Origin of the sequence: Blautia sp. TF10-30 (assembly GCF_003481245.1) — a bacterium.
Taxonomy (GTDB): domain Bacteria; phylum Bacillota; class Clostridia; order Lachnospirales; family Lachnospiraceae; genus Fusicatenibacter; species Fusicatenibacter saccharivorans.
Genome location: NZ_QUKM01000007.1, coordinates 57,672 through 115,342 on the forward strand (window position 1 = coordinate 57,672; position 57,671 = coordinate 115,342).

General features: G+C 49.3%; 42 protein-coding genes, 1 riboswitch and 1 other annotated feature (2 of these 44 cut by a window edge). Of the genes, 35 read left to right on the plus strand and 7 right to left on the minus strand.

Annotated elements, in window-relative coordinates; genetic code table 11:
* Positions 1–1,745 carry the 5' portion of a S8 family peptidase gene (locus DXD02_RS08180; RefSeq protein ID WP_118595909.1) on the minus strand. Its footprint begins 79 nt before the window's first position, so only the first 1,745 of its 1,824 coding nucleotides appear in the window; its start codon is at positions 1,743–1,745; its stop codon lies off the left edge, out of view.
* Positions 1,746–1,859: 114 nt separating this feature from the next.
* Between DXD02_RS08180 and trkA the strand changes: the two genes are divergently transcribed.
* The 7 genes from trkA to DXD02_RS08215 all read left to right on the plus strand — a co-directional run bounded on the left by trkA (position 1,860) and on the right by DXD02_RS08215 (position 10,485).
* Complete coding sequence (gene trkA / locus DXD02_RS08185) at positions 1,860–3,290, plus strand: Trk system potassium transporter TrkA (protein WP_256359696.1); 1,431 nt, start codon at positions 1,860–1,862, stop codon at positions 3,288–3,290.
* A gap of 15 nt (positions 3,291–3,305) precedes the next feature.
* Positions 3,306–4,748, plus strand: a complete 1,443-nt coding sequence (locus tag DXD02_RS08190) for a TrkH family potassium uptake protein (protein ID WP_117510361.1) — start codon at positions 3,306–3,308, stop codon at positions 4,746–4,748.
* 162 nt (positions 4,749–4,910) lie between these two features.
* Positions 4,911–5,990 carry a histidinol-phosphate transaminase gene (gene hisC / locus DXD02_RS08195; protein WP_117510360.1) on the plus strand — a complete coding sequence of 360 codons (1,080 nt, stop codon included), beginning with the start codon at positions 4,911–4,913 and terminating at the stop codon, positions 5,988–5,990.
* 160 nt (positions 5,991–6,150) lie between these two features.
* The gene (locus tag DXD02_RS08200) at positions 6,151–7,527 is read left to right on the plus strand and encodes an MATE family efflux transporter (RefSeq protein ID WP_117510359.1); all 1,377 of its coding nucleotides are present in this window, start codon (positions 6,151–6,153) and stop codon (positions 7,525–7,527) included.
* A 175-nt stretch (positions 7,528–7,702) separates the two neighbouring features.
* A complete protein-coding gene (locus DXD02_RS08205) occupies positions 7,703–7,987 on the plus strand; it encodes an HPr family phosphocarrier protein (protein WP_117804640.1) in 285 nt (94 codons plus the stop codon).
* A 302-nt stretch (positions 7,988–8,289) separates the two neighbouring features.
* A complete protein-coding gene (locus DXD02_RS08210; RefSeq protein ID WP_055220834.1) occupies positions 8,290–8,502 on the plus strand; it encodes a small, acid-soluble spore protein, alpha/beta type in 213 nt (70 codons plus the stop codon).
* A gap of 195 nt (positions 8,503–8,697) precedes the next feature.
* Positions 8,698–10,485, plus strand: coding sequence for a glycoside hydrolase family 2 protein (locus DXD02_RS08215; protein ID WP_117510357.1), 1,788 nt, complete (start codon positions 8,698–8,700; stop codon positions 10,483–10,485).
* 184 nt (positions 10,486–10,669) lie between these two features.
* Here DXD02_RS08215 and DXD02_RS08220 read toward each other — a convergent pair whose 3' ends face one another.
* Complete coding sequence (locus DXD02_RS08220) at positions 10,670–11,941, minus strand: prolyl oligopeptidase family serine peptidase (RefSeq protein ID WP_158580115.1); 1,272 nt, start codon at positions 11,939–11,941, stop codon at positions 10,670–10,672.
* 390 nt (positions 11,942–12,331) lie between these two features.
* Between DXD02_RS08220 and DXD02_RS08225 the strand changes: the two genes are divergently transcribed.
* The 5 genes from DXD02_RS08225 (at position 12,332) to DXD02_RS08245 (ending at position 19,219) form a co-directional block, all read left to right on the plus strand.
* A complete protein-coding gene (locus DXD02_RS08225; RefSeq protein ID WP_118666718.1) occupies positions 12,332–13,795 on the plus strand; it encodes an alpha/beta hydrolase domain-containing protein in 1,464 nt (487 codons plus the stop codon).
* A gap of 97 nt (positions 13,796–13,892) precedes the next feature.
* Positions 13,893–15,506 (plus strand): apiosidase-like domain-containing protein, encoded by a 1,614-nt coding sequence (locus tag DXD02_RS08230; RefSeq protein WP_118666719.1) that lies wholly within the window; start codon positions 13,893–13,895, stop codon positions 15,504–15,506.
* 175 nt (positions 15,507–15,681) lie between these two features.
* Positions 15,682–17,232, plus strand: a complete 1,551-nt coding sequence (locus DXD02_RS08235) for an ABC transporter substrate-binding protein (RefSeq protein WP_158581238.1) — start codon at positions 15,682–15,684, stop codon at positions 17,230–17,232.
* A 138-nt stretch (positions 17,233–17,370) separates the two neighbouring features.
* The gene (locus tag DXD02_RS08240) at positions 17,371–18,309 is read left to right on the plus strand and encodes an ABC transporter permease (RefSeq protein ID WP_117510352.1); all 939 of its coding nucleotides are present in this window, start codon (positions 17,371–17,373) and stop codon (positions 18,307–18,309) included.
* A 10-nt stretch (positions 18,310–18,319) separates the two neighbouring features.
* Complete coding sequence (locus DXD02_RS08245) at positions 18,320–19,219, plus strand: carbohydrate ABC transporter permease (RefSeq protein WP_118666721.1); 900 nt, start codon at positions 18,320–18,322, stop codon at positions 19,217–19,219.
* A 63-nt stretch (positions 19,220–19,282) separates the two neighbouring features.
* Here DXD02_RS08245 and DXD02_RS08250 read toward each other — a convergent pair whose 3' ends face one another.
* Together DXD02_RS08250 and DXD02_RS08255 are read right to left on the minus strand one after the other, a co-directional pair.
* Entirely contained in the window at positions 19,283–20,863 is a 1,581-nt protein-coding gene (locus DXD02_RS08250) for a response regulator transcription factor (protein ID WP_158581215.1), read from the minus strand.
* A 35-nt stretch (positions 20,864–20,898) separates the two neighbouring features.
* The gene (locus DXD02_RS08255) at positions 20,899–22,614 is read right to left on the minus strand and encodes a sensor histidine kinase (protein ID WP_158580118.1); all 1,716 of its coding nucleotides are present in this window, start codon (positions 22,612–22,614) and stop codon (positions 20,899–20,901) included.
* Positions 22,615–22,912: 298 nt separating this feature from the next.
* On the opposite strand from DXD02_RS08255, the gene DXD02_RS08260 reads away from it, so the two are divergent.
* From DXD02_RS08260 to DXD02_RS08330, 15 genes are all read left to right on the plus strand, one after another.
* A complete protein-coding gene (locus tag DXD02_RS08260) occupies positions 22,913–24,469 on the plus strand; it encodes a DUF5605 domain-containing protein (protein WP_118666724.1) in 1,557 nt (518 codons plus the stop codon).
* Positions 24,470–24,884: 415 nt separating this feature from the next.
* Positions 24,885–25,029, plus strand: a sequence feature (ribosomal protein L10 leader region).
* A gap of 37 nt (positions 25,030–25,066) precedes the next feature.
* Positions 25,067–25,576, plus strand: a complete 510-nt coding sequence (gene rplJ / locus DXD02_RS08265; protein WP_055227784.1) for a 50S ribosomal protein L10 — start codon at positions 25,067–25,069, stop codon at positions 25,574–25,576.
* A gap of 71 nt (positions 25,577–25,647) precedes the next feature.
* On the plus strand, positions 25,648–26,022 hold the full coding sequence (rplL, locus tag DXD02_RS08270) for a 50S ribosomal protein L7/L12 (RefSeq protein WP_022462823.1): 375 nt from the start codon (positions 25,648–25,650) through the stop codon (positions 26,020–26,022).
* Between the two features lie 270 nt (positions 26,023–26,292).
* The gene (locus tag DXD02_RS08275; protein WP_055220827.1) at positions 26,293–26,775 is read left to right on the plus strand and encodes a helix-turn-helix domain-containing protein; all 483 of its coding nucleotides are present in this window, start codon (positions 26,293–26,295) and stop codon (positions 26,773–26,775) included.
* A 195-nt stretch (positions 26,776–26,970) separates the two neighbouring features.
* Positions 26,971–28,323 (plus strand): acyclic terpene utilization AtuA family protein, encoded by a 1,353-nt coding sequence (locus tag DXD02_RS08280; protein WP_118595679.1) that lies wholly within the window; start codon positions 26,971–26,973, stop codon positions 28,321–28,323.
* Positions 28,324–28,456: 133 nt separating this feature from the next.
* Positions 28,457–28,756, plus strand: coding sequence for an AtuA-related protein (locus DXD02_RS08285; protein WP_022462826.1), 300 nt, complete (start codon positions 28,457–28,459; stop codon positions 28,754–28,756).
* A gap of 4 nt (positions 28,757–28,760) precedes the next feature.
* Positions 28,761–30,455, plus strand: a complete 1,695-nt coding sequence (locus tag DXD02_RS08290; RefSeq protein ID WP_158580119.1) for a CocE/NonD family hydrolase — start codon at positions 28,761–28,763, stop codon at positions 30,453–30,455.
* A gap of 149 nt (positions 30,456–30,604) precedes the next feature.
* The gene (locus DXD02_RS08295) at positions 30,605–32,278 is read left to right on the plus strand and encodes an alpha-glucosidase (RefSeq protein ID WP_118666726.1); all 1,674 of its coding nucleotides are present in this window, start codon (positions 30,605–30,607) and stop codon (positions 32,276–32,278) included.
* Positions 32,279–32,390: 112 nt separating this feature from the next.
* The gene (locus DXD02_RS08300; RefSeq protein ID WP_158568555.1) at positions 32,391–34,889 is read left to right on the plus strand and encodes a GH39 family glycosyl hydrolase; all 2,499 of its coding nucleotides are present in this window, start codon (positions 32,391–32,393) and stop codon (positions 34,887–34,889) included.
* A gap of 165 nt (positions 34,890–35,054) precedes the next feature.
* A complete protein-coding gene (locus DXD02_RS08305) occupies positions 35,055–36,605 on the plus strand; it encodes a carboxylesterase/lipase family protein (protein WP_117761434.1) in 1,551 nt (516 codons plus the stop codon).
* A gap of 350 nt (positions 36,606–36,955) precedes the next feature.
* Positions 36,956–40,795 carry a DNA-directed RNA polymerase subunit beta gene (gene rpoB, locus DXD02_RS08310; protein WP_117510452.1) on the plus strand — a complete coding sequence of 1,280 codons (3,840 nt, stop codon included), beginning with the start codon at positions 36,956–36,958 and terminating at the stop codon, positions 40,793–40,795.
* A 38-nt stretch (positions 40,796–40,833) separates the two neighbouring features.
* Complete coding sequence (gene rpoC, locus DXD02_RS08315) at positions 40,834–44,559, plus strand: DNA-directed RNA polymerase subunit beta' (protein ID WP_117761433.1); 3,726 nt, start codon at positions 40,834–40,836, stop codon at positions 44,557–44,559.
* A 308-nt stretch (positions 44,560–44,867) separates the two neighbouring features.
* Positions 44,868–45,104, plus strand: coding sequence for a hypothetical protein (locus DXD02_RS08320; RefSeq protein WP_055266947.1), 237 nt, complete (start codon positions 44,868–44,870; stop codon positions 45,102–45,104).
* A 21-nt stretch (positions 45,105–45,125) separates the two neighbouring features.
* Entirely contained in the window at positions 45,126–46,340 is a 1,215-nt protein-coding gene (locus tag DXD02_RS08325) for a hypothetical protein (protein ID WP_117761432.1), read from the plus strand.
* Positions 46,341–46,720: 380 nt separating this feature from the next.
* Positions 46,721–47,812 (plus strand): polysaccharide deacetylase family protein, encoded by a 1,092-nt coding sequence (locus DXD02_RS08330; protein ID WP_117804632.1) that lies wholly within the window; start codon positions 46,721–46,723, stop codon positions 47,810–47,812.
* Between the two features lie 87 nt (positions 47,813–47,899).
* Here DXD02_RS08330 and typA read toward each other — a convergent pair whose 3' ends face one another.
* Positions 47,900–49,729 (minus strand): translational GTPase TypA, encoded by a 1,830-nt coding sequence (gene typA, locus DXD02_RS08335; RefSeq protein ID WP_055220803.1) that lies wholly within the window; start codon positions 49,727–49,729, stop codon positions 47,900–47,902.
* Between the two features lie 405 nt (positions 49,730–50,134).
* Here typA and DXD02_RS08340 point away from each other — a divergent pair, with 405 nt between their 5' ends.
* From DXD02_RS08340 to dapB, 3 genes are all read left to right on the plus strand, one after another.
* Positions 50,135–50,764: a single-stranded DNA-binding protein gene (locus tag DXD02_RS08340; RefSeq protein WP_055220802.1), complete on the plus strand. Its 630-nt coding sequence runs from the start codon at positions 50,135–50,137 to the stop codon at positions 50,762–50,764.
* Positions 50,765–50,819: 55 nt separating this feature from the next.
* Positions 50,820–50,994: riboswitch (Lysine riboswitch) on the plus strand.
* Positions 50,995–51,145: 151 nt separating this feature from the next.
* Positions 51,146–52,036 (plus strand): 4-hydroxy-tetrahydrodipicolinate synthase, encoded by an 891-nt coding sequence (gene dapA, locus DXD02_RS08345; protein ID WP_022461866.1) that lies wholly within the window; start codon positions 51,146–51,148, stop codon positions 52,034–52,036.
* Between the two features lie 35 nt (positions 52,037–52,071).
* Complete coding sequence (dapB, locus tag DXD02_RS08350; RefSeq protein WP_117510456.1) at positions 52,072–52,833, plus strand: 4-hydroxy-tetrahydrodipicolinate reductase; 762 nt, start codon at positions 52,072–52,074, stop codon at positions 52,831–52,833.
* Between the two features lie 148 nt (positions 52,834–52,981).
* On the opposite strand, the gene DXD02_RS08355 is transcribed toward dapB, so the two are convergent.
* The gene (locus DXD02_RS08355; protein ID WP_117510457.1) at positions 52,982–53,899 is read right to left on the minus strand and encodes a metallophosphoesterase family protein; all 918 of its coding nucleotides are present in this window, start codon (positions 53,897–53,899) and stop codon (positions 52,982–52,984) included.
* Between the two features lie 58 nt (positions 53,900–53,957).
* Here DXD02_RS08355 and DXD02_RS08360 point away from each other — a divergent pair, with 58 nt between their 5' ends.
* Both DXD02_RS08360 and DXD02_RS08365 read left to right on the plus strand, forming a co-directional pair.
* Positions 53,958–54,167 (plus strand): hypothetical protein, encoded by a 210-nt coding sequence (locus DXD02_RS08360; protein WP_117510458.1) that lies wholly within the window; start codon positions 53,958–53,960, stop codon positions 54,165–54,167.
* Positions 54,168–54,254: 87 nt separating this feature from the next.
* A complete protein-coding gene (locus DXD02_RS08365) occupies positions 54,255–54,899 on the plus strand; it encodes a DUF4317 family protein (RefSeq protein ID WP_118666727.1) in 645 nt (214 codons plus the stop codon).
* A 131-nt stretch (positions 54,900–55,030) separates the two neighbouring features.
* On the opposite strand, the gene DXD02_RS08370 is transcribed toward DXD02_RS08365, so the two are convergent.
* Complete coding sequence (locus tag DXD02_RS08370) at positions 55,031–55,459, minus strand: hypothetical protein (RefSeq protein WP_117761427.1); 429 nt, start codon at positions 55,457–55,459, stop codon at positions 55,031–55,033.
* Positions 55,460–55,626: 167 nt separating this feature from the next.
* On the opposite strand from DXD02_RS08370, the gene DXD02_RS08375 reads away from it, so the two are divergent.
* The 3 genes from DXD02_RS08375 to rfbA all read left to right on the plus strand — a co-directional run.
* Positions 55,627–55,860 carry a MarR family transcriptional regulator gene (locus DXD02_RS08375; protein WP_022461854.1) on the plus strand — a complete coding sequence of 78 codons (234 nt, stop codon included), beginning with the start codon at positions 55,627–55,629 and terminating at the stop codon, positions 55,858–55,860.
* A gap of 37 nt (positions 55,861–55,897) precedes the next feature.
* Positions 55,898–57,121 (plus strand): chloride channel protein, encoded by a 1,224-nt coding sequence (locus DXD02_RS08380; RefSeq protein WP_055227751.1) that lies wholly within the window; start codon positions 55,898–55,900, stop codon positions 57,119–57,121.
* 265 nt (positions 57,122–57,386) lie between these two features.
* A protein-coding gene (gene rfbA / locus DXD02_RS08385; protein ID WP_022461852.1) for a glucose-1-phosphate thymidylyltransferase RfbA crosses the window boundary here: on the plus strand, positions 57,387–57,671 show its start. It continues 606 nt past the right edge of the window; the window shows 285 of its 891 coding nt (coding positions 1–285); its start codon is at positions 57,387–57,389; its stop codon lies beyond the right edge, outside the window.

Below are 57,671 nucleotides of genomic sequence, written 5' to 3' on the forward strand. Positions count from 1 at the left end.
GGTTTTGTGCCTGCGATGAGATAAGCTTTCAGCTTTTCACCATATAAAAACGGGTCATTTCCGCGCAGAATACCCCATTCCATCATAAGAGCGGCGCTTCCCGATACAAAAGGCGTGGCAAACGAGGTGCCGGTGAAGGAAGCATAGCCGCCGCCGGAACGGGGAGCTGGGATATTGACACCCGGGGCGGCGAGATCAGGTTTAATTTCGTGGAGAATACGGGTATAGCCGCGGCCGGAGAAGCTGGCATAGGAGGAAAGGCGGGGATCGTAGGCACCGACCGTGATGGCGGAGCGGGCGGTGGAAGGGATGGTGAGTGTGGTGTCGGCAGTGGGGGAGAAGAAGCGGGTCTGTGAACCGACGGCGTTTCCGCCGGGAAGCCAGAGGTCAAAGGAACCGGAGATCAGGCGGCCGGGGGTGAGACGCAAGGTCCAGATGCCGTTTTCGACGGACAGATGGTTTCCTGCGCCCTGAAAGGTCAGGTAAATTTCCTGCGCCTGGCTGTAGGGGGATGGCATGCCATAAAACAGGAGAAGTTCTGTCGGACCAAGCGTCAGACGCGCCGTGCCGAGGACAGGAGAGAGCGTGCCGGAGCGGATGCCGCCGGGGGAAATCAGTTCGATCGAGATTTCATCCCCATAAACCTTCCAGATCTGGAGACTGAACGAGGATTCATAAGCACCGACCTGAAATTCAACGGAGACAGCGCGGTCAGCCGTTGCCGAGACCGCAGACGTCGCAGCCGGATCAGATGTCGCACGGACTGTTTGCGTCTGACCGGACGACTTGCGATCCGACTTTAGGTTCCCGGCATAATGGCGTCCGGTATCCCCTTCATTTCCTGCCCCGATACAGATCACGTTCTGCCCTAAATTTGACACTGCATTCAAATACGTTTCAAGTAAGGAATCCCCGCTGTGCGAACCGTAATTATTCCCGAAGCTCAAATTAGTCACAAGCGGCCGCTCCACCAGAAGTGCATATCTTACGCAGAAATCCACCGCCTGCAGCAATTGCGATGTCCGCGGCAGATCCGCCGGATCAGGATTCCCAAGCTTTACGACCACGAGTGTTGCTTCCGGTGCCACGCCCCGCATGGCCGCATCTGCCGAGGATCTCCCATTTCCCGCTGCGATTCCGAGCACCGCTGTCCCATGCCCCGTCACATCGCGGGACGGCACGAGGGCAAACCGTTCTTCCGGCGTAGAAGATGCAAGTGCCTCATTGATCTGCTGCCGTGTATATACCGACCCAAGAGCATACCCCATCGGAGGATTCCCCGGAATCGTCTGATCCCATAAAATTGCAATTCGGCTTGTCCCGTCCGGTGCGCAGAAATCAGGATGCGCATAGTCCACGCCTGAATCAATGCATGCAAGCAGCACCCCATTCCCAGACAGACCCATAACCCCCTCCTGCACAGGCGTAATACAGGATATGCTCCGCACAAATGCATCTGCGAAATAAAGTAATTTCGGTTTCTCCAGATAGGTAATCTGCGGCAGTCCTGTCACGTAATCCATCAGGGACTCCGGAACCAGAAGAATGGCATACGAAAACAGCAGCAGCGTCACACGAACTCCCTGCTCCTCCAGAAAAGCCAGGTCTCCCTGATACTGTACAATTACTTCCCATGTTTTGCTGTAAGAGTTATAACCTGCCGAAAGCTCCGGCACACGCCGCCGTTCGACTTCCGTTGCGGCCAGCGCAAGGTTCAACAGGTTTTCCCTTTTTTGATCAATCATTACAAAAACTCCGTCCAAAATGTTGTTAAAATCTATTCCGCTTTTCCTGGAAATATGATATAATCGCCATCGTACAATAGGGGTACAGATCTGCTTTTTGGAGTGCATCGAAAAATGGTTTTACGATGCCGCCTGGCGGGTCTTTACTATTTTACGCGAAATGCTTTTGCATTGAAGGGAGAGAACATGAAAATTATCATTGTGGGCTGCGGAAAAGTCGGAGCCGCACTGACCGCCCAGCTGAGCCGCGAGGACAACCTTGTGACGGTCATCGACACAGACAGTATTGTCGTCCGCAACGTCTCCAACACCTATGACGTTATGGGAATTGTAGGAAACGGAGCAAGCTATCAGGTGCTTCAGGAGGCGGATATTGAGCATGCGGATCTGATGATTGCCGTAACCAAAAGCGATGAAATGAACCTGCTTTGCTGTGTCATTGCCAAACAGGCAGCAGACTGTCACACCATCGCCAGAGTTCGAAATCCGATGTATCGGGAGGAGAGAGAATTTATCCGTAAAAAGCTGGGTCTGTCCATGATCATCAACCCGGAGCACGCGGCCGCCATGGAAATGGCAAGACTGCTGCGGTTCCCATCTGCGATTGAGATCGACAGCTTTTCCCGCGGAAGAATCGAAATGCTGCGCTTTAAAGTGCCGGAAACATCGAAAATTGTCCATATGTCGCTGCGTGAGCTGGCCGGAGCGCTTCAGTACAGTCTGCTGGTCTGTGCTGTTGAGCGAAACGGCGAGGTTTACATACCGGATGGAAATTTTGTGATCCAGGCAAAAGACAGCCTTTCCATCATTACCACACCGCAGAACGCAGAGAGCCTGTTTAAGAAAATTGGTGTTCATACAAACAAGGTACACAATACGATGATCGTTGGCGGCGGTGAAATTACGTATTATCTCGCAAAATCACTGGCAAATATGAACGTCGATGTCAAGATTATCGAGAAAAATAAGGATCGCTGTGAGGTTTTAAGCGAAGCACTGCCGGATGCAACCGTTATTTACGGTGACGGAAGTGACCAGGAGCTCTTAAAAGAGGAGCGCATCCAGAATATGGATTCCTTTGTGGCCTGCACCGATATGGATGAGGAAAACATCATTCTGTCGCTGTATGCGAAAGAGAAGGTATCCTCAAAGGTTGTAACGAAAATCAACCATCTGGAATTTAATGATGTTATCCACAGCCTGAACCTGGACAGCCTGATCTACCCGAAACACATCACCGCAGAGTACATTCTGCAGTATGTCCGGGCAATGAAAAACTCCATCGGAAGCAACGTTGAGACGCTGTATAAGCTGATGGAAGACCGTGTGGAGGCTCTTGAGTTTATCGTGAACCAGAATTGCCGTATGATCGGCATCCGTCTGCAGGATATGAAAACACGGCCAAACCTTCTGGTAGCAGCGATTAACAGACAGGGAAAGGTCATCATTCCGGGTGGACAGGATTCCTTTGAGGCAGGAGATTCCGTCATTATCGTAACAACGGAAACCGGTCTTCAGGATATCCATGAGATTCTGGCAGAGTAACGGGGGAAGCGGATTATGAACTATAAAATGATTCGTTTTGTCATCAGCTGGGTGCTGAAAGTGGAAGGTATGCTGATGCTGTTTCCGGCGCTGGTCGGAGCCCTGTATCAGGAAAAGACAGGCTTTGCGTATCTTATCTGGGGACTGCTTTGCATTGCGGCCGGTCTGATCCTCTGCTTCAGAAAACCGTCCAATATGGAAATCTATTCCCGCGACGGATTTGTCTGCGTTTCGTTAAGCTGGGTTGTCCTTGGTGTTTTCGGAGCGGTGCCGTTTGTAATTACGGGGGAAATTCCGTTTTATATCAATGCGCTGTTTGAGATCGTTTCCGGTTTTACAACGACAGGAGCCAGCATTTTGAGTGATGTGGAAGCCCTTTCACACGCCAGCCTGTTCTGGAGAAGCTTTTCCCACTGGATTGGCGGTATGGGCGTTCTTGTGTTCATTCTTGCATTGCTTCCGATGAAGGGCGGTTCCGTCATGAACCTGATGAAGGCAGAGAGCCCGGGACCGACCGTTTCCAAATTTGTTCCGAGAGTGCGCGGAACCGCTAAAATTCTGTATCAGATTTATCTTGGCATGACACTTTTTACCATTGCTGCCCTGCTGCTTTCCGGCATGAAGACATTTGATTCTGTCACACTCGCCATGGGAGCTGCCGGAACAGGAGGCTTTGCCGTGTTGAACAGCGGTTGTGCAGTGTACACACCACTGCAGCAGTGGATTCTGACAATCGCCATGATTGCGTTCGGTGTGAATTTTAACTTTTATTATCTGATGCTTTGCAAAAAGGGAAAGGCCGCCATTTCGTCCCAGGAGGTAAGAGCGTATTTCCTGATTATCCTTCTGGCAGGAGGCGTGATTTCCTGGAATACCTATCCGATGTACCATTCCATCGGTGAAGCGGTGCGGACTGCCTTTTTCCAGGTCGGATCGATTATCACGACAACGGGTTATTCCACGACGGACTTTGACCTCTGGCCGGAGCTGTCAAAATGTATTCTGGTGATGCTGATGTTCATCGGAGCCTGTGCCGGTTCAACGGGAGGCGGAATCAAGGTTTCGCGAATCCTGATCCTCTTAAAAACCGTGAAAAAAGAGCTTGGTTCGATCGTACATCCGCGCAGTATCAAACGCATCCGTTTCGACGATCACCCGGTAGAGCATGAGGTTCTGCGGGCGATCAACGTATTTTTGATTGTTTATCTGGTGATCTACAGCTTTTCCATGCTGATCATCAGTGTGGATGGATTTTCCTTCGAGACAAACTTCACGGCAGTTGCCGCAACACTGAACAACATCGGACCGGGTCTTGACCAGGTAGGACCGACCAGTAACTTCTTTGGATACGGTCCGGTTTCCAAGCTGATTCTGATTTTTGATATGCTGGCAGGCCGTCTGGAACTGTTTCCGATGCTGATTCTTTTCTATCCGTCTACCTGGAAGAAGAGAGGATAAAGCGGTTCACCGGGAAGAAAAGGGACTTTGCGTTGGCGGGAAACTGCCGGGAGCAGAAGGAAAAGAAAAAATGGTTACGATTCACAGGGGTTTCCAAAAAAACAGAAAGACGGAATAAAGTCAGGGTGCATTTCCTGACCACAGGCAGAAAGGAAGGAACTTATGAGTAACTGGGAAAAGAATGTAAGAAAAGTTGTGCCGTATGTACCGGGCGAGCAGCCGCATGAGGCTGACATGATCAAGCTGAATACGAATGAGAATCCGTATCCGCCGTCACCAAAAGCCGCAGAGGCGATCAGACGGGTAGCAGAAGAGGATACCCTCCGTCTCTATCCGGATCCGACCGCGGCAGAACTGGTGCAGGCGATCGCGGATGTCTACCACGTAAGCACAAAGCAGGTTTTTGTCGGCGTTGGTTCGGATGATGTTCTGGCGATGGCGTTTATGACGTATTTTAACTCTGACAAACCGATTCTTTTCCCGGACATTACGTATTCCTTCTACGATGTCTGGGCGGAGGAATTCCGCATTCCGTACGAGCAGATCCCGCTCGATGAAAATTTCTGCATTGTGCCGGAGCAGTATTTTGCAGAGAATCATCCAAATGGCGGAATCGTGTTCCCGAACCCGAATGCACCGACGGGTGTGGAGCTTTCGCTTTCTGCGATCGAATCGATATTACAGAACAACCCGGATGTGGTTGTAATTGTGGATGAGGCATATGTGGATTTCGGAGCAGCCACTGCGCAGCCGCTGCTGGAAAAATATGAAAACCTGCTGGTTGTGCAGACAACATCAAAATCTCGTTCGCTTGCCGGCATGCGCATCGGCTATGCAATCGGAAATGAGAAGATGATTTCGTATCTGAATGATGTGAAATATTCTTTCAATTCGTATACCATGAATCAGACCACGATCGCAGCCGGAGCCGCAGCGATCCGCGATGTGGAATATTTCCGCAAGACGGTGAAAAAAGTGATGGAAACGAGAGAGTGGTCGAAGGAGGAGCTGAAAAAGCTGGGATTTTCTTTCGAAGATTCGAAATCGAACTTTATTTTCGCAACGCACAAAAGCGTACCGGCCGGGAAGATTTTTCAGGCACTCCGGGAACGCCATATTTATGTGCGGTATTTTGAGAAACCCCGCATTGACAATTATTTGCGTATTACGATTGGCACGCGGGAAGAAATGCAGACGCTGTTTGATTTTTTGAAAGATTACTTAACCGAATCAAGCAAGTAGCGAAGCGGATTGCAAATATCCGCTTGCCAAGAGGGATGAAGCAGCTGAAAATATAAAACAGAAGAAGAGTATCTGCAGAGGAGCAGAAGAAAATTTTAAAGGGGGACTGCCGTCGGAATCAGCCATGAGATCCGGCGGCAGTTTTAGAAGGTATTTGGGTATGAACAAAGAGAAGAAAGAAGTAGTAAAGGTAAATCAGATTACGGAAGGTGTTATCTGGCAGCAGATTCTGATCTTTTTCCTGCCGATTCTGTTCGGAACGTTTTTCCAACAGCTTTACAACACGGCAGATGCCATGATTGTCGGACACTTTCTCGGAAAACAGGCACTTGCGGCGGTCGGCGGAACGACAGGTACGCTGATCAATCTGCTGGTCGGATTTTTTGTCGGCCTTTCGAGTGGTGCGACGGTTGTTATTTCACAGCATTACGGAGCCAATAAAGAGGACAAGGTGCAGTGGGCAGTGCACACTTCCATTGCCTTTTCCATTCTCGGAGGTATTGTGCTGACAGTAGTCGGCATTGGCTGTTCGAGATGGATGCTCGATCTGATGAACACGCCGGATGATGTTGTAAATTATGCGCTGATTTATATGCGTGTTTATTTCCTTGGAACCATCGGAAACCTGATTTACAACATGGGTTCCGGTATCCTGCGTGCGGTCGGCGACTCGAAACGTCCGCTGCTGTATCTGATCATCTGCTGTATGACCAATATCGCGCTTGACTTTTTATTTGTTGTCGGTTTGCAGATGGGTGTTATGGGCGCGGCGCTTGCGACCATTCTGTCGCAGATCATCAGTGCGGTTCTTGTTATGGGCTCTCTGATGCGGACCAGAGACATTTACCGGCTTCATCTGCGGAAAATCAGCATTGACTGGATTATGCTCAAACGGATTATCCGCATTGGTTTTCCGGCAGGCGTACAGTCAATTCTGTACTCGGTATCGAACGTGATCATTCAGTCTGCTGTCAACTCGCTGGGAACCAACAATGTGGCTGCGTGGGCGGCTTACGGAAAGGTGGACGGTCTTTTCTGGATGATGATCAATGCGCTCGGTATTGCGGCGACAACCTTTGTCGGTCAGAACTACGGTGCGAAAAAGATGGATCGTGTACACCGCGGTGTGCGCACCAGCATGATCATGGCATTCCTGATGACGGGTCTGATGGTTGTGTTTATGTGGTTTATCGGTGATACACTGATTTCTCTGTTTACCACAGATACGGCGGTGCGTGAAATCTGTCACGGACTGATCCATTTCCTGGTTCCGACCTTCTTTACCTACATTTCCATCGAAATCCTTTCCGGTGCACTCCGTGGTGTCGGAGATGCATGGATTCCGATGTTTATCACCGGAATAGGAATCTGCGGAGTACGTATCGTGTGGATGACGGCGGTTCTGCCGCATTTCCACTCCTTAAAAGGAGCGGCCTTCTGCTATCCGCTGTCGTGGGTGATCACAACGATTGCGTACTTTATTTATTACCTGTTCTTCAGTCAGCTGAGTAAGAGGAAAGAATTGAGGAGTATCTAACAGAATGTTCAAACTGTATTAACAAAACTGTGCTATCATGAAAATATCAGTGTCAAAAGGTCAAAAAACCGATGCAGGAGAATTTTTGAACTCGGGACACGGCAAAAAATGAGTAAGTAGCCATTTTTCAAAGAAAAATGAGCGGATTACAAAGGAAAGACAGGTGGAACGTAAGATGGTAAGTGAAAAAGTAACGATTGTCAATCCGTCAGGTCTGCATCTTTTAAACGCGGTAAATTTGTCAAACAGTGTAAGCCGGTACAAATCTTCCATGTCGTTTACCTATGAAAACAACGGGATGCAGGGAACGGTTAATTTAAAGAGTATTTTGAGTATCGTTGCCGCAGGAATCAGGCAGGGAGAAACCATTGAGATCTGCAGCAGCGGGGAGGATGAAGAGGAGGCACTTCGGGCGGCTGTTGCCGCAATTAAAAGCGGGCTCGGAGAGACGCCGGAGTGAGGAGATAGGAACATAGAATAGAAATAAAGAAAAGGACCTCGCTTTTTGAAAAAACGGAATGGGAAACCGGACCGTATTTCAAAAAGCGAGGTTTTTGTGTGGCGGCAGATAAAAGATTCCTGCCTTCGGGGGGGGATTTCGAAAGCAGGGATGAAAAGATAAGCTGCGAAGCAGCTCTTCGGCTATGAGCAAGCAGCGAAGCGGATTGCGAATATCCGTTTGACAACAGGAGGTATAAGGCCGGAAAAAAGTGTCTACACTCTGGATAAAGCAAAAATGCAGAGAAAAGGAGTGTAGAAAAAATGGCAAGGCAGAAGAAAATTGATCTGGAACATATGACGGAGAAGGAGAAAATGAAATACGAAATCGCAGGTGAGCTGGGGCTTTTAGAACGCGTGCTGAATGACGGCTGGCGATCACTCACGGCAAAAGAAACGGGACGGATCGGTGGCCTTGTGACACGGAGGAAGCGGCAGATGGCGGCGGAAGGAAAGAACGAAAACGAAGAAAAATAAGCGGTACCGCAATTTTTGCAATATCCTCAACAGTTTTGACCATAGATTTTTCCTGTGAAAGCGTTATAATAAAAACAAGGAATGGGTGGTGCCGCGCCAAAGTCCGTGTCTGCACGAGACCCGGCGACTGCCGCGATACCCTGAGAAACTCGCAGAGCGTGTTTCGGATCGTTTGGAGAAGTGAGGGAAAAGTTTATGGAAGCAAAAAAAGAGAAAAAGTATATGTCGGATATCCATCTCGAGGATTATACCGAACAGTACGAAACGGGATTTGCCACAGTGGACACGATGATATTTGAAGGGGGAAGAAGAGAGGAGCTGCTGAACGGCGGCTGGCATTATGCAGTCGATCAGTACGATACCTGTCTGCGCCAGAAATGGTACAAAGAGAGATACCGCGACGAAAAAGGCTTCACTGTGCCAATCGACTATTCCTTTGACGAGTGGCCGGTGATGCAGCTTCCGTGCAGCTGGAATACCATCGATCCGATGTATCTCCTGTATGAGGGAAGCATGATCTTTACGAGAAAAATTTCCTATATCGCAGAAAGAGAGGAAACAGTTTTTCTGAAGGTGGGCGCAGCCAATTATCTGTGCCGCGTTTTCTTAAACGGAAAATACGTCGGTATGCATCGCGGCGGATCGACACCGGCGTTCTGGAATATCACAGAATACCTGAAAGCGGAGAACCGCATCGTGCTTGCTGTTGACGGAACGAGACGGCCGGAGCAGGTGCCGACCGAGAATACCGACTGGTTCAACTACTGCGGCGTATACCGCGATATCGCACTGATCCGTGTTCCGAAATGCCATATCAAAACTTTTAAAATTGCGCTTGTGCCGGACGGAACATTTGGACATGTTATGGCGAAAGTGACACTGTCGGAAAAAATCACAGCCAAGGCAGAGCTTGTCATCGAGGAGCTTGGCGTGAGCCGGAAAATCCAGCTGGAAAACGGAGCTGGAGAAGTTGTTTTTGATGCAAAACCGGAGCTTTGGACACCGGAAAAACCGAAGCTGTATGATGTAAAAGTAACCTGTGGAACCGATACCGTCAGCGACCGGGTCGGCTTTCGTGAAATTCGCGTGAACGGCAGAGACATTCTGCTGAACGGAGAGCCCGTTTTCCTGCGTGGTATCAGTTGCCACGAAGACAGCGTGGAAAACGGAAAAGGCCTGACAAGAGAGGAACGGATCGAAAATATCCGCATTGCGAAAGAACTGGGATGCAACTTCATGCGCCTTGCACATTACCCGCATAACGAAGAAATGGCAAAACTCGCCGACGAGCTTGGGCTTCTTTTGTGGGAGGAAATTCCGGTTTACTGGGCAATTCGTTTTGAACGTGAAAAAACATATGAGGATGCCAAAAATCAGCTCCGCGAACTCATCAACCGTGACTGGAACCGCGCGAGCGTGATCATCTGGTCTGTCGGAAATGAGAATGCCGATACGGATGAACGGCTGAAATTCATGAGCGCACTGGCAGAATGCGCGCATCGGGAGGATGAGACGCGAATGGTGTCTGCGGCCTGCCTGGTTAATGCTGCGAAAAATAAGATTGAGGACCGTCTGATGGAATACCTTGACATCATCGGCATCAACGAGTACTGCGGCTGGTACACCCCGGATTTTGCGATGCTGCCGGCACTGATGGAAAACAGCCAGCCGGACAAGCCGGTTATCGTAACGGAGTTCGGCGCAGACGCGCTGCCGCATCACCATGGAACCATCTCGGACAAAGGAACCGAGGAGTGCCAGGCGGATGTGTACGAAAAACAGATTGCAACGCTGCGGAACATTGACTACATCAAGGGCATGACCCCCTGGATTCTCTACGACTTCCGCTGCCCGCGCAGAACAAGCCTGATCCAGAAATATTATAACCGGAAGGGGCTGCTCTCTGAGGACAAAAAGTACCGCAAACCGGCATTTTATGTGTTGCAGAAATTTTATGAAGAGCTGAAAAGAAAAGAACAGTAGGGGCAAGAGCTTTTCAAAAAGATCAGCCGACTTGCACGGTTGATGATATCAAACGGAACAGAGAAAAAAAGACAAGAACAGACAAAAACAGATGGTATGAAATTAGCTTTGAAGTCCGATTTCATACCATCTGTTTTTTCACTGCAACAATCCGCCGTAGGCGGAGAATCCGGCAAGTGCTGTGTTATGCTTTTTTCTGTGCAGCCATCCACTCCAGAATCGGAGTCTCTTTTCCGTCCGTCATAACCGGTTTGCCGTCATAATCGAGGACACACTCATCGTTCAGCATCGGGATCCAGGACCAGTGGCCGATGTATTCGAATGGGGTGCCGTCTGCATTTTTCTGTGTTCCGGTGTGATCGAGTACCTTGTCCCAGTAGGTAAAGTGTGCATTCGGGTTGACCTTTGCCAGACGTTCATAGGTCGGAACGACAAAGTCATCCGGAACGACAACCGGGTCGGTTTTTGCGTGTGTAAACCAGATCGGCAGATCTTTGAGCTTCAGAATATCTTCATCGGAGATAAATGCATCCGCCAGAGCCTCGCAGACCGGATATGCGGCAGCGTAGCGGGACGGGTTGAAAATGATCTGTTTCATGGTCATAAAGCCACCGTTGGAGCAGCCGCCGATGTAGATGCGGGAGCGGTCAATCTGCGGATGGGCATCCACGAAAGCACCGATCAGGGCATCGAGAACTTCGGTATATTTGGAAGAACCGTCTTTGGTATATTCGCCGGTTCCGTCATCCATCCACATGGTTGGAGCCTGTGGAGCGAGCAGGTAGGTCTTGCCGCCGAAAATTTTCTGAATCTTTGGGGAAATCAGGTTTACAACTTTATTTCCGATTGCTGCAATCGGCGGCTCCTGTCCGCCTTCACCAGCGCCGTGCAGCCAGATGATCAGCGGGATTTTCTCATCCGCATCCATTTCCGGCTCGTAGTAAACGTAAGAGAGCGGAATCTGCGGATCCTCGTAGCGGTCTTCTTTGAGCCATTCACCGTAGATGATGCGGTTTCCGCCGTCTACGTCGAACGTCTGCGGAGAAATGGCACCATCGTCAGTTGCAATTTCAGAGACTTGTGTCACATCGTAAGCGACATTGACAAATACATTAAAATTACCGTTGAATTTGATGATCGAGCCGATTCCTTCCATGATAAAACACGGCAGCTCCAGCGTCAGGCAGGTGCCGTCCTCGCACGGTACACCGGTTTTGTCAGAAACGTAAACGTTCGAAACGCGGCGAGTTCCGTTCATCGAGTCATCCGGTTTGTCGCCCATAAAATTCGGCCATACAAAATCCTCGCCCTCGGTGGATGTACGGGTAACATGTACCGTAAACTGCTCCGGAGATGGGGCCGCACCCTTCATGCTTTTGCCATAATCCAGAATTACTTTCGAAATATGCGGACCGAAATCAAAAACTTCGGTAATGGTATAATAAGTTCCGTTCATTTGTAAAAACCCTCCTTTTGTACGGAATGTACGCTCAGAGTCTTTCTGCATTTGCTTTTGCGACTGACAAAAATCATCTCACAAAATCAGGTACAGAAAAAGCTTGAGAGTACAATTGTTTGCATGGGCAGAAAAGACGGTATTGGGAATAGTAGAATTTTTTTCTGCCCGACAATACCAGTTTACTACAGACATTCCGAAAGAAAAAGTACAAATCAGAGATAAAGTTGCACAGAGATGCTTTTTCTGTGTTTTTGTTTTCGGAACGGAAAAAGTCTGATCGAAACAGAAACAGCAGAAAAGTGTCAAAAAACAGCAGAATCGTTGTTTTTCGTATTGGAGCCGTATGGAATAATAAAATCATACAAGGAAAAAGGGAGGTTTTACGAGATGATTACAAGACTAGAGGAGATTCCGGTAACGAAAGAAAGCTATCCGTTTGCCAGTGCGGAGCGTTACCTGAAGCTGTCGGAGCGCGACTATGTGGAGAAGGAATATTATATGTGTGGAACGGCCAACGTCTATGAGACTGCAGACGAGCGCGGCGGCGTCCGTGTGCGCACTGCGGATGCGCCGTATACAAACCGCATCATTGTCCGCGCACCGCAGGACACTGCAAAATGCAGCGGAAACGTTGTAGTGGAGATCATCAACCCAACGAGTTTTATGGAGATTGACCGCATGTGGATTCTCGGCTGGAAGAAATTTGTGCGGGACGGAGATATCTATGTGGGAATCACAAGCAAACCGAATACGATCGCAAAAATGGTGGAGTTTGATGAAAAGCGTTACGGCTGTCTTTCCTGGGCCAACCCGACACCGGAGGTACCGTTCTCGGAGCGACTGCAGGCCACAGGCGGACTCGGCGATCTGAATCATGATTACGAAACGGGTCTTTTCTGGGATATGCTGACAGACCTGGCGTGGCTGCTGCGCGGCGATGAGGAGCAGAATCCGATTCGGGAATATAAGAGAGAATACGTCTATTTGACGGGCTGGTCACAGTCGGGTTCGTATCTGTTCCGCTATCTGAACAGCTTTGCGTATCGTCCGGAGGTGGCACGCGGTGCGTGCGTATTTGATGGCTACCTTTCCGGTGGAGGAGTCCATTCCCTTGGTATTCCGGTCAACCAGTATGAATGCAGGGATCCCTACCATTACCGTCTGACACGTGTGGAAAAGGCGCGCGAGCCGTTTATCGCTGTGCAGACGGAGAGTGAAAACGGAAGAATGGAAGCATGGCGCATTGCCCAGCAGGACAGCGATGATCCGGAGTTCCTGTTCCGCCAGTATGATGTGACGGGTGCAAGCCATGACACTTCCTATAGCTACGTGAATTACTATCAGAACGATCCGGATCTGGTGCGGATCAACCATCTGCCATTCTATATGGGAAAAAATGAGGAAGGAAACGACTATCCGTCCCAGATTCTTTTTGCGGCAGCATTTCGGAATCTCTTTACCTGGGTACGGACAGGCGCAGCTCCGGCGCACTGTGACCGGATTGCGGTTGACAGCGACGGAGAAAACAAAAAGGATGCGTTCGGAAATACGATCGGTGGACTGCGTACCTGCCTCCTTGACTACCCAACCGGAAGATACAGCAATACCAGCGACATTGAAAAAGGCCAGAATTTCCTGGATCCGGAATCGGAAAAGGAAGGATTGTTCGGTTATCAGCAGGCGTTTTCGAAAGAAATGGTAAAAGAGCTGTACGGAACATTGGCACATTACCGGGAAATGGCGGAGAAAAACACGAAAGAGCAGGTAACGAAAGGCTTTGTCTGCCGCGAGGATGCGGCGGAGCTGGTTGAGATTGCCGTGCAGCTTGCAAAGAAACGCGGACTGGAATAAAAAACAATAAACAATAAACAGTTACGGTAAAATCAGATTCGAGGAGCGTGCCCGAAAAAAACCGGGCGCGCTCTGCGCAGATAAAGGAGAAAATAAAATGGGGATGAAAGCAGAACAGTGGCGACAAATTATTTTATCATTTGAGAGCAAGAAAACATACGACAATCCATTCCTCGATGTTTCCATCTGGAGTGTTTTTACGGGAACGTCGGGAAGAAGGATCAGAAGAGAAGCATACTGGGACGGCGGAAATACCTATCGGATTGCCTTTGCGCCGACCGAAACCGGAATGTGGAGTTATAGGTTGGAAGCACCGGAGGAGACGGGACTTTCCGGAGTGCAGGGAACGATCGAATGTATTCCATACGAAGGAAATCTTGCTATCTATCAGCACGGATTTCTGAAAGTGCATCCATCAGGAAGATATCTGACGTATGCAGACGGAACACCGTTTTTCTGGCTCGGCGATACGCACTGGGAATTTGCCTTTGGTGAGCGGTGGGACGAGTCGAACCATCCACAGATGACGAGCATGTTCCGCGGCATGGCGGACCGCAGGAAGGAACAGGGTTATAACGTTTATCAGACAAACCTTCGAAGCGACAGCTGGAAGGAGCACAAGAGCCGTTACTGGAAAACGGATGCCGCAGATGATGTGCCGGATGTGGCATTTTACCAGAACGAACTCGACCGCCGCATGCAGTATCTCGCTGACCTCGGCTTTATCAACGCGCTCGGTTTTGCCTGGTCCGGCTCGATCGAGCAGGGTGTGGAGCACCAGAAACATCTGGCGCGCTATATCATTGCCCGCTATGGTGCCCTTCCGGTTGTGTGGACGCTGGCAGGCGAAGTGGCAGGCTACTTCCCGGGAAAGCCGCGGGAAACAGCCATCAAAGGCTGGCGCGAGGTCGCAAAGTATGTGGAAAAAATGGACGGATATGGAACACTGCAGACCGCACATTATACGAATGAGCGTCCGTTTGCAGATTACTATTATGACGAATCGTGGTTTGATTTTGTGCTGAATCAGGCCGGACACGGCGATTTTCCGATCAATCCGTCCTGGTACCGTACCTATTGGAAGGAACACGGAACAAAACCGTTCATTGAAGGAGAGTCTCTGTATGAATACTGTTCCACACTGGAAGAAAACGGAACCCGGCTCTGCACCGATGCAATGCTGCGCCGCGTGGCATATATGGCAGTCCAGACCGGCGGCTGCGGCTATACGTACGGTGCGCAGGGAATCTGGGATAATATCTGGGAGGTAAGTGACATCAACCCGGATTTTAATGCATTCAACAAATTTGGCATCACCTGGGCGAAAGCCATTGACGGCCCCGGAGGCGCACAGATGGGATATCTGAAACGTTTCTATGAGGAACATCATTTTGAGGAGATGGTGCCTTACGATCCGGCAGAAGCAGAGGAGAGTATCAGCCCGTTTGTCAATAAGCTTGCGACTGCCACGATCAGCCGGGATAAAACAAGAGCACTGATTTATTACGGAGAGATGGATGGCACGAGTACACCGCTCGCAGGCCTTTGCGACGGAATCTATGCAATTTCCTGGTTTGATCCGAGAACGGGACAGACAGAAAAAGCAGAAATCCAGGTGGAAGTGCGTGGAAAGTCGTGCATTATGCCAAAGAAACCGGCGGCGGGAGACTGGATGCTGATAGCAGAATGCATAGAAAAAACTGAAAAGTGATCATAAACTATACAAAATGCGGAAAGAAACCGCAGAAAAGTGCAAATTCATCGCAGGATTGTTCTTTTTTGGAGGTAAGAAAGCAGATATAATAAGATCATCAAATGAGTCACGGCCGAAACTCAGAAACGAAATAAAGCAGCAAGACAAAAAGATAAAAAGCGAGGACGAAAGAATGAAAAAGAAAGTAGCAGCGATTTTCATGGCATCCATTATGGCATGCTCCATGGCTGCATGCGGAAGCAGCGGCGGAAGTTCAGATTCCGGAAAGACAGATTCTAAGGATAAGAGTACCGCATCCAGTACAGCAGAGAACGGAAGCGGAGAAGTGGAAAAAATCATCGTAAGCTTCCCGACCTGGACGGGTGCTCCGGCAGATACGGAGAAAGTACAGGAAGCCATCAATGATATCACAAGAGATAAGATTGGCGTTGAAATTGAGCTTTCTATTACCGATTTTGGGTCCTTTAATCAGAATACGACGCTGGCTCTTTCCGCAAATGAGGAAATTGATGTACTTGCATGTGTAGGTTTCCCATATGCAACCGGAATTCAGCAGGGATACCTCTCCGACCTGGAAGAAAATGATCTGATTCAGACTTACGGACAGGGAATTATTGATGCGGTTGGACAGGAAAATGTAGATGCCTGCCGTGTAAACGGAGTTTTATATGGACTTCCAAGTAACCGAGACATTGCACAGGGACGTGGATGCGCAGCGATCGCAACCGAGTATCTCGATGGTATTGGCTACGAAGCAAACACAGACGATGAGATCGTAAAAATCAGTCTGGATGAATTAAATGACATTTATGCACAGCTGCATGAGAAGTATCCGGACAAAGAGGTTTATCGTCCGACAACAGGTTCTATGTCGCAGTTCTCTAACGTAGACTCCCTTGGAGGAAATGTGTTCGGTGTTCTGCTTGACTATGGCCAGAACCTTGATGTTGTAAATCTCTTTGAGAGCGATTTCTACAAGGATTATTGTGCAAGACTGTATGACTACAATCAGAAAGGCTATATCAGTGCCGATGCATCGACCGATACAACAGCAGTCGGAGAGCTTGTAAAAGCCGGAACTCTGATGAGCTATACCACAGGCGGAAAGCCTGGCATCAAAGCGCAGGAGACTACACTGACCGGTCGCGATATGACCATCTTCCAGACACTGGATGACTATATCAGTTCCACATCTGTGGCTAGTATGCCTTGGACCATTCCGATCTCTGCACAGCATAAAGAAGCAGCCATGAAATTCCTGAATGAGTGCTACACAAATGCCGATATCGCAAACCTTCTGGCATGGGGCATCGAGGGAACACATTATAAAATTGGCGATGACGGACTTGCTACTTATGCAGACGGTGTAGATGCATCCAACTCCGGATGGAATCATTCCATGGGATGGATGATGCCGAACCAGTTCCTGACCCATGTATGGGAAGGAAATGATCCGGATCTGTGGACAGAGATGAAAGAGTTTAACACCAATGCAAAGGTTTCCAAAGCAAGCGGTTTCTCCTTTGACAGCACAAATGTGGCAAACGAGCTCACAGCAGTACAGAACGTATACAACGAGTATCAGACCAGCGTAGAGTACGGCTTTGTAGACCCGGAGACCGGAATTGCTGAGATGAACGATAAGATGATGACTGCAGGCCTTCAGAAGATTATCGACGAGAAAAAGGCACAGCTTGCAGCGTGGCAGGAAGCAAACAAATAAAGTTTAAGAATTTAGATCAAAAAATGACTGCGCCGTCCCAAAAACAGGACGGCGCAGGTTGTAAGAAGAGAAAAATCTGTCAAAACCGGAACGCTTTGGGACCGGCTGCGGATAAGAAAAAAAAGGAGAAGGAAAAACATGGCAAGAGTGAAAAGTCAGAAGAGCCAGAAAAGACGAAAAACATTTGTACGTTTTCTGCCGATCTATATTCTGATGCTGCCGGGTCTCATTTATCTGTTTATCAACAATTACATGCCTCTGCCGGGTCTTGTGATTGCATTCAAACAGTACAATGCCGGAAAAGGCATCTACGGAAGTCCATGGGTAGGACTGAAAAACTTTGAATATCTGTTTACGACAAGCGATGCCTTTGTTATTACACGAAATACCATTCTCTACAATGTGGCATTTATCGTAATCAACACAACACTGGCAATCGCAGTAGCTATTGTCTTGAGTGAACTGGAAGGAAAACGGAAGAAAGTTTACCAGAGTGCAATCCTTCTTCCGAACCTCCTCTCCACCGTTATCATCGGATATCTTGTTTTTGCATTCTTCAGTGTAGAAAACGGATTCATTAACAACACGATTTTAAAGGCGCTGGGAAAAGATCCGGTTTCCTGGTATTCGGAACCGAAATACTGGCCGTTTATCCTGGTTTTTGTCAGTGCATGGAAGTCGGTTGGCTACAACTGTATTGTGTATCTGGCAACACTGATGGGATTTGATAAATCCTTCTATGAGTCAGCCAAGATCGATGGTGCAACGAGATGGCAGCAGATCAAATATATTACCCTGCCGCTTCTGCGTCCGACCATTATCATGCTGACCATGATGGCAATCGGAAGAATTTTCTACTCTGACTTCGGTCTCTTTTACCAGGTGCCGATGAACCAGGGAGCTCTGTATTCCACAACAAACACAATTGATACCTACGTATATCGCGGACTGCTTCAGATGGGCAATGTTTCGATGTCTGCCGCAGCCGGTGTTTACCAGTCGATCGTAGGATTTATTCTGGTGCTTGGCGCCAACCTGCTGGTACGTAAAATTGACCGCGACAGCGCGCTGATCTAGGAGGAACGGTATGAAAACAAGAGAAGATAAAATTTATAGCTTTTTCGGCCATCTGATCATGACAATCCTGACACTGCTCGCGATCATTCCGATTCTGTTGATGTTCATTTCCTCATTGACTGACAATGCAACTCTGTTACAGAATGGATACTCTTTTCTGCCGAAAAAGTGGAGTACCTATGCTTATGAGTGGGTATTCACATCCAGCAGTTCCATGGTAATCAAAGCCTATGGAATGTCCTTTATCCTGACCGCAACCGGCGTTGTATGCAGCCTTGCCCTGACAACCTGTCTGGCCTACGGTCTTTCGAAAAAAGGTCTGCCGGGACGCAATGTACTGACCTTTCTGGTGTTCTTTACCATGCTGTTCAACGGAGGCCTTGTACCGACCTATATCAACTACACAACCGTATTTCATGTGAAAGATACATTCTTCGGACTGCTGGTTCCGTCTCTGATGATGAGTGCATTCAACGTTCTTCTGATGAAGAGCTACTTTGTCACCGGTGTGCCGGATGAAATTCTCGAGGCTGCCTATATTGACGGTGCAAACGAGTTCCAGACCATGTGGAAGATCGCAATTCCGCTGTCCAAGCCGATTATTACCACCGTTGCCATGTTCTCCGGTATCGCTTACTGGAACGACTGGAACAATGGTTATATCTATCTGACAAAGAGAACGGATCTCTACAGTATCCAGAACCTGCTGAACCGTCTGATGCAGAATATTCAGGCGCTGACGCAGAACGCCAACAACATGGCGCAGGCAGGCGAAGGCCTCTCCCAGATCCCATCCGGAACGGTTCGTATGGCGATGGCAGCACTTGGTATTCTGCCGATCATGATCATTTATCCGTTCATCCAGAAAAACTTTGTAAAAGGTATTACCCTTGGCGGCGTGAAGGGCTGATAAAAAAGTAAGTGAATCCAAAAAATCCGGCTTTCCGATATGCAAAAGGAAGGCCGGATTTTTTTAATTTCTAAACTGCCGTGGTGTCATGCCCGTCGATTTTTTAAACTGGCGGGAGAAGTACGAAATATTCTGGAAGCCGCAGGTGATGGCAATGTCGCGGATGCTCATTTCGCCCTTTGCGAGAAGCTCCTTGGAGCGAGCAATCCGGCGGTCGATGATGTAGTTGATGAGAGAACTTCCCGTGTCTTTTTTGAAGAGATGGGACAGATAATCGGCGTTCAGGTATACCATGGCCGCAAGCGTATCGCGATCCAGCTCGTCGGAGAGGTGCGATTCGATATATGCCTTCACGGTGGCAACAGCCGTGTCCTGGGAAGCGGCTGCCTGACGGCTTTGTGTGAACAGCAGAAGACTGTTGGAAATCCATTCTCGTAAAGCACCAAACGAGGAGAAGGTCTGCTCCGGGGAAGCAACGGTAATCTGGCGGCGGAAGGCTTCGTCTTCGCTGCCCGGATGATCCATCTGGCGAAACAGCAGCTGCAGGAACTGATAGTAAAAGCCGGTCAGAAATTCCCGTGTAGCAGTGCCGGAGCTTTTCGTCTGATTTAAGAAAGCGAAAACCTCAATCTGAAGCTGTTCCGTTCTTCCGGATGTGAGAAGATCGGACCAGCGGTCAGATGGAATCGGCTGAAAAGGCGTCTGAACAGGAGCTTCGGTTTCAGCGGCAAGATCGAAAACGTGATTTTCGTAGGTGACGTTCTTTCCGGCGAAGGCTTTCATGGAAAGAAAAGCTTTTCGCAGGTCTTCCGGGAGACAGACCTTCTGATCAACGAAAAAGTTGATCGAGAACGGAAAGTGTGTCACAAAGTCGGTCAGGGCCTGACGGCATCGGCCAATCACGGCGTCCTGAGAGTGTGTGGAGGCCGGGAGAAGCAGAAGATAAAAACCATCAAGCACACGGATCGTCAGCGGCAGCTCGCCGGGTTCAAAAAAATATTCCCGGGCAATATTTTTTAAGGCAAATTCATACAGGGTACGGTTGTCGGTCGGAGAAAAGGAGTTCGTCTGTCCGGTCTGGATCAGAAGCGGACAGAGGGGCTGATGAATCAGTTCGACATTCAGACGGCGATAGCGGATTTCATCCATCACTTCGGAAGGAGCAGAGGAAATACTGCCATTTAACAGGTCGAGGAAAAACTGTTCCGCAAGCGGGAGCTCACTTTCCTTCCAGTAATTGGCATGAAGGGTGTTGACGCGGTCCTTCTGCTGCTTTTCACATTGCGCACAGGCTTTGTCAAGAGCTTCCAGAAGAGCATGGTCGTCCAGCGGCTTCAACAGATAGTCACTGCTAGAAAGCTTCATAGCGCGGGAAATATATTCAAATTTTGCATAGGCGGTCAGAAAAATGCAGACGGTTTCGTAGTGTGCCTGGCGGATCTGGTCCAGCAGTTCGAGGCCGGAACCGCCGGGCATCTCGATATCACAGATCATCAGATCAATCGGATGCGCGGAAAAGGCTTCCAATGCCTGCGTCAGATTGTAGGCACAGAAAATCTCAAAAAAGTCCGGGCGTAGTGTGCGGATTTTGTTGGAGATGCTTTCGACGGTATAATATTCATCGTCTACAATTAACAGGTTCATAATAACCTCCCAAAACATATTTTTAGCTGTTCCGGTTATCCGTCGATGCGGAAAAAGGGAACGTAAGGAAAATCAATGGTAATCTGAGCGCCTGCGCCGGGGCGGTTGCCAAAAGCAAAAGCCGCGTCGGGAAAAATCTGGCGGAGGCGGAGCACCACATTTGTGATGCCGATGTGTTCCTGCTCGGAGTTTACATAGGTATCAAGCTTTTGCATCACGGCAAGTATATCCTCGGAAAAACCGCGTCCGGTATCCCAGATACAGATATGAAGACGGGTGCACTGATTTTCTTCCTGCGCGGTGATATCGATATGCATGTCCAGCACTTTCCCCATAACGACCTCATATTTGATCGTGTTTTCCACAAAGTTCAGGAGCATAAGCGGCACAACCGTTGCATTGTGCAGCGATTCTTCGCAGGAAGGGAGCAGGCGCAGCGCGCCGGGATAGCGGATGGAGGAAAGCTCCACGTAGTTTTTTACAAGGTTTAGCTCTTCTAAAAGCGAGACGGTCTGGCCGGAGGAAAGCGTATAGCGCAGATGTACACTCAGGTTCTGAAGCATCTGCCGTGCCAGGTCCGCGTGGTTATTTTCAGTCAGCTGATAAATGGTGTTCAGGCAGTTGATCATAAAATGCGGCGTGATCTGCTGCTTCAGGTAAAGCGCTTCCAGCTTCTGACGGGCGAGCTGTTTTTCATAATTCGCGATTTTCAGATCATCGATCTCTTCGACCATATCGTTGAAAGTGGTCGTCATTTTCCGGAATTCGTCGAGCATGGCGTCATCCGGAATCCGCACCTTGAGATCACCGCCGCGGAGCTGTTCCAGCGCATGCGTCAGCATGTGAACCGGGTGAAGAACCCAGCGGTGCAGGGAAGCAGACAGGAGCAGCCAGATTACGAACAGACCGAGCGAAACGATCAGGGCGAGAAGATAAAAGCTGCTCTGATATTTGGTGTATTCCGAAGCCTTTAAAAGCAGGGTCAGCGACAGCGGTGTTTCGTTCAGTTCATGTGAAACAGCCATCCAGGAGGTTCCATCAATGTCGTAGGAAGGATATCGTCGCCATTTCAAGCGGGGAGCCTCCAGGCAGACATCGTTTGACGGGGTGCGCAGAAGAAGGGGACCATCGGAAAAATACAGAAGACTGTCCTGCGTTTTTGTATCGACCAGAGTGCCAAGGAGTGTATCCGTGGAAATGTACGCGCCGAGCAGATATCCGTTCAGGTTCAGGATACGGACAAGATAGTATTTCCCGTTGATTTCATTGAGGTTCCAAACAGAGGATGGATCCTCTGTATTGGCGATTTTACGGATATAGTTCCAGAGGAGCGGTGTAGGGTTGCTGGTCTGATCGTAGAGAACCAGGGCATCGGTGGCTTCCTGATAGCAGAAAAAGCCATCGACCGTGTAGTTCGGTGTTGCGCTTTCAAAGCTTTTTTTGATCCGATTCAACGTGACATACCAGCCGGTTGTCTGTGGTTCCGCTGCGCGAAGCGAAAGAAGATCGGCATCATTTAAGGCGAAAACATAGAGATAGGTTTCCGTGCGGGAAAGATTTTCATCCAGGCTTTTCTGGTACAGAACCAGTGTATTTTCCGAGTTCTCATGGATTCGATCCAGCATCAGACCAAAAGCGGCTGTGTTATTGTACACGACAAGAGCACAAAAAAGGACGATCATGACTGCAAGCAGAACAAAAATGCGAAAACCAAGTGAGTGTATGGAAATTTTGGAAAACCGTTTTTTCAAAGAAACATCTCCTCTCCGGTACATATTAGGGTCATGCTGAATTTTGAGCCGGATAAAAAGAAAAGGCCGGAACTGTTCAGCAAAAGCTCCGGCAGACTCTATTGGGAAGTTTACAATAAAAGTGAAAAAACGTCAATAAATACAGGGAAAAAAGAAACGGATACCGGCAAAAGTAATAAAAAAACAACTGAATTATTGTTTAAAAATTAAATTTAAATAGATTGACTATTTAAGATAGATTTAGTAAAATTAAATTATCGAAATACGAAACGATACTTATTTTAGAAAGGTGGAACGTATGTTACAGTCTTATACCGAATATGTAAAACGATATGGAATTGCAGAACTGGTTTTCCGGGGACCGTCCGAGGGAAATCCGTTTGCGGAGCAGTGGGTGAAAGGAACGATGGCAGGTCAGGCAGAGGAAAAGCATGCCGAGGGCTTTTATGACGGAAACGGCGTATACAAGCTTCGCTTTATGCCATCCTGCGAAGGAACGTATGAGATTACCGCAGTAACAAGCTGGGGCGATGAGGCAAAGGTGACGGTGGAGGTCAGCGCAGCCGATGAAAACTGCCACGGTCCGGTCCGGGTAGCAAACACCTATCATTTTGCTTACGATGACGGAAAGGAATACTACCCGTGCGGTACGACCTGTTATGTGTGGGAGCTGCAGAGTAAGGAGACACAGGAGAAAACGTATGAGAGTCTTGCGTCCTCTCCGTTTAACAAGATCCGTTTCTGCGTTTTTCCGAAGCACTATGTCTACAATTTAAAAGAGCCGGCACAGTATCCGTTTGAAATTCGTGAAAATTCTCCGTGGTCTCCGTCTGACTTTGAGACAGAGAAGCTGGAAAAAGCGCCGCGCAATATGTTCGGCGGCATTGATGCCATGATTGAAAACCCGGATGAAGTATGGGATTACACCCGCCCGAATCCTTCTTATTTTGAGCATATTGAAAACACGATCGCACGCCTTGGCACCATGGGAATCCAGGCAGATCTGATTTTGTTCCATCCGTACGACCGCTGGGGCTATTCCCGCATGAATCTGGAGCAGCAGAACTTTTATTTAAGATACGTTGTCAACCGTTTCAGCGCATACCACAATGTCTGGTGGGCTATGGCAAATGAATTTGACCTGTTCCGCTGGAAACCGGTATCCGAGTGGGAGTCCAATGCAGAAACCGTCTGCCGTCAGGATCCGTACCGCCATCTGCGCTCCATTCACAACTGTATGACCATGTACGATCATTCCAGGGGATGGATCACGCACTGCAGTCTGCAGAGAATCGATCTGTACCGTACCGCAGAAAATGTGGAAATCTGGCGCCCGCAGTATGGAAAACCGTGCGTACTCGATGAGATTGCATATGAAGGAAATCTTCCGTTCGGCTGGGGCAATATCAGCGGCGAGGAGATGACACGCCGGTTCTGGGAGGCATACACCAGAGGTGGATATGGCCAGCATGGAGAGACGTATGAAAATGAAAACGGTGTGATCTGGTGGTCACACGGCGGAGAGCTGAGGGGCGGCAGCCCGGCGCGTATTCAGTTCCTGCTGGACATTATGGAAGAAAACGGAGGCTATATGGAGCCGCTTCCGGCATTCTTTGATGAGACTTGCTGCACGAACGGCGCAAGCCATCCGAGAAAAGACTGTATCATGTACTATTTCGGAGCCAACCGCCCATGCCGTCGCCCGTTCCACATGCCGGAAGGCCAGGAGTTTGATGTGGAAGTCATCGACACCTGGAACATGACCATCACCCCGGCAGGCCGCCACAGCGGAGAATTTACGATCGACATGCCGTCAAGACCGTATATGGCTGTGCGACTGGTGAAAGTGAAATAAAAATGTGGGAGAGGAATCTTGAAATTCGGTTCTGCATATGATATAGTATATGTAGCTGATAAGAGAAATAAGTGACATGTGTTCACAAAGCGAACCCCCAGCAGCGGCAACTGCTGGGGGTTCTTCCCTATTTTACGGAAGGGCATCCGCCTGGGCTAATTGTCACCATGTTTTCCGTCTAGCCACTTGCAGATATAGTAGCTGATTACACCTGCTACAACGGAAACGATAAGAGAAATAAGTATAGACATGCGCTCACCCCCTTCCTGTTGCCAGTCTGGGAGGCGACAACAACGTAAGTATAACATGGTATAGGAAGAAACGGTTTGAAAAAATAGAACGCATATTTTGATGAAGTTGCACAAATATGAAAAAAGTTTATTTTGATCTTGACAACTCGCCTCACATATGCTATCATACCACCTGTATCACGCCGAAGACAGCAGGTGCCGCAAGGCGTAAGTTTCAAACGCCTGCCGAGGAGAAGTTACACAAGGTTCATGTTATGGAATTTTGAGATCTCTTCGCCAATCTTCGCGAAGAGCTTTTTTTATACTTCCAAAGCGTAGGTACGAAATACTACAAGGAGGTGCAATCATGGCAATCAATGCAAAAATCGATCTGAAGAAGCCGGTCCTGGAAGAGATCAGCGCACAGGTAGAAGGCGCACAGTGCGTGCTGCTGGTAAACTACAGCGGATTAACCGTTGCTCAGGATACTCAGCTGCGTAAAGAGTTAAGAGAAGCAGGCGTTCATTACAAAGTATACAAAAATACAATGATGAAACGTGCATTCGCTGGTACTGCTTTCGAGTCTCTTACCAAAGACCTGGATGGCACAAACGCTATCGCAATCAGCAAGGACGATGCAACAGCTCCGGCAAGAATCATCGCTAAATTTGCAAAAACCGCTCCGAAGCTGGAGATGGTTTCTGGTGTTGTAGAAGGAAACTACTACGACAAAGCTGGAATGGAAGCACTGGCAAACGTTCCGTCAAGAGAAGAACTTCTTGGCAAACTGCTTGGAAGCATCCAGTCCCCGATCGCAAACCTGGCTCGCGTCCTCAACCAGATCGCAGAGTCCAAAGGCGGCGCAGCAGAGGCCTAAGCCTCAAGCGGGCAGCGTGAAATACGCAGCCTGAGAACATTATTCAGAAAATATCCAAGGAGGAAAATAAAATGGCAAAGTTAACAACCGCAGAGTTTATTGACGCTATCAAAGAGTTATCTGTATTAGAGTTAAACGATCTTGTAAAAGCATGTGAGGAAGAGTTCGGCGTATCCGCAGCAGCAGGCGTTGTAGTTGCAGCAGCAGCAGGCGATGCAGCAGCAGCTGAGGAGAAAGACGAGTTCGACGTAGAGCTGACAGAGGTTGGCCCGAACAAAGTTAAAGTTATCAAAGTTGTACGTGAAGCTACAGGACTTGGCCTGAAAGAAGCTAAAGAAGTAGTTGACGGTGCTCCGAAAGTCCTCAAAGAGGGTGCTTCCAAAGCAGAAGCTGAAGAGCTCAAAACTAAACTTGAGGCTGAAGGCGCTAAAGTTACTCTTAAATAATTTAAGCGTAAATCAGAATCTATGGACGCACGGCGGGATTTCCTGCCGTGCGTTTTTTTGAACTGAGTCCATACTTTGTGGCAATAAAGTTAAAAATTGCCGGAAGGTATGGTGATGCCATGTGGTATCAAAATGTAATTGCGACCGTGGAGATAAAATTGAGAATGTGATCTATTTATACAAGACATTTACGGAGGAGTATAAGGGCTAAATATCCCCATGACAGAAAGACTCCGAGAGTACAGAAAGAGAAAACGGGAGGAACGAAAAATGCAGGTACATTCCGTTCTGGAATCTCTACAGCAGGGAATCCTGATCTGCGATCAGCACAGCAGGATTGTGTTCTTTAATCAAGTCTACAGCGATTTCATCGGCGTTCCGCTTGAAACCGCGAAAGGTCATAAAATCACGGATTACCGCAAATCTGCCATTGCTCCGGAAGTCATTTGGAGCGGCATCCCGGTCGAGGGAATGGTGCGGAGAGAGGGAACGCAGGAATACTTTGCAAGTGTTTATCCGATCTGGGAAGAGCATCAGATCCGCGGAAGCATCTCAATTGTGACGAGTCTCGTACAGTTTGAAAAACGGGAATCAGAGGCTCACATGACGCTGGAAGAGCGGGTGCGCCGCTTTGAACGGCAGGAGATCCAAAATACGTTGTTGCTGTACGGACGGGATATGGAAGGGAAGCAAAAAGCGGCAAAGGAACTCGGAATTTCGCTGGCAACGTTATATAATAAAATCAAAGAATAAGACAGAAGGAGAATGAAATGCCGGAATTTCTGCAGCTTTGGGGCTTTGTGGTATTTTCTGTCTTTGCTGTAACAGAACTCACATAAAAGAGGGATCATGATTTCTAAAATTTTAGAAATTACGATCCCTTTTGTAGTATCTGCCCGGATATCGCATTACAATGATCTCAGATCAAAGAAAGCGAGGCCATAGAACATGAAAAAAATCAGAATCGGAAGCGGCGCAGGCTATGCGGGAGACCGCATTGAGCCGGCAGTGGAGCTGATGGAAAAAGGAAATCTGGACTACATTATTTTCGAGTGTCTGGCGGAACGCACCGTTGCGATCGGGCAGCAGGACAAAGAGAAAGATCCGTCGAAGGGATACAACCAGCTGCTCGACTACCGAATGGAAAAAATTCTCCCGCTGATGGCGAAAAACAAAGTAAAAGTCATTACCAATATGGGAGCTGCCAACCCGGTATCTGCTGCCGAACGGACGTGTGAAATTGCCAGAAAACTGGGTGTCGGAGGATTGAAAATTGCCTGTGTGACCGGCGATGATATTACAGAAGAGCTGGACAAATATGAAAATGAGAAGGTGCTGGAGGATGGCACGCTGTTAAAAGAGAAAAAAGATGTTCTGATTTCCGCAAATGTCTATATGGGCGCAGAAGGCATCACAAAAGCGTTGAAAGAGGGCGCCAATCTTGTCATTACCGGTCGCGTTTCCGATCCTGCACTGACGATCGGACCGCTGGTATATGAGTTCGGATGGAACATTGACGACAACCCGGATCAGATGGGACAGGCGGTTCTGGCAGGCCATCTGCTGGAGTGTGCCGGACAGGTGACAGGCGGCTATTTTGCGGATCCGGGCTACAAGGATGTGCCGGATCTGTGGAAACTTGGATTCCCGCTCATTGAGATCGACGAGACAGGCGCATTTACCGTGACAAAAGTCGAGGGAAGTGGCGGACTGGTGAGTGTGGATACCTGTAAAGAGCAGATGATCTACGAAATCCACAACCCCAAGGCTTACCTGACCCCGGATGCAACAGCGGACTTTTCAAAGGTGACGTTCCGGCAGATCGGGGAAAACCAGGTTCGCGCCGAGCATGCGACAACGCATGGAAGACCGGAAACTTTGAAAGTGAGTGTCGGCTACAAGGACTGCTTCATCGGTGAGGGTGAAATTTCCTATGGCGGAAGCAACTGTATGGCACGGGCGGAGCTGGCGGCGGAGATTCTGGAGAAGCGGATTGAACTGACAGGCATCGAGCTGGAAGAGTACCGTACTGATTTTATCGGATGCAATTCCCTGTATCGTGATGCAATTTCCAAGGAGATCGGAAGTGGAACTCCGTGTGAAGTGCGTCTCCGCGCCGCAGGCAGAACGAAAGACCGGAAAAATGCCGTTCTGCTGGCAAATGAAGTCGAAGCTCTCTACACCAACGGTCCGGCAGGGGGAGGCGGAGCTGTGAAACGGGTGTCCGAGGTTGTCTCGGTCTGCTCAATTTTTGTACCGCGGGATGACGTAACACAGAAGATTCGGTATTTTGAAGTTTGATCGATGCCTCTGATCTTACGGTCAGCAGGAGAAGAGCTGGGATTGTTATAAAACGAAGAGATTGCCGGAACGTGTCTGGAAAACCATTTTCCGCAATCGACAGACAGTAACGAAGGACAGGAAAGGAAGAAGTATGAAATTAAAAGAAATTGCACATGCAAGAACGGGCGATAAAGGCGAGATCTCCAATATTTCGGTGATCCCATATGATGAGAACAATTATGAAATGCTGAAAGAAAAAGTAACAGAAGCACGCGTAGCAGAATACTTCCGCGAAATCTGTCACGGAAAAGTAACCCGCTACGAACTGGACGGAATCCATGCGCTGAACTTTGTCCTCGACAAGACACTCGGCGGCGGTGTCACAAGATCGCTGGCGCTGGACAAACATGGAAAGACACTCGGTATGGCACTGCTGGAAATGGAGGTTTAGGGCAATGGCAGAAGATTTTATGGCGGCTGCGGTAAAACGCGTAGAAGCACAATTTGCGAAAAGCGGCGTTTCCGAAAGCTATGCAGCATTTGAGAGAAAAGACAGCCAGATCGAGATGCGCGATGGTGTGAAGCTGCATACAATCTATTATTTTCCAAGGGAAGGCGGATCAGGAGAAAACAAGAAATATCCCGTCATCCTGACTCGTACCTGCTATCCGGGCAACGACCGTATTCACCGTGCCTACGGCGAGGGACTGGCGCGCAGGGGTTATGTGTATGTCTACCAGTATTGCCGCGGCAGAGAGCAGTCGGAAGGAAAATGGGAGCCAAACATTAATGAGCGGAACGATGGCATTGACACCATGGATTACCTTGTGGAGCAGCCATGGTGCGAAATCTTAGGCTACTGGGGCCATTCCTACACAAGCATGACCGGCTGGGCGTTCGCTGATGCCGCGGAGGGGAAAGTTGCCGCAATGTTTCTGGAGGACTATGGAACGGATCGTTTTGTATCAGCCTACGAGAAGGGCTGCTTCCGCCACGATATCCTGACCGCATGGTCGATGGAAAATGCGGAAAAACCAGTGAATGCTGACTATCGCGAAAGCTGCCGTTATCTGCCGCAGATTGAAGTGGACGAGGCGCTGTGGGGACAGCGTGTTCCGTCCTACCGCGAATACATCACAAGCCCGAGCCCGGATGCGGAACTCTGGCAGACGGGCTGGTGGAAACAGTTGCGGGAAATTCCATCAAAAACGAAGGTTCCGATTTATCTTTTAAGCGGCTGGTACGATCATCACCACGGCAGCAGTATGAAAACGTGGGAGCGGCTGAACGAGGAAACAAAACAGCACAGCTGGCTCGAAATCGGCGCCTGGAACCACTTTTTCCAGATCTGCCTCGAGGGCAAAGAGGTGCTGCACCCGCAGAATGAAGAAATTCCAAAGATGCTGGAATGGTTTGAGCTGACGCTGAAACAAAAAGAAATCCCGACGCAGCGGATCCGTGCCTATGAAATCGGAGCGGACCGGTGGATTGACATCGTATCCGACCGACTGGGAGAAGAAGGAACTGCGGGAAACATGACGCTGTATCTGGATGAAAAAGCATTGCGGGCAGACGCGCCGGAACGGGAAAAAACGAGAAACTACACGTTTGACCCGGCCACTCCGGTCGAGAGTATCGGCGGAGAAGCCCTTCTGCATACGATGCCGCAGATCGGCAGCCATCTCCAGCCGGAACCGGACTATCGTGAGGATGTCCTGAGTTTTGTATCAGAACCGCTGGAAGAAACTTTCACGCTGAACGGAAAAGCTTCCGTCCGTCTGTTCGTGGAAAGTGATTGCGAGGATACGGCATTTACCGCTAAAATCATGGAGGTAACGCCGGAAGGAAAAGCGTACAACATTCGTTCCTCGATTGCAACATTGGAGCAGGGAAAAACGGAGGCCGGAGCCTATGAGGCGGGCAGCGTGGCAGAGGTACAGATTACTATGTGGAATATTGTATACACGATTCCAAAGGGTTCCCGCATTCGTGTAGATGTTTCCTCCTCCGACTTCCCGCAGTATCATGTTCACAGCAATCAGAAAGGGCTGTGGTCGGAAAAAACGGAAAATAAAATTGGCCACCAGACCATTCATATGGGGGGAGAAGCTGCTTCCTGCGTGATTTTGCCGCTGATGAAAAAACAGTGAGCCGTAACGGTAAAGCGAACATAGGAAAAATCAAAAAGAAAAAAAGTAGCACAATCCATTCTTTTGTGATATAGTGAAAACACTATAGGTTTTGCGGTAAACCTAAAGAGCAGTCCGCATCACGAAAACAAAAGAACAGGAGAAGAGTAATGGAGAAAAAGTGGTGGCACAAAACGGTCGGATATCAGATTTACCCGAAGAGCTTTCAGGATACCAACGGAGATGGCATCGGAGATCTGAAAGGCGTGATCCGTCATCTTGACAAAATAGAAAAGCTGGGAGCCAATGTCATCTGGCTCTGTCCGGTGTTTGCATCCCCGATGGTGGATAACGGATACGATATTTCCGATTACATGGATATCGACCCGTCGTTTGGAACGATGGAGGACATGAAGGAGCTGATTGCGGAGGCAAAAAAACGCGGCATCCGCATTCTGATGGACCTTGTCGTGAATCATTCCTCTGACCGGCATGCGTGGTTTCAGGCGGCACTCCAAGATCCGTTTGGAAAGTACGGAAAGTATTATGTGTTCCGGGAAGGAAAAGACGGCAAAGAGCCGAACAACTGGCGGTCGATTTTTGGCGGCAGCGCGTGGGAGAAAGTACCGGGATATGATAAACTGTATTACCTCCACATCTTCACAAAAGAGCAGCCGGATCTCAATTGGGAGAATCCCAAATTGCGGGAAGAAATTTATGAGATGATTTTAAAATGGATGGATCTGGGACTTGGCGGATTCCGTCTTGATGCGATCAGCCATCTGAAAAAGAATTATCAGTACACCAACCTTCCGCCGGATGGACCGGACGAGTACAATATGGCGTTCGAGTATTTCAACAATGTAGACGGTCTTGCCGATATCTTGTGTGAAATGAAGGAGCGCACCTTTGCGCCGACCGATGCGCTGACGATCGGAGAGTACGATCACATGGGACCGGAGGATGTGGAGGATGTGATTGGGGAAAACGGCAGTTTCTCGTCCGTTTTCGATTTTTGTCACACCCTCGACAATGTGCGTAACCCAAAATGGGGCAATACCGTGGCGCTGTTTGACGATTATCGCGATCAGCTTTTTGCGGCGCAGAAAATCGTGGATGGCCGCGGCATGCTCTGCAACTTTCTCGAAAACCATGACAAAACGCGCATCATCGACCGGTTCCTGATGCCGGAGGACCAGAACCGCTACAGCGAAAAGATGCTTCCGGTCACCAATTTCTTCCTGCCGGGTATTGTATTTCTGTATCAGGGACAGGAGATTGGCATGCGCGACAACCCGAAACAGTCTATTCAGGGATTCGTCGACAAACCGACCTTTGCTATTTACGACCGTCTGATTGCAGAAGGAAAAACGGATGCGGAAGCGCTCGAGCAGATCAACCGCGAGAGCCGCGAGCACAGCAGAACTCCGATGCAGTGGGATGCATCTGCCGAGGCGGGATTCACAACAGGTACGCCGTGGTTCCCGGTGAATAAAAACTATACGGAACTGAACTATGAGGCCGAGGAAAAAGATCCTGATTCCCTGCTGTGGTTTTACCGCAAAATGGTGGCAGTAAGACGACGTGAAGATCTGGAAGAAACCTTCCTCTACGGAACGCTGATTCCGGAATACGAGACGGTAAGCGGCGTTCTGGCGTACCGCAGGAAGGATGAGAAGAATAATATTCTGATCCTTACTACTTCTCTTGCGGATGGCATTACATTGCCATTTACAGACACAATCGAAGAAGTACTTCTGAATAACTATGACACCTGCGAGGCAGGCGAGGAAACGATCCGTCTGCAACCGTATCAGTGTCTGGTGCTGAAGGTGAAGGAATAATTGCAAAAACTAAAACAAAAACCGAAAAATTGGTCCCACAAAAGGAGAAGATCTTTTTGCGGGACCTTTTTTGTGGTACAATACAACAAAAAAATCTATCATGAGGTGTGAAATGGAAAGAGACAACAGAGACGAAGACATGATGCTGAAAGGAACAAAACAGGAAATGCCGGGATTCCGTTTTCGGCTACTCCGGCCGGAGAAGAAACGGGAACTGTGGAATCCGGATTTTGAACTTTTATTTCTGCTTCGTGGGAGTGGAAGAGTCAGCTACGAGGACGGGGAAGTTCACAATCTCCCGATGGGATCTATCTTTGCGATCAACCGGTTTCAGATCTGTGACCTGGATCTGGACGAAGACGGACTTGCTCTGTCGCTCTGCGTTTCAGCGGAGACGATTGATTCATTTCACATTAAGCTGCTGAAATGTGAAGTCAAATGTCAGTCGTTTTTTTATATGGAAGATCAGCAGGAAAAATTTGATTTGATCCGGCGGGATATGGCACGGATCTTTCTTGAGATGTACAAGAATAATGAGGAACAACCGATCTATATGAAAAGCCGTGTGACGGCGCTTCTGGAGGATCTGCTTTTTTACTTTACATCCGGGGAAAAGGTGGAACAGGGCCGGGGCGGAAGGGAACGCATTCAGCGGGCATCAGACTATATTCTGCAGCATTGCCGGGAAGAGATTACGCTGGAGGATCTGGCGGATCATCTTTATCTGAGCCGTGCCTATATTTCACGGAGCTTTCCGCAGTATTTCGGTGTATCATTTCGGGAGTACGTGACGCAGGTGCGCCTGGCGCATGCCGTACAGGAAATGCACAGCGGCGCAACGCTGACGGAGATTGCCTATCACAATGGATTTGTCAATGAGACGGCGATGATCCGCGCATTCCGCAAATACCGCGGTATGACACCGAGCGAATACCGGAAGCAGATGGAATATACAGTAAAACAGCGTGAAAAGAAAGGAAAAGAGCGGGAAGAGGCGGCGGGAGACCATGATATTTTCCAGAGTCTCCTGCAGTATGCAGCGGTCACGGAGCAGGAGATTGAGACGATAAATGAGAGTGCCGTTTCCGTGACAGCGGCAGTAAACGGACGGAAACCAAGAGTGGCAGGCCACTGGAAGCGCGTGATCAATGCTGGCTATGCGGCAAGTGTGCTGAACCGCGAGGTGCAGGATGAGCTGGAACAGCTGGTGCAGGAGCTCGGCTATGAGCTGATCCGCGTAAAAGGAATTCTTGATGATGATATGTGCGTACTTCGGCGGAATATGTGGGGCGAGATTCAGTTCTGCTGGAACTATATTGATGAGGTGATCGATTTCATCCTTTCCACGGGAGCGAAGCCGTTGCTGGAATTCGGCCATATGCCGTTGCTGCTGGCAAAAACAGACCCGGGAAGAACGATGCGTCCGGCGCTAAGCAGCTCTCCGCGAGATCTGGCTGAGTGGCGCATGCTGATCAAAAACCTGATGGAACATCTAAGGGAACGGTATGGAATCAACCAGATGCGGCGCTGGATTTTCAACCCGTGGATCAGCGGAGACGTGATCACGATTGATGGAGGAGATGAGTTCTTTGAGACGTGGAAAGCATCGTACGAGGAGATGAAACGTGTGAGCCCGGATCTTGTAACATGTCTTTCCTTTGGTCTTGGACCGGAGGAACATCTCAAAGCCTTTATCGAAACTATGAAGGAAAAGGAATGTGTGCCGGAAATTTTTGCATTCCGCTCGTTTGGCACGGTGATCTATGGAGAGGAAGAGGAGAAAATGAATCTGATCCAGAACAACGAGAGCGTCAATATGATTGTGAGCCGCGACCCGGATTTTCTGCGGAACCGCGGGGAGAAGGTAAAAGGTCTGCTGCAGAAGGCTGGGCTTGGTGCACTGCCGGTTCTGGTGGATGAGTGCAGCAGCAACATCTGGCAGAGGGATCTGTGCAACGATACCTGTTATAAAGCGGCATGGCTGTTTAAAAATCTTCTGGAAAATGAAGAGGCGCTGCAGGGAATTGCGTATTTCTCGGTCAATGACCGTTTGGATGAAGTATTTCCGGCGCGGGAAACGTATCATGGAGGTTTTGGGCTGTTCACGATGAACGGCATTCCAAAGGCGGTCTGCACTGCGCTGCGGCTGCTCGGCAGAATGGGATCTCGTCTGGTGAAGCGTGGGGACGGCTATTTTATCAGCACGGAGCCGGAGAAAAACCAAAGCCAGATTTACCTGTACAACTATGTTCACTACGATATGCTGTACCGCTACCGCCATGCCGTGAATATTTCCCGCACGGACCGTTACCGCGTATTCAATATGGGGGAAATCCGGACCTTTTCAGTGAAACTGACCGGACTGGAACCGGGAAAATATTGCCTGCGGCTGTATAAAGTGACAAAAGAGCACGGCAGCAGCTACGATGCGTGGGTGCGGATGGGAGCTCCGGAGCGGATGAACCGGATGGAGCGCGCGATGCTGTGCCACAGTGCGGACCCGGAATACCGTGTCTGGGAGCAGGAAACCGACCCGGAAGGCAGCCTCACGGTGCAGGAACGCCTGGAGCCGCACGAGACGGCGCTGATTGAGGTGGAGCAGATTCTGTAAAATCTTCAAAAAATTGCACTCGCGGTGGGAGAATACAGAGAAAGAGTGGAAAAAAAGCAACAATATAAGAAGATCTTGCGACAATTCGAGTAGAAAAGGACGAAAATATTGTTTATACTGAAAACAACATAAATGCTAAATTCTACAGAAAAGAGGTATTTCAAAATGGGGAAAATATTTGATTACGATGGCGTGCCGGTGCTGCATACCACATCCGGCGATTTAAAAGGTTATTTTTATGACGGTGTTTACATTTACAAAGGAATTCCGTATGCATACGCAGACCGTTTCCAGATGCCGGTTCCGTCCAAATGGGATGGCGTGAAGGATGCGACAAACTACGGCTTTGTATGCCCGCTTCAGAACCAAGATACACCGAACGGCGAGCTTATGGTTCCGCACCGCTACTGGCCGCAGGATGAGCACTGCCAGTCCTTAAATATCTGGACAAACAAACTTGATCCGGAAGCCAAAAAACCGGTTCTCGTATGGTTCCACGGCGGTGGATACGCAGCGGGATCTTCCATCGAGCAGGTTGCGTATGACGGCGTCAGCATCGCAAAGAAAGGTGATTCGATTCTTGTTTCTGTCAACCACAGACTGAATATTTTAGGATATCTGGATCTGTCTCCGTTTGGGGAAAAATACAAAAACTCCGCAAACGCAGGCCACGCCGATATGGTGGCAGCCCTGCAGTGGGTACATGACAATATTGCCCTGTTCGGCGGCGATCCGGAGAATGTAACCATTTTCGGCCAGTCCGGCGGCGGAATGAAGGTGATTGACCTGATGCAGATTCCATCAGCAGACGGCCTGTTCCAGAAAGGCCTTGTCATGAGCGGTGTTATGGAGGACGATCCGCTCGGCGCAGGAGAGAAAGACGGCACGGAGATTATTACGGCAATGATGAAAGCGCTCGGCTTTGACGATGTGGCTCAGCTGGAAACTGTACCGTATCCGCAGCTTGCTGCTGCATATGCAAAAGTGGCTCCGGCGATTGCACAGAGTGGCGGCTACATCGGCGGCGGCCCGAAAAAGGGCGATTACTTCTATGGAAATCCATTCGACGCAGGCTTCCGTGAGCATGCACATCAGATTCCGATGATGATCGGAACCGTATACGGCGAGTTCGCAACGTTTGCACCGGCAGCTTATGATAAGAACAAACTGACAGCGGAAGAGATTCTGGAAATCCTCAAAAAGGTTTATGGAGACAATGCCGAAAAGGTTCTGGACGCTTTCAAAGAAGCATATCCGGAGAAGAACGGCGTAGATGTTCTTGCCATCGACCGTGCAATGCGTGAGCCGACCGTAAAACTTGCCAAACTGTTCGCAAAAGGCGGCGGCAAAGCATATCTCTACAACTTCGCTCTGGAATTCCCGTTCCAGCACGGCAAGCCGGCATGGCACTGCTCCGATATCCCATATTTCTTCGGAAACGCAGATCTCGTAGAAATTTGTGGCATCCCGGATGTCAGCGATAAACTGGAAAGCGAAATCTTCGGAGCACTTCTTGCCTTCGCAAAGAACGGCACCCCGGATCATGCCGGACTCCCGCACTGGCCGGAAGTAGAAGCAGAGGATGCGGATACCATGGTGTTTGACCGCAAAACGGAAGTAAAACACAACTACGATGATAAAGTGTTTGCAGAGATCAACAAAGTTCTGAAACCATGGAGCTTTATGGACATGATGGCTGACAATATTCAGCATTAAAAAGAACGATTCGACGCGGCATAAGCGAAATCGGGATGGAGCTCTGAAATATTAAAAAATTAGAATAAAAAAACCGCCTGTTTGATTTGAAAAATAAAAAAATCAAACAGGCGGTTTTTTCTGAAAATTCGGTGCTTTCAATCACATCTAAAGTATTATTCTAACAGGGTCACGGAAGAAAAACCAGTAAAAAACAGATTGTACTGAAAAAAATACAATCTGTTTTGTTGACACACTTGAAAAAACATGATAATCTAGAAAATGCACTATTATGGCAAGATATGCCTAAAACCTTTTGTTCAGGCATGAGCGGTAATAAATATATTATAACACAAGGGGTGACAACGTCAATGGAGAAAAACAGAATACGTCCGATACCTACCGGAAAAAGTATGCGAATGAGTTACCAGAGACAAAAAGAAGTATTGGAAATGCCCAACTTGATTGAAGTCCAGAAGGATTCCTATGACTGGTTCCTGAGAAGCGGACTCAAGGAAGTCTTTGATGACATTTCACCAATCTCCGACTACGGCGGACGGCTGAGCCTTGAATTCGTAGACTTTACACTGTGTGAAGATGACGTAAAATACTCAATCGAAGAGTGTAAACAGCGTGACGCTACTTATGCGGCACCGTTAAAGGTAAAAGTAAGATTATATAATAAGGAAAAAGACGAGATCACAGAGCACGAAATTTTCATGGGTGATCTGCCGTTGATGACAGCAACAGGAACATTCGTTATCAATGGTGCAGAGCGAGTAATCGTCAGCCAGCTGGTACGTTCCCCTGGTATTTATTACGGCATCGCACATGATAAGCTCGGAAAGAGACTGTTCTCCTGTACCGTAATCCCGAACCGTGGAGCATGGCTGGAGTACGAGACCGATTCCAACGACGTCTTCTATGTCCGCGTAGACCGTACCAGAAAAGTTCCGATCACAGTCCTCATCCGTGCACTTGGAGTAAGCTCCAATGCAGAGATCGTAGAGCTGTTCGGTGAAGAGCCGAAGATTCTTGCAAGCTTCACCAAAGATACTTCCACCAACTATCAGGAAGGTCTTCTCGAGCTGTACAAGAAAATTCGTCCGGGCGAGCCTCTCGCAGTAGAAAATGCAGAGAGCCTCATCATGAGCATGTTCTTTGACCCGCGTCGCTATGACCTGGCAAAGGTAGGCCGTTATAAATTCAACAAGAAACTTGCACTGCGCAGCCGTATCCGCAACCAGATCCTCGCTGAGGATGTTGTAGATCCGTCCACCGGTGAAATCCTTGCAGAAAAAGGCACCACCGTTACTCTGGAACTCGCAGACAAGATTCAGAACGCAGCAGTACCGTATGTATGGATTCAGACAGAGGAGAGAAACGTAAAAGTTCTTTCCAACTTAATGGTAGATCTGAAAGCATGGGTAGATGTTGACGAGGAAGAACTTGGCATCAACGAGAAAGTATACTATCCGGTTCTGGAAAAGATCCTGGAGGAAAATACCGATATCGAAGAGATCAAACAGGCGATCAAACGTGACATTCACGACCTGATTCCGAAACATATCACAAAGGAAGATATTTTCGCTTCCATCAACTACAACATGCATCTGGAATACGGCGCAGGAAATGCCGATGATATCGACCACCTGGGCAACCGTAGAATCCGTGCCGTAGGTGAGCTGCTTCAGAACCAGTACCGCATCGGTCTGTCCCGTATGGAGCGTGTGGTACGTGAGCGTATGACAACACAGGACATCGACGGAATTTCTCCGCAGTCCCTGATCAATATCAAACCGGTTACAGCTGCAATCAAAGAGTTCTTCGGATCTTCCCAGCTGTCCCAGTTCATGGATCAGAATAACCCGCTTGGAGAGCTGACGCACAAGAGACGTCTTTCCGCCCTTGGACCTGGCGGTCTGTCCCGTGACCGTGCCGGATTCGAGGTTCGAGACGTACACTACTCCCATTACGGAAGAATGTGCCCGATCGAGACTCCTGAGGGACCGAACATCGGTCTTATCAACTCTCTGGCATCGTATGCGCGCATCAACGAGTATGGCTTCGTTGAGGCTCCATACAGAAGAATTGACAAATCAGATCCGAAAAATCCGCGTGTTACCGACGAAGTAGTCTACATGACCGCAGATGAAGAGGATAATTACCATGTAGCACAGGCAAATGAGCCGCTGGATGCAGAAGGACACTTCCTCAACAAGAACGTTTCCGGACGTTATCTGGATGAGACCCAGTCCTACGAGCCGCACATGTTTGATTACATGGACGTGTCTCCGAAGATGGTATTCTCCGTTGCTACGGCGCTGATCCCGTTCCTTCAGAACGACGATGCGAACCGTGCGCTGATGGGATCCAACATGCAGCGTCAGGCCGTACCGCTGATGATCACCGATGCTCCTGTTGTAGGAACCGGTATCGAAGCAAAAGCAGCCGTAGACTCCGGTGTCTGCGTTGTTGCGAAAAAAGCAGGAACCATTTCTTATTCCTGCTCCAACGAGATCCGCATGAACAACGATGACGGAACAAAAGATGTCTACCATCTGACCAAATTCATGCGAAGCAACCAGAGCAACTGCTACAACCAGAAACCGATCGTATTTAAAGGTGACCATGTAGAGGCCGGCGAAGTAATCGCAGACGGTCCGTCTACCTACCAGGGCGAGCTTGCTCTTGGTAAAAACCCGCTGATCGGATTTATGACCTGGGAAGGATATAACTACGAGGACGCCGTTCTTCTTAGCGAGCGTCTGGTACAGGATGATGTTTACACTTCCATCCACATCGAGGAGTACGAGGCAGAGGCCCGTGACACCAAGCTTGGACCGGAAGAGATCACAAAAGACGTTCCGGGCGTCGGCGATGAAGCCTTAAAAGACCTGGACGAGCGTGGAATCATCCGCATCGGTGCAGAGGTACGTGCCGGTGATATTCTGGTCGGAAAAGTAACTCCGAAGGGAGAAACCGAGCTGACCGCAGAGGAGCGTCTGCTCCGTGCCATCTTTGGCGAGAAAGCAAGAGAAGTACGTGATACTTCCCTGAAAGTACCGCACGGTGAGTATGGTATCATCGTGGACGCCAAAGTATTTACCCGTGAAAACGGCGACGAACTTTCTCCTGGAGTAAACCAGGCAGTCCGCATCTACATCGCACAGAAGAGAAAAATCTCTGTCGGCGATAAGATGGCTGGTCGTCACGGAAACAAGGGTGTCGTTTCCCGTGTACTTCCTGTAGAGGATATGCCGTTCCTGCCGAACGGACGTCCGCTGGACATCGTGCTGAACCCTCTGGGTGTGCCGTCCCGTATGAACATCGGACAGGTGCTTGAGATCCACCTGAGCCTTGCAGCAGCAGCTCTTGGATTCAACGTTTCCACTCCGATCTTCGACGGCGCAAACGAGAAAGATATTCAGGATACCCTGGAACTGGCAAACGATTATGTAAACATGGAATGGGATGCATTCTCCGAGAAATATAAAGATATTCTGCTTCCGGAAGTATATCAGTATCTGGAAGAGCATCTGGATCACAGAGAACTGTGGAAGGGTGTTGATATCGCAAGAGACGGTAAGGTACAGCTCCGCGACGGACGTACCGGTGAGCCGTTCGATGGAAGAACGACAATCGGACACATGCATTACCTGAAACTGCATCACCTGGTAGACGATAAGATTCATGCCCGTTCTACCGGCCCATACTCCCTCGTTACACAGCAGCCTCTGGGTGGTAAAGCTCAGTTCGGTGGACAGCGTTTCGGAGAGATGGAGGTTTGGGCTCTTGAGGCGTACGGTGCATCCTACACGCTGCAGGAGATCCTGACTGTGAAGTCTGACGATGTGGTTGGCCGTGTGAAGACATACGAAGCCATCATCAAGGGCGACAATATTCCGGAGCCTGGTATTCCGGAATCCTTCAAAGTATTGTTGAAAGAGCTGCAGTCCCTGGCACTCGATGTCCGCGTACTGCGTGATGACAATACCGAAGTTAAAATTATGGAATCAGTTGATTACGGTGATACCAACCTGAACCACATCATCGAGGGAGACCGTTACTCTGACAGAGAGGACGAGAGATTTGGTGACTATGGATTCTCCAAGAAAGAATTTGACGGAGAAGAAATGGTAGATGTGGAAGAGGATGAAGAAGAAGACTCTTATCTTGATCTGGATGAAAGTTCAGATGATGACATGTAACTTGTAGATCTTCGCTTTGCGAGGAAAGGGGTAATCAAATGCCAGAAACAGCAAAAAAAGAAAATTACCAGATGAGCTTTGATGCCATCAAAATAGGACTTGCCTCCCCGGAGAAAATCCGGGAGTGGTCCCATGGCGAGGTAAAAAAACCGGAGACTATCAACTACAGAACGCTGAAACCGGAAAAAGACGGTCTGTTCTGTGAAAGAATCTTCGGACCAAGCAAAGACTGGGAGTGCCATTGCGGTAAATATAAGAAAATTCGCTACAAAGGCGTAATCTGCGACCGATGCGGCGTAGAAGTAACAAAATCCAGTGTGCGCCGTGAGCGTATGGGACACATTGAGCTGGCAGCTCCGGTATCCCACATCTGGTATTTCAAAGGAATTCCGTCCCGTATGGGACTGCTCCTGGATCTGTCTCCGAGAACTCTGGAAAAGGTTCTGTATTTCGCAAACTACATCGTTCTTGATGCAGGCGATACCAAATTACAGTACAAACAGGTTCTGACCGAGAAAGAATACCAGGATGCCAGAGAGGAGTTCGGAAACAGCTTCCGTGCAGGTATGGGTGCGGAATCCATCAAAGAGCTTCTGATGGCAATCGATCTGGAAAAAGAGTCTGCTGAATTAAAGGCAGGTCTTAAAGATTCTACCGGACAGAAGAGAGCCCGCATCATCAAGAGACTTGAGGTTGTTGAGGCATTCCGTGAGTCCGGAAACCGTCCGGAGTGGATGATTCTTGATGCGGTTCCGGTTATTCCGCCGGATCTGCGTCCTATGGTACAGCTTGACGGAGGACGTTTTGCAACATCCGACCTGAATGATCTGTATCGCCGTATCATCAACCGTAACAATCGTCTGAAGAGACTGCTGGAGCTCGGTGCACCGGATATCATCGTGCGCAACGAGAAACGTATGCTCCAGGAGGCAGTTGATGCCCTGATCGACAACGGCCGCCGCGGCCGTCCGGTAACCGGTCCTGGAAACCGTCCTCTGAAATCTCTGTCCGACATGCTGAAAGGTAAATCCGGCCGTTTCCGTCAGAACCTTCTTGGTAAACGTGTTGACTACTCCGGCCGTTCTGTTATCGTCGTAGGACCGGAACTGAAGATTTACCAGTGCGGTCTGCCGAAAGAAATGGCAATCGAGCTGTTTAAACCGTTCGTTATGAAAGAGCTGGTTTCCAACGGCACTGCACATAACATCAAAAATGCAAAGAAAATGGTCGAGAAACTCGAGCCGCAGGTATGGGACGTTCTCGAGGACGTCATCAAAGAGCATCCGGTTATGCTGAACCGTGCCCCTACCCTGCATCGTCTGGGTATCCAGGCGTTCGAGCCGATTCTGGTAGAAGGTAAAGCGATTAAGCTGCACCCGCTGGTTTGTACCGCATTCAACGCCGACTTCGACGGTGACCAGATGGCTGTCCATCTGCCGCTGTCTGTAGAAGCGCAGGCAGAGTGCCGTTTCATGCTTCTTTCTCCGAACAACCTGCTGAAACCGTCCGATGGTGGTCCGGTAGCCGTTCCTTCCCAGGATATGGTTCTTGGTATCTACTATCTGACACAGGAGCGTCCGGGCGAGAAGGGCGAAGGAAGCTTCTTCCGCGATATGAACGAAGCCATCCTGGCATACGAGAACGGATACATTACCCTGCAGACCAAGATTACCATCCGCTGCGAAAAAGAGATGGAAGATGGTACTGTAATGCAGCAGAACGTAAGCTCCACACTCGGAAGATTCCTCTTCAATGAGATTCTGCCGCAGGATCTGGGATACGTAGACCGTACGGTTCCGGGTAACGAGCTTGCGCTTGAGGTTGATTTCCTCGTTGCAAAGAAACAGCTGAAACAGATTCTGGAAAAAGTCATCAATACACACGGAGCTACCAAAACCGCAGAGGTTCTGGACTATATCAAGGCAACCGGATATAAATACTCCACCCGTGCAGCCATGACCGTATCCATTTCCGATATGACCGTGCCGCCGCAGAAGCCGGAGATGCTCGCCGAAGCACAGGCAACGGTAGACAAGATTACAAGAAACTTCAAACGTGGTCTGATTACAGACGAAGAGCGTTACAAAGAGGTTGTAGATACCTGGAAGAAGACCGACGATGCGCTGACAAAAGCATTGCTCGACGGACTGGATAAATACAATAACATCTTCATGATGGCTGACTCCGGAGCCCGTGGTTCCGATAAGCAGATCAAACAGCTGGCCGGTATGCGAGGACTGATGGCCGATACAACCGGACACACCATCGAGCTGCCGATCAAGTCAAACTTCCGTGAAGGTCTTCAGGTACTGGAATACTTCATGTCCGCACATGGAGCACGAAAAGGTATGTCCGATACCGCGCTTCGTACCGCCGACTCTGGTTACCTGACCCGTCGTCTGGTAGACGTTTCTCAGGACCTGATCATCCGTGAAATCGACTGTGCCGAGGGCAAGGACGAAATTCCGGGTATGTGGGTCAGCGAGTTCACAGACGGAAAAGAGCAGATCGAGAGTCTGCAGGATCGTATCACAGGCCGTTTCTCCTGCGAGACGATCAAAGACAAGGACGGCAACGTCATTGTAAAAGCAAACCATATGATCACCCCGAAACGTGCTGCCCGTGTCATCAAAGACGGCATCAACGAGAACGGTGAGCATTATACAAAAGTAAAAATCCGTACCATTCTTACCTGCCGTTCCGGTAACGGAATCTGCGCAAAATGCTATGGTGCCAACATGGCAACCGGCGAGGCAGTACAGGTTGGTGAGTCTGTCGGAATTATCGCAGCACAGTCGATCGGTGAGCCTGGTACACAGCTGACCATGCGTACCTTCCATACCGGTGGTGTTGCCGGTGGAGATATCACACAGGGTCTTCCTCGTGTCGAGGAGCTTTTCGAGGCAAGAAAGCCGAAAGGACTTGCCATCATCACCGAAATCGCCGGTGTTGCACAGATCAAAGACACCAAGAAGAAACGCGAAATCGTTGTTACCAATCCGGAAGACGGCGTATCCAAGACATACCTGATCCCTTACGGATCCCGTATTAAGATCGCAGACGGAACAGTTCTGGAAGCCGGAGACGAGCTGACCGAGGGTTCTGTCAACCCGCATGATATCCTGAAGATCAAAGGTGTACGTGCCGTTCAGGATTACATGATCCGCGAGGTACAGCGAGTTTACCGTCTGCAGGGTGTAGAAATCAACGATAAGCATATCGAGGTTATCGTTCGCCAGATGCTGAAGAAGATCCGCATCGAGGAGAACGGAGATACCGAATTCCTTCCGGGCGACATGGTAGACTTCCTGGATTACGACGAGACCAACAAAGCTCTGATCGCAGAAGGCAAAGAGCCGGCAGAAGGAAAACAGGTACTGCTTGGTATCACCAAAGCATCCCTGGCATCCGATTCCTTCCTGTCCGCAGCATCCTTCCAGGAGACCACCAAGGTTCTGACCGACGCTGCTATCAAGGGTAAGGTTGACCATCTGGTAGGCCTGAAAGAGAACGTTATCATCGGTAAACCGATCCCGGCCGGTACCGGTATGAAGTGCTACAGCAACATTCATCTGAATACCGACAGCATGATCGAGGAAGAAGAGGACGAGGATCTGATTCTGACCGAAGATCTTGAGGACGATGCTCCGGCAGCTCCGATGGCAGAAGCTCCGGTTGAAGAGCCGTCAGCTGAAGAGGAAGAGCCGATGCTCGACTTCGACTTTGAGGAAATGATTCCGTCAAAGGATGATACCGAGGAGTAAACCCTTCAACAAATAATAGCAAGGATTCTCCCACCTCTATAGGTGGTGAGATGAATTGCAAATAAGAAAGTTAACGGCAGTGGCGGGCGGAGAGAAATCGGTATCCCCCACTGACATGAGGCAAACCACAGTCAGCATTCTGCTGACATGTCAGACTCTGTGAAATTACCGACTGTGGATTGAAACAAGGTTAAAAAATAAATATGTCATTTGTGAAAAGCAGAGAATTTTCGGTTCGCCGGGGTCTCTGCTTTCCTTGTGTTTTCGGGAGCATTTTGTTACAATGGAGACAGAAAAGAGGGAAGCCTATGTGGATAAAAAAATTACCTGGCATCGTGGCAAATGCGGCGGTACTGATTCTGGATATATTTGTGATTCTGATGATTGCAGCGCTGTTTCTCCACCAGCAAACGGCGGGAGAGCGTGTGAAAGAGACGATTACGCGTTTTTCCACGACATCGGAGGAGTATTATTCCGAGGGAGAGGCATACAGCCAGAAGAGCGACCGGGTGCATACGTATGCGGTGAAAGAACAGTCTAAATAAGAGGAAAAGATGAGGTAAACTATGCTCCAGAAGTGGAAAAGAAAAGGAAAAAGATTCCGCCATGTGGAAAAAGACGGAGAAGAGACGACGGAGCTTTCTGTGAAAATACGGGCGGCAAAATTTCGTGATCTGCCGATGAGTCTGCGGATTCTGATCGTGAATCTCAGTCTGTTTCTGATTCTGTGCGCCGTATTTTTTATGGCAGGCGCGTATCTGTATGCGCCGCAGGCGGCAGGACGGAATTACGTGGAAGCATGCCTGGCAGGAGACTGGAACAGCGCGTACGATGTATGCCAGTTCCCGGACAGCACGTTTCTGTCGCGGAAGAACTACGTCAATGCAATGACCTGGAAAGCAAAACAGGACGGCACTGACGGGCAGGAAACACCGGAGATCAAGAGCTTTTTCATGCGCAGAAAACAGAATCTTGAGACCGGGGAAAACAGGATTTATACTGTGCGGTACACGTTAAAAGGCATGAGCGACTCGCAGGAAGAAACATTGGAGATCGCCGCCGGGGATACCGTAAAATGGAACTTCAAAGAGTGGTACGTTGTGCCGAAAGACAGCTGCGTGACGGATGTCGAAATCACCGTCCCGGCGGATGCCTCGTTCTATCTGGACGGCGTGCAGGTCGGGAAAAAGTATTTAAAAGAGACGGCAGATAACGTCAGCATCTACAAAATCCCGTATCTCTTCCTCGGCGGCCACACCATTGAACTGACCGAAAAACAGAAAGACCCATACCGCGAGATCGTCCTCGTGCAGGACAACAGCAGCATGGAATTCCTGCCGGATTTAAAACTCAACGATTCCACCGGCAAAACCATCGCCGACCGCGCAGAAGAGTCCCTGGACAAGGTATTCACAGCCGCAGCCGCCGGAAAATCCTTCAGCACCATCAAAAATGAATTTTCCGCCGACACCGCCGTACAGAAAACCGCCAAAGAACAGTACCAGCAGCTCTGCGATGCCTACCTGAACAGCGACACCAACACCGGAATCACCAGCATCACTGTGAGCAGCGTCTCCACAACCGTAACCAACGAATCCAACCAGATGAAGATCGAAACCAACGTGACCGCTGCGATCGAGCGACGAACCCGTTTCCTCCATTTCTTCCGCAAAACCAAAATAGAGACCGTCACCTGGAAACTCGAGTCCGTTGTGACGCTGGAAAACGAAAAATGGGTGATGGGCAGCGATTTCCTGACTAAAATAGGACATGAGGCATAAGGTGTTTGCTTCCGTTGTTCTGGCAACGTTAAAACTTTGCAGTTACTCTTAAGCAGAGAGGATAATCAGGCTGGACAGGTGGAAGACCTGTGATTTGGTGGCAAAGCACCAGAAAGAAACCAGGTTTTTTAAAAGAGAGTGACAAAGAGTGATTTTGTATCCGCTTTTACCATGGGTGCAGAGTCACTCTTTTTTTGTGACAAGATGTTAAGAAACGATAAACATTAATTTACCAGAAGTGGAAAAATGTAAGAATTTGTGCCTTGCATCTTAGGTCAGATCACGTTATGATAGTAAGTAGAAAAATGTCGAAAAACGTTTGTGTTACGATGGAAGAAAGTTCCGCAAAGGGGCGGGACGATGGAGTATAAACAGATCATATGGATAGAAAATCATTAAAACAGAGAAGAAAGCAGATGCGCCGCAGACAGATGATGCAGAAGGTATCACGGATTTCCCTGGGTGTGGTGGTCGGCCTTCTTTTTCTTGCGCTTATCTGGAAATTTGCGGGAGCGCAGCTTGCGAAAAAAGGAATTGTACTGAGTAATGACACAGCCGCAAAGACGGTGAGCGAGACGGCGCCGGAGGCGGAGGACGGATCGGGAAATGCGGGAATTAAGAAGCTTGCGGAGACCACGCCGCCGAATGAGACGCCGGGATGGCAGTACAGCTCGTCGGGCTGGTGGTACGCAACGGATGCCACAACGTACTACGTCAACGGCTGGGCAGATATCGACGGAAACCAGTACCATTTTGATTCCAATGGTTACATGGCGACCGGCTGGAAAGCGATCGGCGGAAAAGGCTGTTACTTTGATGACCAGGGTGTTTACCAGCCAGACCGCAACGGCTCGATGATGGTAGCCCTGACCTTTGATGACGGCCCAGGCGTCTATACCAGCACGCTTCTCGATACGCTGGAGCAGTACGGGGCACAGGCGACGTTCTTTATGCTCGGCAGCAATGTGGAAAAATACGGTGCAGATGTGATCCCGCGCATGGCGGCGATCGGCTGTGAGCTTGGAAACCACTCCTATGCGCATCCGAATATGAAAGAACTGAGCACCGACGACGGCCTTGCCCAGTTCCAGATGACGGATGATCTGATCGCCCAGTACAACAACGGACAGGGTGCAACTGTCATCCGTTTCCCGTATGGAAACAGCACCGATGAACTGCTCGCATCTATCGGCCGCCCGAGCATCATGTGGGATGTCGATACCCTGGACTGGCAGACAAAAAATGTACAGGCAAACATCAGCGCCGTTCTCGACAGTGTAAGCCCGGGAGACATTATCCTGATGCATGATATCCACGAGACGACCGTAGAATCGTGTGCAACGATCGTGCCGGAGCTGATCAACCGCGGGTATGAGCTTGTCACGATTCATACTCTTGCAGCGGCAAACGGCGTGGATCTTGCAGCGGGAGAGACGTATTACGGCTTCCATGGCGGAACGACAAACGAATAGAAAACAGAATAGAAAAACGACAAAGAACCGCCGGTTTACTCTCAAATCAAGAGTGAACCGGCGGTTCTTATGTCATTTTATGAAAATTTATTTCATTGCCGCTCTCTTACGAAGTCTGGAATCCAGCTCTTTCTTACGGATACGTAAGGAAACCGGAGTAACCTCAAGAAGCTCGTCCTTGTCGATGAAGTCCAGAGCCTGCTCCAGGGAAAGGATTCTCGGCGGAGTCAGACGCAGTGCCTCGTCGGAAGAAGAAGTACGGGTGTTGGTCAGGTGCTTCGTCTTGCAGACGTTCAGCTCGATATCCTCAGCCTTACCGTTCTGTCCGATAACCATACCGGCGTAAACCTTCTCGCCAGGTCCGATGAACAGAGTACCGCGCTCCTGTGCGGAGTACAGACCGTAGGTAACGGACTCGCCTGCCTCGAAAGCAATCAGGGAACCCTGTTTGCGGTATTCAATGTCGCCCTTGTACGGTGCGTAATCTTCAAACTCGGTGTTCAGGATACCAGTTCCTTTGGTGGAGGTCATGAAGATTCCACGGAAACCAATCAGGCCTCGTGCCGGGATTTCGAACTCCAGACGGGTGGAACCATCGCTTGCGCGGCTCATGCCGTGAAGCTCGCCTTTACGCTCGCTGAGGAGCTGGATGACAGTACCGGAGAACTCGTCCGGAACGTCAACGTATGCGATTTCCATTGGCTCGAGTTTGCGTCCGCGCTCGTCCTCTTTGTAGATAACCTCTGCCTTACTTACTGCGAACTCATATCCCTCACGGCGCATGTTTTCGATCAGGACGGACAGATGCAGCTCACCACGGCCGGAAACCTTGAAGCAGTCTGCGGAATCAGTCTCCTCGACGCGGAGAGAAACGTCAGTGTTCAGCTCACGCATCAGACGGTCACGCAGGTGGCGGGAAGTTACGTATTTACCTTCTTTACCGGCCAGCGGGCTGTCGTTTACGATGAAGTTCATGGAAATAGTCGGCTCGGAGATTTTCTGGAACGGGATGGAAACCGGGTTGTCCAGATCGCCGCAGAGAGTATCTCCGATGTGGATATCCGGGATACCGGAAACAGCAACGATAGAACCGATGCCTGCCTCAGTAACCTCTACTTTTTTCAGTCCGTCAAATTCATACAGTTTGCTGACCTTTACTTTTTTCTTCTTGGTCAGATCGTGGTGGTTGACCAGCATAACGTCCTGGTTCACGCGGATCGTTCCGTTTTCAACTTTGCCGACACCGATACGTCCAACGTATTCGTTGTAGTCGATGGTACTGATCAGAAGCTGTGTGCCAGCTTCCGGATCGCCGGTCGGAGCCGGGATGTATTTCAGGATGGTCTCGAACAGAGGAGTCATATCCTTCGGGGTATCGTTCAGATCGAGTACCGCATGACCCATCTTTGCGGATGCGTACAGAAACGGACAGTCAAGCTGTTCGTCAGATGCATCGAGGTCCATCAGAAGCTCGAGCACTTCGTCGATAACTTCATCCGGGCGTGCTTCCGGGCGGTCGATCTTGTTGATGCAGACGATAACGGACAGATCCAGCTCGAGTGCTTTTTTCAGCACGAATTTGGTCTGCGGCATAGCGCCCTCGAATGCGTCTACAACCAGAATAACGCCGTCTACCATTTTCAGAACTCGCTCAACCTCGCCGCCGAAGTCCGCATGGCCTGGGGTGTCGATGATGTTGATTTTCGTTCCTTTGTAGTAAACTGCTGTATTTTTGGAAAGAATGGTGATTCCACGCTCACGCTCGATATCGTTCGAGTCCATGACACGTTCCTGAACCTCCTGATTGGCACGGAAAACGCCGCTCTGTTTCAGAAGCTCGTCTACCAGTGTAGTTTTACCATGATCGACATGGGCGATGATGGCAACGTTTCTTACATCTTCTCTCGTTGTTTTCATTTCTTCATTCCTCTTCCTATGGGTTGACCCTGCCGGGTTCAATTTTTCAAAATTTCAAGCCGGCCGGGAATGTTTATCACAGCACAAAGGCAGGTGCCTTGCCGTTTTGTCTCTGCTGGATGCCTGCCTATCTGAACTATTATAGCACAGAACAGAGAAAAAAAACAGGGAAGATGTGACATTTTTTGTATTGCAATGGTAGAAAATACGAAGCATGTGGTGCGGTTTTTACAGAAACATATACAAAAAATTGGGCAGAATGCTGATTTGAATAGAAATAAAAAAATCTGGAAAAAAGTGGTTCTGAAAAAGAAATGTGGTTCATACATTAGGATTATAGATCAGCAAAGTACCGATCAGAAATCAATATTCAGAAAGAAAAGACAAAGGAAGGGGATTTTCATTATGGCAGACAAGATGATTGAAAACAATCAGGTGGTTATCATGGGAGAGATTGTCTCCCCGTTTACATTCAGCCATCAGGTATTCGGAGAGGGCTTTTACCTCGTCGATGTGATGGTCAAGCGGTTGAGTGAATCGCAGGACATCATTCCGGTGATGGTCTCCGAGCGGCTGGTGGATGTATCACAGGATTACCAGGGTGAGTGGATCTGCATCAGCGGTCAGTTCCGGTCCTACAACCGCCACGAGGAGAAGAAGAACCGTCTGGTACTCTCCGTATTTGCGCGGGAATTAAGCTTCGTGGAGGAAGAGGACGATTCCGTCAAATCCAACCAGATTTACCTCGATGGATACATATGTAAACCGCCGGTCTACCGGAAAACACCTCTGGGAAGAGAGATCGCCGACCTTCTGATCGCGGTCAACCGTCCGTATGGAAAATCAGATTATATCCCGTGCATCTGCTGGGGACGGAATGCGCGGTATGCCTCTGCGTTTGCCGTGGGCGGCCACGTTCTCATCTGGGGACGGATCCAGAGCCGGGAATATATGAAGCGGCTGAGCGAGACGGAAATGGAAAAGCGGACCGCATATGAGGTTTCGGTGAGCAAGCTGGAATATAGTGAGAGTTAAAGCGCGATCCGCTGTTGACAAGAAAATTTAATGATGCTATAGTAAAAGCAGAACTGAAGTGGATAGAGGTCGCATTACTTCAAGAGTACCTTTTCGGATGCCTCAGCAGCAAAAGAAGAAGAGGAAAAGGGAAGAATGCCGAAGGACATCCGGCGCTGAACCGGTATGCTCCTGGGCGCAGGTTGAAAAAATCTGCGACTGTCATCGAGAGATGGAGAGCTATCTGATCATAGATACTGCGTATGTGTGAATTTGGAGGCGATCTTATCTGGGATGAGGCGCCTCTTTTTTTAACGGAAAGTGAAATTTTCCGTGGGAGATAAGCTCCGGCGACTGATTTCTTATGGTTTTATCTGACACAACATACAGGAGGAAAAGAGAATGTCTATTTTTAAAGGTGCAGCTGTTGCAATTATCACACCGATGACCGAAACACAGGAAGTGAATTACGAAAAACTCGGAGAACTGATTGAGGAGCAGATCGCCGGCGGAACCGACGCCATCGTTATCTGCGGAACCACCGGTGAGGCTTCGACCCTGTCCCATGAGGAGCATCTGGATGCCATCAAATATACCGTGGAAAAAGTAAATCACAGAATCCCGGTAATTGCAGGAACCGGCTCCAACAGCACGGAGACAGCAATTTATCTGTCTCAGGAAGCAGAAAAATACGGCGTGGACGGACTTCTTCTCGTTTCTCCGTATTACAATAAAGCAACACAGAAGGGCCTGATTGCACACTTTACCGCAATCGCAGACAGCGTCAAAGTGCCGGTCATCCTTTACAACATTCAGGGCAGAACCGGCGTAAACATTGCACCGGAAACGATCGTCTATCTGTTCAACAACGTTGAGAATATCGTTGCAGTCAAAGAGGCTTCCGGAAACATTTCCCAGGTCGCAAAAATTATGCAGCTGACCGATGGAAAGATCGATCTGTACTCCGGAAACGACGATCAGGTTGTGCCGATCCTTTCCCTTGGCGGAAGCGGTGTAATCTCCGTTCTTTCCAACGTAGCACCGCGTGAGACCCACGACATGGTACAGAAATTCCTCGACGGCGATGTGGCCGGATCCAGAGAAATCCAGCTGAGAGCACTGCCGCTCATCGATGCGCTGTTCTGCGAAGTAAACCCGATTCCGGTAAAAGCAGCGCTGAACCTGATGGGCAAAGAGGTTGGACCGCTTCGTCTGCCGCTGACCGAGATGGAGCCGCAGAACCAGGAGCGCCTGGCAAAGGCTATGAAAGATTTTGGAATCAAACTGGCTTAAGTTAAGAATACACGAAGTAAAGAAGGAAAAAGACAATGGTTAAAATTATTATGCATGGCTGCAACGGCCATATGGGACAGGTCATCACCGGCCTGGTAAAAGAAGATGCAAATGCAGAAATCATAGCCGGAATCGATATGAACGACAACGGCCAGAACGATTATCCGGTATTCAAAAGCCTGGCAGAATGCGATGTTCCGGCAGACGTAGTCGTTGACTTTTCTTCCTACAAGGCAGCCGACGCACTGCTCGATGCCTGCAAGGAGAAAAAACTTCCACTCGTCCTCTGCACCACAGGCCTCACCGAGGATCAGCTCAAAAAAGTGCAGGAGACCAGCAAAGAAATCCCGGTTCTCCGCTCTGCAAATATGTCCCTTGGTGTGAATACGCTGATGAAACTGGTACAGGCAGCTGCAAAAGTGCTTGCCGAAGCAGGCTTTGATATGGAGATCGTGGAGAAACACCACAAACTGAAATGCGACGCTCCAAGCGGAACCGCCATCGCCCTGGCAGACAGCCTGAACGCGGCAATGGACAACCAGTACCACTACGTATACGACAGAAGCCAGCGCCACGAGCAGCGTGACCCGAAAGAAATCGGAATCTCTGCTGTACGCGGCGGCACCATCGTCGGAGATCACGACGTCATCTTCGCAGGCCCGGACGAGGTTGTTACCCTGTCCCACAGAGCATATTCCAAGGGAGTTTTTGGAAAAGGTGCAGTAGAGGCCGCAAAATTCCTGGCTGGAAAGCCAGCCGGTATGTATGATATGCAGGATGTGATTGCTGCGAAGTAAGGCAGAAGCAGGAAATAGAAAAGATAAAAAAGAAGGCAGGCTGTGTGCAGTTGCACAGCCTGCTTTCTTTCGAGCTGCTTTTCTGTTTTAGCCAATGAGTTTTTTCACTTATGCAGTGTAATAGGAATACGTTCCTCTGTCAAAAAATCTATTTCAGCTCCCGTTCCGCTTTTTCCCAGAGCTCTTCGTCAAGATCAGTCAGCGCCAGTGCATCCGCAAGTTCCCGCACCCGTTTTACCGTGAGATAAAAGTAATTGATACCGCAGGTCAGCGTCCGCTTTAAGGAGCGGGCAAGTACACTGCCGTGGGTTTCCAGTTCGGCACGGTCGAACTCGGCGAGATAGCCCTCGAGATCATAGGGGATCTGAAAACATTCGATCTGCCATGTGCTGTTTTCCAACGTCAGAATTGCGAAGTGCGCATGGCCGCCGACATCATCAAGCGCAAGCCCAAGGGATCCTGGATTCAGATACGTTTTTCCTGCGTATTCTTTCTGTTCCTGCTTGTGGCTGTGGCCGCCAAGCAGGATGGAGGCATCGAGATTTTCCAGATGAGAAAGCAGGAGCTCCGGATGCAGCCCGAAATTCCCTCGGATTTCACCAGGTGCGCCGTGGCAGAGCCGAAGTGCCGGGAAAAGGGATTCACGGCAGGTGTCCGGTGTAACTTCTTCCTGCGGCACAAAAACGGGAACCAGTTTCCCGGCTTCATCCAGCTTTCCAATCAGAACACCGTCTGTCGGCAGCTGCTCAAAAAATTTTAGATCCTGCTCGGTAAGATTCCGAAACGTGTAATCCAGAAGCCCGCTCGTCGAAGAACCCGCCTTCCAGTTCTGCGGCTGCCAGAGATTCTCAAGCAGATATTCCTCCCGGTTGCCGCGCACCAGATAGCACGGAAACTCCTCCTGCATTTCGCGGAGCACCCCCATCATCCTCTGCGGAAACGGCCCATCCGTCACAAAATCCCCCAGCCCGATGATACCGTCAATTTGCTGCCTGCGAAGAAACTCCATCACCTCCGAGAGTGCATAATAATTCCCATGAAGATCACTGATTACTGCTAATTTCATGTGTTTTCCTTTCTATGTCAAAATCATAAAATGCGAGATACTGTCTTGATTTTATCAAATGGTGAGAAGGAACGCAATTTATAAAAATATAAGCCAGGCAATTGATGAAATGATGGAAGACAGCAAAACGGAAGGCATTGAAAAAGGCAAACTTGAGGTGTTATCAAATTTATTAAAAAAAGGAACGATCAGCATTCAGGATGCCGCCGACTGTATGGCAGTGTCTGTGGCGGAATTTAAGAAGCTGGTCAATAAGTATCCCATCTGATTCCGAAAAACTTGCTGACAGAAAAAGCATGTTATGATAAGATCAAAGGCAGAGAGTTTCGAATATATTTACTGTCGGAGGGAATGTATGATTAATCGGGAAGACATGCTGGAGCTGACGAGGAGGATGACGCCGGCGCGGACTTCGTTTGTGCGGATGGCGGGTTGCTATACGGATTCGGATGGGGAGTATGACGGCAGTTTCAACATTCATTTTCTGAAACTGTCCGGTTCGGAAAAGGCCAGGAATCTGGCGATTGCCAAGAAAATTCCGTTTGCGGAATCGAATGAGAAGCTGCGGGAATACCGTTTTCCGGAAACATCCCAGGGGCCGGGCAGTATCTGGCAGATGCTGATGGCGCTGCGGGAATGCGGACTGAAGAACGATGCGCTGTTGGAAACGTTCTATGATATCCTGATCGAAGGATTGCAGATTCACGGGGCTTATGCCATTTACATGTTTTATGACCGGTATGATATTCCTGCAAAGGCCTCCGATAAAGAGCGCCTGGGGGAATCCGAGGAGATGTTCCCCTATCTGATCTGCGCTGTCTGCCCGTTGGTTGGAGAATACGAGCCGGGAAATCCTATCTGTGGATTTCTGTTCCCTGCCTTTGTGGACCGGAGCGGAGATCTGGAACGGGTTGATATTTATGCAGAGCGTGCAGCGTGGAGCGATCAGATGGCCAGCATTCTTGGCGCGAAGGGCAGAAAATTCAGATGCGGTCTGTAAAAGAAAAAATCAAAAGTGACGGATCAAACCAGGTGCTGATGTGCCTGGCAGTAAAAAAACTTCCCGGCGAACCTGCATATATCGTTCGCCAAGGGAAGTTTTTTAGATACGGGAGCAGCAGAAGTGCATATTTACTGTGCCATCCCCGCTCCATTCTGTGTAGTTGCTCCGTTTTCCTGCGGATTCTGCGTCTCATTGTCGCCGCCGCTTACCACATCGTCCACCGCGCGGCCGACATCCTCAACGCCCTCACCGACACCACGGGTCACATCTTCAGCGGCGTCGCCGACATCATCCCCAAGGGTATTTCCATCCCCGGTATTTGTACCGTTCGTACCGTTGGCATTCCCATCGGTGCCCTCCGTCACATCATTTACATTGTCGTTTGACGGCATCTCTGTCGTATTGACATCGTTTCTGTTATCCGTCTGTCCCATGTCGCTCTCCGTGTTGGTATTGCCATTTCCGGTGTCGTTCGTGGTGTTGTTTCCACAGGCCGTCATCCCGGCCAGTAATACCGCCAATGCCAGCGTCATATACACTCTTCTGATTTTTCTCATCTTCAAAATCTCCTTTCCCTAACAGTGTCTGGACAGTTGCTAGTATTTGAAAAATGCCGGAAAATATACGGAAAAAAGAGGCTTTTGGAAATCTTGACAAAGGAAGAAAAAAACACTAAAACAAAAAGTACGAAAACGGACTAAAAACGAAAACAGGATATATCGAAATGGAAGTCAATCCGGCAAACCGGCGGGAAAAAATCATCAGTCTGACTGAAACGGGAAAACAGTATGCGAGAGAGCTGGTTCTTCCGCTGTTTCAGTCCGAGGAGGAAGCTGCGGCGCAGTTTACGGAGCAGGAGATGACAGAAGCAATCCGGATGCAGGAAAAATTTGCCGACGCACTGGCAAAGAGTATGGAGGAAAAGGTATCCATAGTTCACAATCTGTCCGCTTCGTGATATGATAACAGCAGAATTCGAAAAGGAGAGAAAGAGAATGAAAGAAGAACTGAAGAAATCCCTTCGCACCTACGGCGCCCTGCTGCTGCTCGGTGTGACCGGCGTTCCGCTCGGTGCGGCAGTCGGTCTGATTGAGGCGCTGTTCTGCCGTCTGCTTTTGAAAGTCACGGCTGTTCGCGTGGCACATCTTTTCTGGTGTCTGCCGTTTCTCGCTATGGCAGGTCTTGTGATCGTGGCAGTCAATCAGAAATTCGGTGGCAGGGGAAAAGGAGGCATGAGTCTGATTTTTGATGTAGCGTATGAAGAGGAGACAGAGCTTCCGCTTCGCATGATTCCGCTGGCAATGCTCTCAACGGCGTTGACGCATCTGTTCGGTGGAAGTGCCGGCCGCGAGGGCGTTGCCGTTCAGATCGGTGCTGTGTTTTCCTATTTTGCCGGCAAAAAATTACCGTTTAAAAACGCGCCCGGTATCTTTCTGGTAACCGGTATGGCCGCCGGCTTTGCGGGCATGTTCGGAACGCCGATTGCAGCTGTGATCTTTGCGGTAGAGGTGCTCGCTGCGGGTGAAATGCGGTACGAGGCACTGCTTCCGGCGTTTACCGCATCTTTCTCTGCGAGCGCTGTAGCTTCCCTGCTTGGAATCCGCAAAGAAAATCTGGCTGTCCACATCAGCGAAAGCCTGACACCGTTCCTGCTGGTGCGTCTGATTACACTTGGTATTATTTTTGGAATCACAGGCGGCCTCTTCGCCTGGTGCTTAAAGCACACGAAAAAATATCTCGGCGAAAAAATCAAAAATCCGCTGGTGCGTGTTTTCTCCATCGGTGTTATCCTTAGCATTCTGTTCCTGCTTCTGTACCGCGGACGGTATTGCGGCTTTGGAACGAATCTGGTGGAAGCGGTATTTCATGGGGAAAAGGTATATGCATATGACTGGGCGCTGAAATTTATCCTGACAATTCTGACGCTGTCCGCCGGGTTTCAGGGCGGCGAGGTAACACCGCTGTTTACCATCGGAGCAACCCTGGGAGCAGTCCTTGGCAATCTGTTCGGTATTCCGGTGGAGCTTTCCGCGGCGCTTGGCTATGCGGCGGTTTTTGGCGGCGGAACCAACACCTTACTGGCGGCTATTTTCATTGGCGGCGAGATTTTTGGCTACGATTATCTGCCATATTTCTTTATTGTCTGCACCGCGGCCTACGTATTCAACCGCAACAGCTCGATCTATTCCCGCCAGAAACTGACGAAATACAGCTGCTGATAACAGAAACGTCACAAAGTTATCACACACCGTTACGTGTTACAGTTCACTGGTGCCCAGCGAACTGTAACATTCGCAACCTTCATTTAAAGTTTTGCTTCGCAAAAGGAGGGTTGCTCACACCTGAAACATGTTCTTACGCAGCGAAACAGCAAGTGTTTCACTGCTGAGTGAACAGTAACGGTTACGTTACGATACGGGTTGACGCGTTTCCGGGAATGAGGTTATACTAGAGGTATCATATACGAAAAAGGAGTAACGAATTATGAAAGGTATCGTACTTGCCGGAGGTTCCGGCACACGTCTTTATCCGTTAACTATGGTAACATCGAAACAGCTTCTCCCGATCTATGACAAGCCGATGATCTATTATCCGCTGTCTGTTCTTATGAATGCAGGCATCCGCGACATCCTGATCATCTCCACCCCGCAGGACACCCCGCGTTTCGAGGCACTGCTCGGTGACGGCCATCAGTTCGGTGTACAGCTTTCCTACAAGGTACAGCCAAGCCCGGACGGACTGGCACAGGCCTTCATCATCGGCGAGGAG

Bases quoted from the DNA above. Each gene is read 5' to 3' on its own strand.
- DXD02_RS08245 (WP_118666721.1), top strand. From the start codon at position 18,320: ATGAAAACAAGAGAAGATAAAATTTATAGCTTTTTCGGCCATCTGATC.
- DXD02_RS08215 (WP_117510357.1), top strand. From the start codon at position 8,698: ATGGAAGCAAAAAAAGAGAAAAAGTATATGTCGGATATCCATCTCGAG.
- DXD02_RS08225 (WP_118666718.1), top strand. From the start codon at position 12,332: ATGATTACAAGACTAGAGGAGATTCCGGTAACGAAAGAAAGCTATCCG.
- DXD02_RS08260 (WP_118666724.1), top strand. From the start codon at position 22,913: ATGTTACAGTCTTATACCGAATATGTAAAACGATATGGAATTGCAGAA.
- DXD02_RS08340 (WP_055220802.1), top strand. From the start codon at position 50,135: ATGGCAGACAAGATGATTGAAAACAATCAGGTGGTTATCATGGGAGAG.
- DXD02_RS08295 (WP_118666726.1), top strand. From the start codon at position 30,605: ATGGAGAAAAAGTGGTGGCACAAAACGGTCGGATATCAGATTTACCCG.
- hisC (WP_117510360.1), top strand. From the start codon at position 4,911: ATGAGTAACTGGGAAAAGAATGTAAGAAAAGTTGTGCCGTATGTACCG.
- DXD02_RS08380 (WP_055227751.1), top strand. From the start codon at position 55,898: ATGAAAGAAGAACTGAAGAAATCCCTTCGCACCTACGGCGCCCTGCTG.
- DXD02_RS08290 (WP_158580119.1), top strand. From the start codon at position 28,761: ATGGCAGAAGATTTTATGGCGGCTGCGGTAAAACGCGTAGAAGCACAA.
- DXD02_RS08285 (WP_022462826.1), top strand. From the start codon at position 28,457: ATGAAATTAAAAGAAATTGCACATGCAAGAACGGGCGATAAAGGCGAG.
- DXD02_RS08250 (WP_158581215.1), bottom strand. From the start codon at position 20,863: ATGAACCTGTTAATTGTAGACGATGAATATTATACCGTCGAAAGCATC.
- dapA (WP_022461866.1), top strand. From the start codon at position 51,146: ATGTCTATTTTTAAAGGTGCAGCTGTTGCAATTATCACACCGATGACC.
- rpoB (WP_117510452.1), top strand. From the start codon at position 36,956: ATGGAGAAAAACAGAATACGTCCGATACCTACCGGAAAAAGTATGCGA.
- DXD02_RS08375 (WP_022461854.1), top strand. From the start codon at position 55,627: ATGGAAGTCAATCCGGCAAACCGGCGGGAAAAAATCATCAGTCTGACT.
- DXD02_RS08360 (WP_117510458.1), top strand. From the start codon at position 53,958: ATGGTGAGAAGGAACGCAATTTATAAAAATATAAGCCAGGCAATTGAT.
- DXD02_RS08220 (WP_158580115.1), bottom strand. From the start codon at position 11,941: ATGAACGGAACTTATTATACCATTACCGAAGTTTTTGATTTCGGTCCG.
- DXD02_RS08240 (WP_117510352.1), top strand. From the start codon at position 17,371: ATGGCAAGAGTGAAAAGTCAGAAGAGCCAGAAAAGACGAAAAACATTT.
- DXD02_RS08235 (WP_158581238.1), top strand. From the start codon at position 15,682: ATGAAAAAGAAAGTAGCAGCGATTTTCATGGCATCCATTATGGCATGC.
- DXD02_RS08190 (WP_117510361.1), top strand. From the start codon at position 3,306: ATGAACTATAAAATGATTCGTTTTGTCATCAGCTGGGTGCTGAAAGTG.
- DXD02_RS08305 (WP_117761434.1), top strand. From the start codon at position 35,055: ATGGGGAAAATATTTGATTACGATGGCGTGCCGGTGCTGCATACCACA.
- DXD02_RS08275 (WP_055220827.1), top strand. From the start codon at position 26,293: ATGCAGGTACATTCCGTTCTGGAATCTCTACAGCAGGGAATCCTGATC.
- rplJ (WP_055227784.1), top strand. From the start codon at position 25,067: ATGGCAATCAATGCAAAAATCGATCTGAAGAAGCCGGTCCTGGAAGAG.
- DXD02_RS08210 (WP_055220834.1), top strand. From the start codon at position 8,290: ATGGCAAGGCAGAAGAAAATTGATCTGGAACATATGACGGAGAAGGAG.
- DXD02_RS08325 (WP_117761432.1), top strand. From the start codon at position 45,126: ATGCTCCAGAAGTGGAAAAGAAAAGGAAAAAGATTCCGCCATGTGGAA.
- trkA (WP_256359696.1), top strand. From the start codon at position 1,860: ATGGTTTTACGATGCCGCCTGGCGGGTCTTTACTATTTTACGCGAAAT.
- DXD02_RS08205 (WP_117804640.1), top strand. From the start codon at position 7,703: ATGGTAAGTGAAAAAGTAACGATTGTCAATCCGTCAGGTCTGCATCTT.
- DXD02_RS08365 (WP_118666727.1), top strand. From the start codon at position 54,255: ATGATTAATCGGGAAGACATGCTGGAGCTGACGAGGAGGATGACGCCG.
- dapB (WP_117510456.1), top strand. From the start codon at position 52,072: ATGGTTAAAATTATTATGCATGGCTGCAACGGCCATATGGGACAGGTC.
- DXD02_RS08320 (WP_055266947.1), top strand. From the start codon at position 44,868: ATGTGGATAAAAAAATTACCTGGCATCGTGGCAAATGCGGCGGTACTG.
- DXD02_RS08330 (WP_117804632.1), top strand. From the start codon at position 46,721: ATGGATAGAAAATCATTAAAACAGAGAAGAAAGCAGATGCGCCGCAGA.
- typA (WP_055220803.1), bottom strand. From the start codon at position 49,729: ATGAAAACAACGAGAGAAGATGTAAGAAACGTTGCCATCATCGCCCAT.
- DXD02_RS08300 (WP_158568555.1), top strand. From the start codon at position 32,391: ATGGAAAGAGACAACAGAGACGAAGACATGATGCTGAAAGGAACAAAA.
- rplL (WP_022462823.1), top strand. From the start codon at position 25,648: ATGGCAAAGTTAACAACCGCAGAGTTTATTGACGCTATCAAAGAGTTA.
- rpoC (WP_117761433.1), top strand. From the start codon at position 40,834: ATGCCAGAAACAGCAAAAAAAGAAAATTACCAGATGAGCTTTGATGCC.
- DXD02_RS08355 (WP_117510457.1), bottom strand. From the start codon at position 53,899: ATGAAATTAGCAGTAATCAGTGATCTTCATGGGAATTATTATGCACTC.
- DXD02_RS08200 (WP_117510359.1), top strand. From the start codon at position 6,151: ATGAACAAAGAGAAGAAAGAAGTAGTAAAGGTAAATCAGATTACGGAA.
- DXD02_RS08370 (WP_117761427.1), bottom strand. From the start codon at position 55,459: ATGAGAAAAATCAGAAGAGTGTATATGACGCTGGCATTGGCGGTATTA.
- DXD02_RS08280 (WP_118595679.1), top strand. From the start codon at position 26,971: ATGAAAAAAATCAGAATCGGAAGCGGCGCAGGCTATGCGGGAGACCGC.
- DXD02_RS08230 (WP_118666719.1), top strand. From the start codon at position 13,893: ATGGGGATGAAAGCAGAACAGTGGCGACAAATTATTTTATCATTTGAG.